This window comes from Pseudomonas sp. PvP025, assembly GCF_017832155.1.
In the GTDB taxonomy this organism is placed as follows: domain Bacteria; phylum Pseudomonadota; class Gammaproteobacteria; order Pseudomonadales; family Pseudomonadaceae; genus Aquipseudomonas.
Genome location: NZ_JAFIBJ010000001.1, coordinates 1,613,198 through 1,670,868, shown reverse-complemented (window position 1 = coordinate 1,670,868; position 57,671 = coordinate 1,613,198). Strand labels below are relative to the sequence as shown.

General features: G+C 61.9%; 47 protein-coding genes and 2 pseudogenes (2 of these 49 running past the window's edge). 24 read left to right on the top strand and 25 right to left on the bottom strand.

From position 1 onward, the window contains the following. Together JOE32_RS06665 and JOE32_RS06660 are read right to left on the bottom strand one after the other, a co-directional pair. Nucleotides 1-292: the 5' portion of a DUF1289 domain-containing protein gene (locus JOE32_RS06665; protein ID WP_209982542.1), read on the bottom strand. 197 nt of this gene lie to the left of the window's left edge; only the first 292 of its 489 coding nucleotides appear in the window; the start codon lies at nt 290-292; the stop codon falls past the left edge of the window. A gap of 84 nt (nt 293-376) precedes the next feature. Then, nucleotides 377-1,627, bottom strand: a complete 1,251-nt coding sequence (locus JOE32_RS06660) for a ribonucleotide-diphosphate reductase subunit beta (RefSeq protein WP_209982540.1) — start codon at nt 1,625-1,627, stop codon at nt 377-379. Nucleotides 1,628-2,044: 417 nt separating this feature from the next. Here JOE32_RS06660 and JOE32_RS06655 point away from each other — a divergent pair, with 417 nt between their 5' ends. Both JOE32_RS06655 and JOE32_RS06650 read left to right on the top strand, forming a co-directional pair. After that, nucleotides 2,045-4,141, top strand: coding sequence for an EAL domain-containing protein (locus JOE32_RS06655; RefSeq protein WP_209982538.1), 2,097 nt, complete (start codon nt 2,045-2,047; stop codon nt 4,139-4,141). Between the two features lie 54 nt (nt 4,142-4,195). Next, the gene (locus tag JOE32_RS06650; RefSeq protein WP_209982536.1) at nt 4,196-4,942 is read left to right on the top strand and encodes an SDR family oxidoreductase; all 747 of its coding nucleotides are present in this window, start codon (nt 4,196-4,198) and stop codon (nt 4,940-4,942) included. Here JOE32_RS06650 and mapR read toward each other — a convergent pair. After that, a complete protein-coding gene (gene mapR, locus JOE32_RS06645; protein WP_209982534.1) occupies nt 4,939-6,348 on the bottom strand; it encodes a GntR family transcriptional regulator MpaR in 1,410 nt (469 codons plus the stop codon). The two genes, JOE32_RS06650 and mapR, sit on opposite strands and share 4 nt — an antisense overlap. Nucleotides 6,349-6,482: 134 nt before the next feature. Here mapR and JOE32_RS06640 point away from each other — a divergent pair, with 134 nt between their 5' ends. Continuing rightward, nucleotides 6,483-6,977, top strand: coding sequence for an MgtC/SapB family protein (locus JOE32_RS06640; protein ID WP_209982532.1), 495 nt, complete (start codon nt 6,483-6,485; stop codon nt 6,975-6,977). Nucleotides 6,978-7,008: 31 nt separating this feature from the next. Here the strand turns inward: JOE32_RS06640 and JOE32_RS06635 are convergent, their stop codons facing one another. Both JOE32_RS06635 and JOE32_RS06630 read right to left on the bottom strand, forming a co-directional pair. After that, a complete protein-coding gene (locus JOE32_RS06635; RefSeq protein ID WP_209982531.1) occupies nt 7,009-7,641 on the bottom strand; it encodes a hypothetical protein in 633 nt (210 codons plus the stop codon). A 205-nt stretch (nt 7,642-7,846) separates the two neighbouring features. Then, the gene (locus tag JOE32_RS06630) at nt 7,847-8,005 is read right to left on the bottom strand and encodes a hypothetical protein (RefSeq protein ID WP_209982529.1); all 159 of its coding nucleotides are present in this window, start codon (nt 8,003-8,005) and stop codon (nt 7,847-7,849) included. Between the two features lie 203 nt (nt 8,006-8,208). On the opposite strand from JOE32_RS06630, the gene JOE32_RS06625 reads away from it, so the two are divergent. From JOE32_RS06625 to JOE32_RS06610, 4 genes are all read left to right on the top strand, one after another. Further along, nucleotides 8,209-10,197, top strand: coding sequence for an alpha-1,4-glucan--maltose-1-phosphate maltosyltransferase (locus JOE32_RS06625; protein ID WP_209982526.1), 1,989 nt, complete (start codon nt 8,209-8,211; stop codon nt 10,195-10,197). 92 nt (nt 10,198-10,289) lie between these two features. Beyond that, nucleotides 10,290-13,637 (top strand): maltose alpha-D-glucosyltransferase, encoded by a 3,348-nt coding sequence (treS, locus tag JOE32_RS06620; protein ID WP_209982525.1) that lies wholly within the window; start codon nt 10,290-10,292, stop codon nt 13,635-13,637. After that, a complete protein-coding gene (glgB, locus tag JOE32_RS06615; RefSeq protein WP_209982523.1) occupies nt 13,634-15,871 on the top strand; it encodes a 1,4-alpha-glucan branching protein GlgB in 2,238 nt (745 codons plus the stop codon). The genes treS and glgB overlap by 4 nt, the downstream gene beginning before the upstream one ends. A 52-nt stretch (nt 15,872-15,923) precedes the next feature. Then, the gene (locus JOE32_RS06610; RefSeq protein WP_209982521.1) at nt 15,924-17,090 is read left to right on the top strand and encodes a GGDEF domain-containing protein; all 1,167 of its coding nucleotides are present in this window, start codon (nt 15,924-15,926) and stop codon (nt 17,088-17,090) included. A gap of 1 nt (nt 17,091) precedes the next feature. On the opposite strand, the gene JOE32_RS06605 is transcribed toward JOE32_RS06610, so the two are convergent. Beyond that, nucleotides 17,092-19,281, bottom strand: a complete 2,190-nt coding sequence (locus JOE32_RS06605; protein WP_209982519.1) for an ATP-binding protein — start codon at nt 19,279-19,281, stop codon at nt 17,092-17,094. Between the two features lie 171 nt (nt 19,282-19,452). Beyond that, entirely contained in the window at nt 19,453-20,304 is an 852-nt protein-coding gene (locus JOE32_RS06600) for a CAP domain-containing protein (RefSeq protein WP_209982517.1), read from the bottom strand. Nucleotides 20,305-20,477: 173 nt separating this feature from the next. On the opposite strand from JOE32_RS06600, the gene JOE32_RS06595 reads away from it, so the two are divergent. Beyond that, on the top strand, nt 20,478-21,146 hold the full coding sequence (locus JOE32_RS06595; protein WP_209982515.1) for a GNAT family N-acetyltransferase: 669 nt from the start codon (nt 20,478-20,480) through the stop codon (nt 21,144-21,146). 95 nt (nt 21,147-21,241) lie between these two features. Here the strand turns inward: JOE32_RS06595 and JOE32_RS06590 are convergent, their stop codons facing one another. Further along, nucleotides 21,242-22,345 (bottom strand): alanine racemase, encoded by a 1,104-nt coding sequence (locus JOE32_RS06590; protein ID WP_209982513.1) that lies wholly within the window; start codon nt 22,343-22,345, stop codon nt 21,242-21,244. Between the two features lie 70 nt (nt 22,346-22,415). Here JOE32_RS06590 and JOE32_RS06585 point away from each other — a divergent pair, with 70 nt between their 5' ends. Then, nucleotides 22,416-23,042 carry a PAS domain-containing protein gene (locus JOE32_RS06585; RefSeq protein WP_209982511.1) on the top strand — a complete coding sequence of 209 codons (627 nt, stop codon included), beginning with the start codon at nt 22,416-22,418 and terminating at the stop codon, nt 23,040-23,042. Here the strand turns inward: JOE32_RS06585 and JOE32_RS06580 are convergent. Next, nucleotides 23,030-23,410, bottom strand: coding sequence for a RidA family protein (locus tag JOE32_RS06580; RefSeq protein WP_209982509.1), 381 nt, complete (start codon nt 23,408-23,410; stop codon nt 23,030-23,032). The genes JOE32_RS06585 and JOE32_RS06580 overlap by 13 nt on opposite strands. Nucleotides 23,411-23,596: 186 nt before the next feature. Between JOE32_RS06580 and JOE32_RS06575 the strand changes: the two genes are divergently transcribed. After that, nucleotides 23,597-24,115 carry a sigma-70 family RNA polymerase sigma factor gene (locus JOE32_RS06575; RefSeq protein WP_209982507.1) on the top strand — a complete coding sequence of 173 codons (519 nt, stop codon included), beginning with the start codon at nt 23,597-23,599 and terminating at the stop codon, nt 24,113-24,115. Next, the gene (locus JOE32_RS06570; protein WP_209982505.1) at nt 24,112-25,026 is read left to right on the top strand and encodes a FecR domain-containing protein; all 915 of its coding nucleotides are present in this window, start codon (nt 24,112-24,114) and stop codon (nt 25,024-25,026) included. Before JOE32_RS06575 ends, JOE32_RS06570 begins: the two co-directional genes overlap by 4 nt. Here JOE32_RS06570 and JOE32_RS06565 read toward each other — a convergent pair. Continuing rightward, nucleotides 25,023-25,133 (bottom strand): annotated as a pseudogene (locus JOE32_RS06565) (ABC transporter ATP-binding protein); the annotation flags it as partial. The gene JOE32_RS06570 and the pseudogene JOE32_RS06565 sit on opposite strands and share 4 nt — an antisense overlap. 174 nt (nt 25,134-25,307) lie before the next feature. Between JOE32_RS06565 and JOE32_RS06560 the strand changes: the two are divergent. Then, entirely contained in the window at nt 25,308-25,523 is a 216-nt protein-coding gene (locus JOE32_RS06560) for a TOBE domain-containing protein (RefSeq protein ID WP_003173733.1), read from the top strand. A gap of 61 nt (nt 25,524-25,584) precedes the next feature. On the opposite strand, the gene JOE32_RS06555 is transcribed toward JOE32_RS06560, so the two are convergent. Beyond that, complete coding sequence (locus JOE32_RS06555; protein WP_209982503.1) at nt 25,585-26,724, bottom strand: MalY/PatB family protein; 1,140 nt, start codon at nt 26,722-26,724, stop codon at nt 25,585-25,587. A 168-nt stretch (nt 26,725-26,892) separates the two neighbouring features. Between JOE32_RS06555 and ggt the strand changes: the two genes are divergently transcribed. Next, nucleotides 26,893-28,617 (top strand): gamma-glutamyltransferase, encoded by a 1,725-nt coding sequence (ggt, locus tag JOE32_RS06550; RefSeq protein WP_209982501.1) that lies wholly within the window; start codon nt 26,893-26,895, stop codon nt 28,615-28,617. An 819-nt stretch (nt 28,618-29,436) separates the two neighbouring features. On the opposite strand, the gene JOE32_RS06545 is transcribed toward ggt, so the two are convergent. The 4 genes from JOE32_RS06545 to JOE32_RS06530 form a co-directional block, all read right to left on the bottom strand. Then, complete coding sequence (locus tag JOE32_RS06545) at nt 29,437-30,960, bottom strand: FAD-dependent oxidoreductase (RefSeq protein WP_209982499.1); 1,524 nt, start codon at nt 30,958-30,960, stop codon at nt 29,437-29,439. An 85-nt stretch (nt 30,961-31,045) separates the two neighbouring features. Further along, nucleotides 31,046-31,582, bottom strand: a complete 537-nt coding sequence (locus JOE32_RS06540) for an AAA family ATPase (protein ID WP_209990386.1) — start codon at nt 31,580-31,582, stop codon at nt 31,046-31,048. After that, nucleotides 31,579-32,142 (bottom strand): nicotinamide riboside transporter PnuC, encoded by a 564-nt coding sequence (gene pnuC, locus JOE32_RS06535; protein ID WP_209982497.1) that lies wholly within the window; start codon nt 32,140-32,142, stop codon nt 31,579-31,581. Before pnuC ends, JOE32_RS06540 begins: the two co-directional genes overlap by 4 nt. 86 nt (nt 32,143-32,228) lie before the next feature. After that, nucleotides 32,229-33,863 (bottom strand): methyl-accepting chemotaxis protein, encoded by a 1,635-nt coding sequence (locus JOE32_RS06530; RefSeq protein ID WP_209982495.1) that lies wholly within the window; start codon nt 33,861-33,863, stop codon nt 32,229-32,231. A gap of 220 nt (nt 33,864-34,083) precedes the next feature. On the opposite strand from JOE32_RS06530, the gene JOE32_RS06525 reads away from it, so the two are divergent. Together JOE32_RS06525 and JOE32_RS06520 are read left to right on the top strand one after the other, a co-directional pair. Then, nucleotides 34,084-34,914 (top strand): undecaprenyl-diphosphate phosphatase, encoded by an 831-nt coding sequence (locus tag JOE32_RS06525; RefSeq protein WP_209982493.1) that lies wholly within the window; start codon nt 34,084-34,086, stop codon nt 34,912-34,914. Beyond that, the gene (locus JOE32_RS06520) at nt 34,911-35,294 is read left to right on the top strand and encodes a DUF1294 domain-containing protein (protein WP_209982492.1); all 384 of its coding nucleotides are present in this window, start codon (nt 34,911-34,913) and stop codon (nt 35,292-35,294) included. The genes JOE32_RS06525 and JOE32_RS06520 overlap by 4 nt, the downstream gene beginning before the upstream one ends. Here the strand turns inward: JOE32_RS06520 and JOE32_RS06515 are convergent. Next, entirely contained in the window at nt 35,283-35,639 is a 357-nt protein-coding gene (locus JOE32_RS06515) for an MmcQ/YjbR family DNA-binding protein (protein ID WP_209982490.1), read from the bottom strand. The genes JOE32_RS06520 and JOE32_RS06515 overlap by 12 nt on opposite strands. Continuing rightward, nucleotides 35,636-36,544: a LysR substrate-binding domain-containing protein gene (locus JOE32_RS06510; protein WP_209982488.1), complete on the bottom strand. Its 909-nt coding sequence runs from the start codon at nt 36,542-36,544 to the stop codon at nt 35,636-35,638. Before JOE32_RS06510 ends, JOE32_RS06515 begins: the two co-directional genes overlap by 4 nt. A gap of 127 nt (nt 36,545-36,671) precedes the next feature. Here JOE32_RS06510 and JOE32_RS06505 point away from each other — a divergent pair, with 127 nt between their 5' ends. After that, nucleotides 36,672-37,283: an FMN-dependent NADH-azoreductase gene (locus JOE32_RS06505; protein WP_209982486.1), complete on the top strand. Its 612-nt coding sequence runs from the start codon at nt 36,672-36,674 to the stop codon at nt 37,281-37,283. 219 nt (nt 37,284-37,502) lie between these two features. Then, nucleotides 37,503-38,540 carry a dienelactone hydrolase gene (locus JOE32_RS06500; RefSeq protein ID WP_209982484.1) on the top strand — a complete coding sequence of 346 codons (1,038 nt, stop codon included), beginning with the start codon at nt 37,503-37,505 and terminating at the stop codon, nt 38,538-38,540. On the opposite strand, the gene JOE32_RS06495 is transcribed toward JOE32_RS06500, so the two are convergent. The 3 genes and pseudogenes from JOE32_RS06495 to JOE32_RS24965 form a co-directional block, all read right to left on the bottom strand. Further along, nucleotides 38,534-39,706 (bottom strand): MFS transporter, encoded by a 1,173-nt coding sequence (locus JOE32_RS06495; RefSeq protein ID WP_209982482.1) that lies wholly within the window; start codon nt 39,704-39,706, stop codon nt 38,534-38,536. The genes JOE32_RS06500 and JOE32_RS06495 overlap by 7 nt on opposite strands. 321 nt (nt 39,707-40,027) lie before the next feature. Continuing rightward, a complete protein-coding gene (locus tag JOE32_RS06490) occupies nt 40,028-41,614 on the bottom strand; it encodes an ABC-F family ATPase (RefSeq protein ID WP_082638529.1) in 1,587 nt (528 codons plus the stop codon). A 31-nt stretch (nt 41,615-41,645) separates the two neighbouring features. Then, a pseudogene (locus JOE32_RS24965) lies at nt 41,646-41,839 on the bottom strand (hypothetical protein); the annotation flags it as partial. Between the two features lie 161 nt (nt 41,840-42,000). On the opposite strand from JOE32_RS24965, the gene JOE32_RS06485 reads away from it, so the two are divergent. Further along, the gene (locus tag JOE32_RS06485; RefSeq protein ID WP_209982480.1) at nt 42,001-42,204 is read left to right on the top strand and encodes a hypothetical protein; all 204 of its coding nucleotides are present in this window, start codon (nt 42,001-42,003) and stop codon (nt 42,202-42,204) included. A gap of 46 nt (nt 42,205-42,250) precedes the next feature. Here JOE32_RS06485 and JOE32_RS06480 read toward each other — a convergent pair whose 3' ends face one another. Beyond that, a complete protein-coding gene (locus JOE32_RS06480; protein ID WP_209990384.1) occupies nt 42,251-43,492 on the bottom strand; it encodes an MFS transporter in 1,242 nt (413 codons plus the stop codon). A gap of 238 nt (nt 43,493-43,730) precedes the next feature. Continuing rightward, nucleotides 43,731-44,117, bottom strand: coding sequence for a TIGR03067 domain-containing protein (locus JOE32_RS06475; RefSeq protein WP_209982478.1), 387 nt, complete (start codon nt 44,115-44,117; stop codon nt 43,731-43,733). 272 nt (nt 44,118-44,389) lie between these two features. On the opposite strand from JOE32_RS06475, the gene JOE32_RS06470 reads away from it, so the two are divergent. Both JOE32_RS06470 and lpxO read left to right on the top strand, forming a co-directional pair. Further along, nucleotides 44,390-45,733, top strand: a complete 1,344-nt coding sequence (locus JOE32_RS06470; protein WP_209982475.1) for a Wzz/FepE/Etk N-terminal domain-containing protein — start codon at nt 44,390-44,392, stop codon at nt 45,731-45,733. Between the two features lie 690 nt (nt 45,734-46,423). Next, a complete protein-coding gene (gene lpxO, locus JOE32_RS06465) occupies nt 46,424-47,323 on the top strand; it encodes a lipid A hydroxylase LpxO (RefSeq protein WP_209982473.1) in 900 nt (299 codons plus the stop codon). 112 nt (nt 47,324-47,435) lie between these two features. Here the strand turns inward: lpxO and JOE32_RS06460 are convergent, their stop codons facing one another. After that, nucleotides 47,436-48,275 carry a Ku protein gene (locus tag JOE32_RS06460; protein ID WP_209982471.1) on the bottom strand — a complete coding sequence of 280 codons (840 nt, stop codon included), beginning with the start codon at nt 48,273-48,275 and terminating at the stop codon, nt 47,436-47,438. A 183-nt stretch (nt 48,276-48,458) separates the two neighbouring features. Between JOE32_RS06460 and JOE32_RS06455 the strand changes: the two genes are divergently transcribed. After that, nucleotides 48,459-48,773, top strand: a complete 315-nt coding sequence (locus JOE32_RS06455) for a hypothetical protein (RefSeq protein WP_209982468.1) — start codon at nt 48,459-48,461, stop codon at nt 48,771-48,773. 13 nt (nt 48,774-48,786) lie between these two features. Next, on the top strand, nt 48,787-49,944 hold the full coding sequence (locus JOE32_RS06450; protein ID WP_209982466.1) for a PQQ-dependent sugar dehydrogenase: 1,158 nt from the start codon (nt 48,787-48,789) through the stop codon (nt 49,942-49,944). A gap of 58 nt (nt 49,945-50,002) precedes the next feature. Here the strand turns inward: JOE32_RS06450 and JOE32_RS06445 are convergent, their stop codons facing one another. Next, complete coding sequence (locus JOE32_RS06445) at nt 50,003-50,482, bottom strand: nuclear transport factor 2 family protein (protein ID WP_209982464.1); 480 nt, start codon at nt 50,480-50,482, stop codon at nt 50,003-50,005. 150 nt (nt 50,483-50,632) lie between these two features. On the opposite strand from JOE32_RS06445, the gene pssA reads away from it, so the two are divergent. Together pssA and JOE32_RS06435 are read left to right on the top strand one after the other, a co-directional pair. Continuing rightward, nucleotides 50,633-51,976 carry a CDP-diacylglycerol--serine O-phosphatidyltransferase gene (pssA, locus tag JOE32_RS06440; RefSeq protein WP_209982462.1) on the top strand — a complete coding sequence of 448 codons (1,344 nt, stop codon included), beginning with the start codon at nt 50,633-50,635 and terminating at the stop codon, nt 51,974-51,976. Nucleotides 51,977-52,355: 379 nt separating this feature from the next. Then, nucleotides 52,356-56,987 (top strand): hypothetical protein, encoded by a 4,632-nt coding sequence (locus JOE32_RS06435; protein ID WP_209982461.1) that lies wholly within the window; start codon nt 52,356-52,358, stop codon nt 56,985-56,987. A gap of 63 nt (nt 56,988-57,050) precedes the next feature. On the opposite strand, the gene efeO is transcribed toward JOE32_RS06435, so the two are convergent. Further along, nucleotides 57,051-57,671, bottom strand: the 3' portion of a protein-coding gene (gene efeO, locus JOE32_RS06430) for an iron uptake system protein EfeO (RefSeq protein ID WP_209982460.1). The gene runs 198 nt beyond the window's last position; only the last 621 of its 819 coding nucleotides appear in the window; its start codon lies off the right edge, out of view; it ends in the stop codon at nt 57,051-57,053.

Here is a 57,671-nt window from a genome sequence, read left to right as displayed (position 1 = left end):
GGGCAATCAACTGATAGGCCCAGCAATACGGCGACTGGTGCGGCACATAGCGAATCTTGCGGTCTTCCAACTGCTGGCGCAGGCGCTGGGGGTCGAACACTTCAAGCTTGCTGGTCATCACCTGCACCAGCAGTTGCTCAAGGCGCAGCCACACCGCCTGTTTTTCATCGGCGTTGTAGCCATTCCACTGGATGACTTCGTGGTGATAGCGCTTGCAGCCCCGGCACACCAGGTCACCGTAAACGGTGGAGCACAGGCCTACGCAGGGGGTTTTGATGGTTTGATTGGGCATAAAAGGGTGTACACACGTTTAAAGAACACAGGCTCATGTGGGAGGGAGCATACCCCTCCCACATTTTTCCGGCGCTATGTTGATTCAGTCCCAGCTCAGCGCGCCGCCGGTCTGGTACTCGATCACGCGGGTTTCGAAGAAGTTTTTCTCTTTCTTCAAATCCATGATTTCGCTCATCCACGGGAAGGGGTTGGTCGTGCCTGGGTACTCTTCCTTCAGACCAATCTGCGACAGACGGCGGTTAGCGATGAACTTGAGGTAATCCTCCATCATCGCCGCATTCATCCCCAGCACCCCACGCGGCATGGTGTCCCGCGCGTATTCAATCTCCAGTTGCGTCCCCTGCAGAATCATCTGGGTCGCTTCTTCCTTCATCTCGGCATCCCACAGGTGTGGGTTTTCGATTTTGATCTGGTTGATCACGTCGATACCGAAGTTCAGGTGCATCGACTCATCGCGCAGGATGTACTGGAACTGCTCGGCCACGCCGGTCATCTTGTTGCGGCGGCCCATGGAGAGGATCTGGGTGAAGCCGCAGTAGAAGAAGATGCCTTCCAATACGCAGTAGTAGGCGACCAGGTTGCGCAGCAGCTCTTTGTCGGTGTCGACGGTGCCGGTTTCGAACTTCGGATCGGAGATCGAGCGGGTGTACTTGAGACCCCAGGCTGCTTTTTTAGCGACCGATGGAATCTCGTGGTACATGTTGAAGATCTCGCCTTCATCCATGGCCAGGGATTCGATGCAGTATTGGTAGGCGTGGGTGTGGATCGCTTCTTCGAAGGCCTGGCGCAGGATGTACTGGCGGCATTCCGGGTTGGTGATCAGGCGGTACACGGCCAGCACCAGGTTGTTGGCGACCAGCGAGTCAGCGGTGGAGAAGAAGCCGAGGTTGCGCATGACGATGCGGCGTTCGTCGTCGGTGAGGCCTTCGGGGGTTTTCCACAGGGCGATGTCGGCGGTCATGTTGACCTCTTGCGGCATCCAGTGGTTGGCGCAGCCGTCGAGGTACTTTTGCCAGGCCCAGTCGTATTTGAAAGGCACGAGCTGGTTGAGGTCGGCGCGGCAGTTGATCATGCGCTTTTCGTCGACGGCGACGCGGGCGGCGGAGCCTTCGAGTTCGGCGAGGCCTTCGGCGACGTCGAGTTTGTCCAGCGCTGCCTTGGCGCGGATGATCGCCGCCGAGTCGTTGGCGGTCACGTTGCGCGCTTCAAGGGCGGCTGCGGCGCCGGCACCGTCGAGACGGTCCATGTTGGCTTCACTGGCATGGCCGGCGTTGGCGCCCCTGATGACGGCTTCGCCAGTGTCCTCGTTGTCGACTTCATCCCAACTCAGCATTGAAATATTCCTTTCTGATCGCTTGAAATACTGCACAGAGTGTGGTCGAGAAATACCGATACTGCACACTATGTAGTGGTCTGGCCTGTTAGTGGGCACACTATATGGTGTGTAACCCGGCTGGTCAATGAGCTGCGCGGATTGGGAAATGTGGCAGCGGGCTTGCTCGTGAATGCGCGGTCCCAGTCACTTTGTCTGTGACTGATCCACCGCTTTCGCGAGCAAGCCCGCTCCAACAGTGGGTTTTGCGTGGATCAGATGGAGCCGGCTGTGCTTCGCAAAAGCCGCGCAATTGACGTCAAAAAACCGATAGTGGCGATTTGATAATTAATCGCCTGTTCAAGAATTATTCTCGCTACAATCCGCCGCTTTGCCACTTGGTACGGTCGTGTCAAACCAGTGCCCGCGAGAAGTCCCATGCTGATCGGTAGTTATTCACCCGCCCTTATCGCCATTTCCCTGTGTGTTGCCATCCTTGCGTCCTACACCGCCCTGGACCTCACGGGGCGGATTGCCACGGCCAGGGGCAGCGCCATTTATCTGTGGATTGCCGGCGGTGCGTTGGCAATGGGGGTGGGCGTATGGTCGATGCATTTTATCGGAATGCTGGCCCTGCGCCTGCCGTTTGCTCTGGGCTTTGATGTGGGCATTACCGCGCTGTCGCTGTTGATCGCCGTGCTGTCCAGCGGCTTTGCGTTATGGCTGGTCAGCCAGCCGCGTCTGCCCGTCTGGCAATTGGCATTCGGCGCGCTGATTATGGGCGCCGGTATTGCCAGCATGCACTACACCGGCATGGCTGCCATGCGCATGACGCCCGGTATCGATTACGACCCCACGCTGTTGGGTGCCTCGCTGCTGATCGCGGTGATAGCGTCCGGCGCGGCGTTGTGGATTGCGTTCAACCTGCGGCGCAATACCCCTTATGTGCGGCTGGCGCGAGGCGGTGCGGCCATGGTGATGGGCATCGCGATTGTCGGCATGCACTACACCGGCATGGCCGCGGCGCGGTTTGCCGACGACAGTTTCTGCGGCGCAGCCTTGACCGGCCTGAGCGGCAGGGGCCTGGACAATCTGGTGTTGGTCACGTCGCTGGCGGTGCTGCTCATTGCGCTGCTCACCTCGCTGCTGGACGCCCGTCTGCAGGCGCGTACCGCCGTGCTCGCCCATTCCCTGGCCCTGGCCAACCAGGAACTGACCCACCTGGCCCTGCATGACATGCTCACCGGGCTGCCCAACCGGACCTTGCTCGCCGACCGCATTGCGCAGGCGATGCAGGCGGTAAGGGAGCAGGGCGGTTGCTTTGCGCTGATGTTCATTGACCTGGATGGTTTCAAACCGGTCAACGATGCCTTTGGCCATCACTTGGGCGACCTGCTGCTGCGCGACGTCGGCCAGCGCCTGCGCGAGGACCTGCGCAGCCAGGACACCCTGGCGCGTATCGGCGGCGATGAGTTCGTGCTGCTGGTGCAACTGACGCAGCCGGCCGACGCGTTGGGCCTGGCCGAGCGCCAGGTGGTGTTGATCAATCGCGCATTCCAGGTGGCCGAGCATGACCTGAAAATTTCCGCCAGCGTCGGCATCGCCCTGTTTCCGGGCAATGGCAACAGCCCTCAGGAACTGTTGATGAACGCCGACGCCGCCATGTATCACGCCAAGGGCCTGGGCAAGAACGGCTACAGCTTCTTTGAAGCCTCGATGAACACCAACGCGCGCAAGCAACTGCAACTGTTGCAGGACCTGCGCAACGCCCTGGAGCTCGAGCAATTTCAACTGTATTACCAGCCCAAGTTCGACGCGGTCACTGGCATGCCGGTCGGCGCCGAGGCGCTGCTGCGTTGGGAGCACCCGCAACAGGGCCTGCTGCTGCCCGTCAGTTTTATCGAACTGGCGGAAAAGACCGGTCTGATCATCCCGATCGGCGAGTGGGTGCTCAATGAAGCCTGCCGCCAGATGCGCACGTGGTACGCCCAGGGCTATGAAGACTGGCGCATCGCGGTCAATCTGTCGGCGTTGCAGTTCGGTCATGCCGGGCTGGTCAAGAGCGTTGCCGTCGCGCTGGCACGTCACCAGTTGCCGGCCAACAGCCTGACCCTGGAAATCACCGAGACCACGGCCATGAGCGACGCCGATGCGAGCATGACAGTATTGCAGCAGCTCTCGGAGATGGGCGTCGACTTGTCCATCGACGATTTCGGCACCGGCTACTCGAGTCTCATGTACCTCAAGCGCCTGCCGGCCAACGAACTGAAGATCGACCGCGGTTTTGTACGCGACCTGGAGCACGACAGCGACGACGCCGCCATTGTGTCCGCCATCGTTGCACTGGGCCAGGCGTTGGGCCTGCGGATTGTCGCCGAAGGCGTGGAGACCGATGCGCAGCAGCATTTCCTCACGCGGCTGGGGTGCAACGCGCTGCAAGGCTACCTGCTCGGCCATCCGTTACCGGCGGCAGGCTTCATGGCCGATATCCAGCGCGCGCAAGCATTCCTCGAGCCTGACAAATACCGGGCGTGACGGTTACTCTTGGATCCAACCGCAAACATCAGGGTATTTCAGGAGATCGCTGGCATGGACAAAGTCGTCATCATTACCGGAGGCAGCCGCGGAATCGGCGCCGAGACGGCCTTGCTCGCCGCCCGCGAAGGCTATCGCATCTGCATCAATTACCAGTCTGACGAAACCGCCGCCCAGGCGGTGCTGGAACAGGTGCGCGCCCTGGGCGCCGAGGCGATTGCGGTGCGCGCCGATGTCAGTATCGAAGATGAAGTGATCGCGCTGTTCAGCCGGGTCGACGCCGAGCTGGGCCGTGTCACCGCGCTGGTGAACAACGCCGGCACCGTGGGGCACAAGTCGCGGGTGGAGGACATGTCCGAGTTCCGCATCCTCAAGGTCCTCAAGACCAACGTGTTGGGGCCGATCCTCTGCGCCAAACAGGCGCTGCTGCGCATGTCGCCACGCCATGGCGGGCAGGGCGGCAGTATCGTCAATGTGTCGTCGGTAGCGGCGCGTCTGGGGTCGCCCGGCGAGTATGTCGACTACGCCGCCTCCAAGGGCGCGCTCGACACCTTCACCCTGGGCCTGTCCCGGGAAGTGGCGGGCGAGGGTATCCGGGTCAACGCGGTGCGCCCCGGCTACATCTTCACCGACTTCCACGCCCTGAGCGGCGACCCGGACCGCGTCAGCAAGCTCGAGCCCGGCATTCCCATGGCCCGTGGCGGGCGCCCGGATGAAGTGGCCGAGGCGATTATCTGGTTGCTGTCGGACAAGGCTTCGTATGCCACCGGCACCTTTATCGACCTGGGCGGCGGCCGCTAGAGCGACTGCACAAGCCGCCCCAGGGTCTGCATCGCTGTATCGGACGCCGCGGTCCAGGGGCTGCCGTAATTCAAGCGGATACAGTGGCGAAAGCGCCGGGTCGCCGAGAAGATCGGCCCAGGCGCCAGGCTGACGCCTTGGGCCAGGGCCCGTTGGAAGAGTTTCAGCGAGTCGGTCTGCTCCGGCAGTTCCAGCCACAGGAAATAGCCGCCGGTGGGCTGGCTGACGCGGGTATGTGCCGGAAAGTGGCGGGCAATGGCGGCCAGCATGGCGTGTTGCTGTTCTTCCAGGGCATAGCGCAGTCTGCGCAGGTGGCGGTCATAACCGCCGTGTTGCAGGTAATCGGCGATGGCAGCCTGGGCCGGCATCGACGGGCACAACGAGGTCATCAGCTTGAGACGCTCGACCTTCTGCGCATAGCGCCCGGCCGCGACCCAGCCCACCCGATAACCCGGCGCCAGGCTCTTGGCAAACGAGCCGCAATGCATCACCAGCCCGTCGGTGTCGAAGGCCTTGGCCGGTTTCGGCGCGTGTTGCCCGTAATACAACTCGGCGTACACATCGTCTTCGATCAACGGCACCTGGTGGCTGCGCAGCAGTTCCACCAACGCCTGCTTTTTGGCCTGCGGCAAGGTGGCGCCCATGGGGTTCTGAAAGCTGGTCATGGTCCAGCAGGCCTTGATCGGGTAGCGCGCCAGGGCTTGGGCAAGGGCGTCCAGGTCGATGCCATCGCGCGGGTGCACGGGAATTTCCACGGCCTTGAGCTTCAGCCGCTCAAGTACTTGCAGGCAGGCGTAGAACGCTGGCGCTTCGATTGCAACCAGATCGCCCGGCTCGGTCACGGCCTGCAGGCACAGGTTGAGCGCTTCCAGGGCGCCGTTGGTGATCAGCAGTTCTTCCATCGGCACCACCAGCCCGCCGACGCTGTAGCGCAGCGCGATTTGCCGGCGCAGTTGCGGGTTGCCCGGCGACATGTCGGTGACCACCAGGCGCGGGTCCATTTCGCGAGCGGCGCGGGCCAGGGAACGGGCCAGGCGCGGCAACGGGAACAGCAGCGGGCTGGGAAAGGCTGAGCCGAACGGCACCGTATTGGGGTCTTTGATGGAGTCGAGCACCGAAAACACCAGTTCACTCACATCCACCTCGGTGGAGTCGCGCACCGGCTCGTTCGTCACCGGCTCGGCCAGCGGGCTGGGCGCATGGGTGTTGACGAAATAACCCGAGCGCGGCCGCGCGCGGATCAGGCCACGGCGCTCGAGCAGGTAATAAGCCTGGAACACCGTAGAGGGGCTGACGCCGTAGGTCTGGCTGGCGTAGCGCACGGAAGGCACACGCTGACCAGGCCCGAGCACGCCGGAGCGGATCAGTTCTGCAATGGCATCGGCAAATTTTTCGTAGCGTTTCATCGGGCCTTAAACAGGTTCAGTGGGTAATCGGACCGGAAGGTAGCAGCAGACTCGCCGATGTCCAGGCGTTGCAGGCAACTGACTGGCGGTCGCCGCTGTCCATCTTTTACCAACAATCACAAAGGAGCGCATCCATGGACGCATGGTGGCAAGAAGCGTGGCTGACCCTGCAGGCCGAATTCGCCGATATCGGCGATGCAAAACAGGTCACCCAGATGACCGTGCGGCTGTTGATGGCGGCCATTCTCGGCGGCATCCTCGGTTTTGAGCGCGAGAGCAAGGGCAAGGCGGCCGGGATACGCACGCACATGCTGGTGGCGCTGGGCGCGGCGCTGTTCGTGCTGGTGCCGCAGATGTCCGGTAACCAGGCCGATGCCATGAGCCGCGTGGTGCAGGGCGTGATCGCCGGCATCGGCTTTTTGGGCGCGGGCACCATCATCAAGGGCAAGGATGAGGACGCGGGCCACGTCAAAGGGCTGACCACCGCAGCAGGGCTTTGGATGACCGCCGCGATTGGCGTCGCGGCCGGCCTGGGCCGGGAATCCACAGCATTGTTGAGTACCTTGCTGGCCCTGGCGGTGTTCAGCGTGATGCCGCGGATCGTGCGTGCGTTCGAGAAGGACGAGTGACTACCGATTCGGGTCAACGGGTCCGGTTCTTTCACCTGACCGCATACCCTCGCGACAAATCCTGCGCGCGCTCTGTAAGGTGCGCATCCTGCAACGACTCGAGTATGTTTTTCACCAACTTGGCTATTTCACTGAGGTGCGTGCATTTGGACTGAAGGTCATGCATCCCATGCAGGACATGGGGGGCGATTTCATTATGGAAGAAACCGCGCGCCAAATCAGAGCCCTTCTCCCACGGGGCTTTAAGCATGCTGATCGTCAACTCGAACAGTTCTGCCTCCACGGCTTTGCGATAGTCCTCGACATGCTTCCACTCGACGGGGGTTGATACCTTATCGATCGAGCCGCTATTAAAACGGGTTTCGATATGGGCAAGCGCCTTGATGTGAGATTTCGCCTTGGGGCCGGTTGCCAGGCGCTTGATGTTGTCCGGGGTCAGCAATGCGTCGATTTTCTCGAAGTAATCCTTTGACTCTTTCGAATCCAGGTTACGCATCATGTGGTCAATGGTATTACGGTCCACACGGGCGCTTATATCCTCAAGGTGTCGCTCCAGGTAGAGCGCAGGCGTGGATACTTCGGGTTGCTTGAGCGGGTGGGGGCTGGTCGGGGCGGTGTGAGGTGCGTTGAACGCAAAGGCCGGCGGTGCGCTGATGGTCGTCATGCTGATTCCTCATAAACAGATTGGATTACGCCTTGCCTGATGCGTGACGTTCAGGCGAGCGAAAAATCAGTATGAGAACCCGCACGTTCGTTGCAGTTAGGACTAGAGCTTTTTATCGAGTGGGAAATTGCCACGATCAAGGTCCGCTTGCGCAACCCGGTTGCGTAGTCTGCGCAAGCGAATGCGGAACACCGCGTGGAAAGCCTCAAAGAACCACTGGCGGTTCACCTCCAGGCGGCTCCTGCACCGGTGGCGGCTGGTTTTCCGGCGGTTCCTGTTCAGGAACCGGCGGCGGTTCAACAGGCGGTAACGTTGGGTCGTCAATATTGGGGTCGGGCGTTTCAGCCGGAATCGGAATAGTCATGGTGTGGCCTCCTTTGTGCTTTGCTCCAGCGGTGGACAACCGCGTGGCGGATTTGATTCCCGCCCGGTGGCGGCATATCCGCCTGAACTTTTCTCTCGCACACAGGCTCGGACCTAAGACGGCCCCGCTCAGGGAGAGCGCCGCCGTATCAGAATTCGGATCAAGCAAAAGAGCGTCCACAGGGCGTAAGGGGAAGATGCTCGATGACTGCTGAAACACTGGCTTCAGATAACTGCGCATTACCATTGTCCCAGGCCTTGCTGCTGCCCAGGATCGCCATTGAAGACACCACGCCCGTGATCGACGGCGGCGAATTTGCCGTAAAAGCCGTGGTGAACCAGCGCGTGAACGTCACCAGCAAGGTGTTTGCCGACGGCCACGACAAGCTGGCTGTATTGATTCGCTGGCGCCCGTTGCACGAAGAAACCTGGCACAGCGTGGTGATGGCCGATGTTGGCAACAACGGCTGGGAGGGCGCGTTTACCGTTACCGAGCAAGGCCCGCATGAGTTCTGCATCGAAGCCTGGATCGATACCTTCGCCAGTTTCTGCTATGAACTGCGCAAGAAGCACGAAGCCGGTGTACCGGTCAGCCTCGAGCTGCAGGAAGGCCGCAGCCTGGTGCTGCAGGCTGCCGAGCGCAGTGACAACGAGCTGCGCGACCGTCTGATGCTGCTGCACCACGAACTCTCCGGCCTGCTGGAAACCGAGCAGGTTGCGCAGTTCCTGCACGAAGACAGTGCACACCTGATGACCCAGGCCGACCACCGCGCCTATCTGAGCATCAGCACCGTCTACCCGATTGATGTGGAACGTGAACGCGCGCAGTTCGCCAGCTGGTACGAGCTGTTTCCGCGCTCGATCACCGATGATCCGGCGCGCCATGGCACCTTCAACGATGTGCACTCTCGTTTGTCGATGATCCATGACATGGGCTTCGACGTGCTCTACTTTCCGCCCATCCATCCCATTGGCCGCAGCCACCGCAAGGGGCCCAACAATTCACTGCATGCCGGCCCCGATGACCCCGGCAGCCCGTATGCCATCGGCAGCGAGGACGGCGGTCACGAGGCGATTCACCCGCAACTGGGCAGCCGTGATGATTTCCGCCGCCTGGTGAAGGCCGCCGCCGACCATGGCCTGGAAATCGCCCTCGACTTCGCTATCCAGTGCTCCCAGGACCACCCATGGCTCAAGCAGCACCCGGGCTGGTTCAACTGGCGCCCGGACGGCACGATCAAATATGCGGAAAACCCGCCGAAAAAGTACCAGGATATCGTCAACGTCGATTTCTACGCCGCCGACGCCATTCCCGGCTTGTGGACAGAGCTGCGCGACGTTGTGGTGGGCTGGGTGGAAGAGGGCGTGAAGACTTTTCGCGTCGACAACCCGCACACCAAGCCGTTGCCGTTCTGGCAATGGCTGATCAGCGATGTGCGCGCCAAATACCCCGAGGTGATCTTCCTTGCGGAAGCCTTTACCACGCCGGCGATGATGGCGCGCCTGGGCAAGGTTGGCTATTCCCAGAGCTACACCTACTTCACCTGGCGCAACACCAAGGCCGAGTTGAGCGAGTATTTCACCCAGCTCAACCAGTCGCCGTGGCGTGAGTGCTACCGGCCGAACTTCTTCGTCAATACGCCGGACATCAACCCTGGCTTTCTGCACGAATCCGGCCGTCCGGGCTTCCTGATCCGCGCTGCGCTGGCCACCATGGGCTCGGGCCTGTGGGGTATGTATTCGGGCTTTGAGTTGTGCGAAGCGGCACCCGTGCCTGGCAAGGAAGAGTACCTGGACTCGGAGAAGTACGAGATTCGCCCGCGCGACTTCACCGCGCCGGGCAACATCATTGCCGAAATCGCCCAACTCAACCGCATCCGCCGCCAGAACCCGGCCCTGCAGACACACCTGGGGCTCAAGCTCTACAACGCCTGGAACGACAACATCCTGTATTTCGGCAAGCGCAGCGAAGATGGCAGCAACTTCATCCTGGTGGCGGTCAACCTCGATCCGTTCAATGCCCAGGAAGCTCACTTCGAATTGCCGCTATGGGAAATGGGCCTGCCGGACGATGCGCAGACCCAGGGCGAGGACCTGATGAACGGCCATCGCTGGACCTGGTACGGCAAGAGCCAGTGGACCCGTCTCGATCCGCAGATGCCGTTTGGGATCTGGCGCATTACCGCGTCTTAAGCCTGCCGAGGTCAAAGGTGGGAAGGAGCTTGCTCCCTCCCACATTGACCGGATTGCGTCAGCCCGTTTTTTCGAGTTTTCAGGAGTGTCCAATGGCGAAGAAACCCAAGGCAGCCACGTTCATCAAGGATCCGCTCTGGTACAAGGACGCGGTGATCTACCAGGTTCACGTCAAATCCTATTTCGACTCCAACAATGACGGGATCGGCGACTTTCCCGGGCTGATCGCCAAACTTGATTACATCGCCGATCTGGGCGTCAACACCATCTGGCTGTTGCCGTTCTATCCCTCGCCACGCCGCGACGACGGTTACGACATTGCCGAATACCGTGGCGTGCACAGCGACTACGGAACCATGGCCGATGCCCGGCGCTTCATTGCCGAGGCGCACAAGCGCGGGTTGCGGGTCATCACCGAGCTGGTGATCAACCACACCTCCGACCAGCACCCCTGGTTCCAGCGTGCGCGCAAGGCCAAGCCCGGTTCGGCCGCGCGGGATTTCTATGTCTGGTCCGATGACGACCAGAAGTACGACGGCACCCGCATCATTTTCCTCGACACCGAAAAGTCCAACTGGACCTGGGACCCGGTGGCCGGTCAATACTTCTGGCACCGCTTCTATTCGCACCAGCCGGACCTCAACTTTGACAACCCGCAAGTCATGAAAGCCGTGCTGTCGGTGATGCGCTACTGGCTGGACATGGGCATCGACGGCCTGCGTCTGGACGCGATCCCCTACCTGATCGAGCGCGATGGCACCAACAACGAGAACCTGCCGGAAACCCACGGCGTGCTCAAGCAGATCCGCGCCGAGATCGACGCGCATTACCCCGACCGCATGCTGCTGGCCGAAGCCAACCAGTGGCCTGAAGATACACAGCTGTACTTTGGTGACAAAAAGGGCGACGACGGCGACGAATGCCACATGGCCTTTCACTTCCCGCTGATGCCGCGCATGTACATGGCGCTGGCCCAGGAGGATCGCTTTCCGATCACCGATATTTTGCGCCAGACCCCGGAGATCCCGGCCAATTGCCAATGGGCGATTTTCCTGCGCAACCACGACGAGCTGACCCTGGAGATGGTCACCGACAAGGAACGCGACTACCTGTGGAACTACTACGCCGCCGACCGCCGCGCGCGTATCAACCTGGGTATTCGTCGGCGCCTGGCGCCGTTGATGGAGCGCGACCGCCGCCGCGTCGAGTTGCTCAACAGCCTGCTGCTGTCGATGCCCGGCACACCGACCCTGTATTACGGCGATGAAATCGGCATGGGCGACAACATCTACCTGGGCGACCGCGACGGTGTGCGTACGCCCATGCAGTGGTCCATCGACCGTAATGGCGGCTTCTCCCGCGCCGACCCGGCGAGTCTGGTGCTGCCGCCGATCATGGACCCGCAATACGGCTACCAGTCGATCAACGTCGAGACCCAGGCCCAGGACCCGCACTCGCTGCTCAACTGGACGCGGCGCATGCTCGCAGTGCGCAAGCAGTCCAAGGCGTTCGGTCGCGGCAGCCTGAAAATGCTCTCGCCGAGCAACCGTCGCATCCTCGCCTATACCCGCGAGTTCACCGGCGAGGACGGGCGCACGGAAATCATATTGTGCGTGGCCAACGTGTCACGCAGCGCCCAGGCGGCGGAGCTGGACCTGTCAGCATTCGCCGGCATGGTCCCGGTGGAGATGCTCGGCGGCAACGCGTTCCCACCGATTGGCCAACTCAACTTCCTGCTGACCCTGGCGCCGTACGGCTTCTACTGGTTTGTGCTGGCCGCCGAGAATCAGATGCCCAGCTGGCATGTCGAGCCGGCGCAGAGCATTCCCGACTTCACCACTTTGGTACTGAAAAAACGCATGGAAGAATTGCTCGAAGAACCTTGCCGCAACACCCTCGAACACGACTCACTGCCGCTGTGGCTGCCCAAGCGCCGCTGGTTTGCCGGCAAGGACGCAACCATCGACAGCGTGCACATCGCTTACGGCGTGCGGTTTGGCGACCCGGAGCATCCGGTGTTGCTCAGCGAAATCGAGGTGAGCAGCGGCGGGCAGGTGAGCCGTTATCAGTTGCCGTTCGGTTTGCTGCGCGAAGACCAGTTCACCAGCGCCTTGCCCCAGCAATTGGCCCTGGCCCGCGTGCGGCGCACCCGCGAGGTAGGTTTGGTAACCGATGCGTTCAGCCTCGAGCATTTCATTCGTGCGGTGATCCAGGCCCTGCAGGCCGGCAGCGTGCTTGACAGCAGCGACGGTGCCCTGCGCTTTGCAGCGACCCCGCACCTGGACGCGCTGCAACTGAGCAGCGACGTATCGGTTCGTTACCTCTCTGCCGAGCAGTCCAACAGCTCGGTGGTGGTGGGTGAACGCCTGGTGCTCAAGCTGATCCGCAAAGTCAGCGCCGGGGTGCACCCCGAGCTTGAAATGAGCGCTTACCTCACCGAGGCCGGCTACCCGAATATCTCGCCGCTGATGGGGTCGATGATTCGGCGTGACGCTGAGGGCGAGGACAACCTGCTGATGATCGCCCAGGGTTACCTGAGCAACCAGGGCGATGCGTGGAGCTGGACCCAGAACAACCTGGAGCGAGCGATCCGCGACGAACTCGCCGAGGCCATGTCCGATCAGGAGCAGCATTACAACGCTCTGGGCGAGCTGGCGGACTTTGCCGGCCTGCTCGGCCAGCGTCTGGGCGAAATGCACGGCGTGCTGGGTGCGCCCACTGACAACAAGGACTTCAGGCCAGAAACCACCTCGACCAAGGACACCCAGGCCTGGGCCAAGGACGTGGGCGCGCAGATCGAACGCGCCCTGCAATTGCTCAAGCTCAACCAACATCAGTTGAACCCCGCTGATCAGACGCTGGTCAGTGAACTACTGGCGCAGAAAAAAGCCATCGGCAGCCAGGTCCAGGCATTGGCGAAAGCCACGCTGGGCGGGCTGCGCATTCGCGTGCACGGTGACTTGCACCTGGGCCAGGTGCTGGTGGTGAAGGGCGATGCCTACCTGATCGACTTCGAGGGCGAGCCGGCAAGGCCGCTGCATGAGCGGCGCGGCAAGCACAGCCCCTACAAGGATGTGAGCGGTGTGTTGCGTTCGTTTGATTACGCGGCCGCCATGGCGCTGAACGTGCAGGGGGTGGATCACTCCCCCGAAGCGGACCTTGCGCGCAAACGCGTGACCGATCGCTACCTCAAGGAGGCGCGCCAGGCATTTATCCAGGCCTATGAGGCCGCTGCGTCTACACTGGCGCATGACTGGCAGGACGCCAAGGGCCAGGACGCCGCGCTGACACTGTTCAGCTTGGAGAAAGCTGCGTACGAAGTGGCTTACGAAGCAGAAAATCGCCCGACCTGGTTGGCGGTGCCATTACAAGGCTTGCACGCATTGTTGAGCGGGCTTGCCCCTATATCGAAAACTGCACGCGGTGGGGAGACGTCATGAGTTATATCAATAAAGAACCGCTGCAGCCCAAGTTGACTGCAATGCCGGCGTCCAGAGACGTTGAAGCGCTGGTGCGCGCCGAGCACCCGGACCCGTTCTCGATTCTGGGCCCGCATGATGATGAGCAGGGCGGGCAATTCATCCGCGCGTTCCTGCCCGAAGCCCTGAGTGTGCAGGTCTTGACACGCGACGGCGGTGAATCGATCGGCAGCCTGGAGGCGACTCAGGTGCCGGGCCTGTTCATCGGGCACTTTGCCACGCGTCAGGATTACCTGTTGAAAATCCAGTGGGCCGGCGGTGAGCAGATCACCGAAGACCCCTACAGCTTCAGCCAGCTGCTGCTCGGTGAAATGGACCTGTACCTGTTTGCCGAAGGCAATCACCGCGACCTTGGCAGTTGCCTGGGCGCCCAGGTGACCAGTGTCGACGGTGTGCACGGCGTACGGTTTGCCGTGTGGGCGCCAAACGCCCGGCGCGTGTCGGTGGTGGGCGATTTCAATATCTGGGACGGTCGCCGTCATCCGATGCGCCTGCGGCACCCGTCGGGCGTGTGGGAACTCTTTATCCCGCGCCTGCAGCCGGGTGCGGCTTACAAATACGAGATTCTCGGCGCCCACGGCATCCTGCCGCTCAAGGCCGACCCCATGGCCCTGGCCACTCAGCTGCCGCCCGACACCGCGTCCAAAGTGGCGCCACCGCTGCAGGTGGATTGGCAGGACCACGACTGGATGCAGGCGCGCCCCGACAAGCAGAAACCCTCGGCGCCGCTGTCGATCTACGAGCTGCACGTGGGCTCCTGGCAGTGTGAGCTGGACGAGGCGGGTGAGGTTTCGCGCCAGTACGGCTGGCGTGAACTGGCCGAGCGCCTGATTCCTTATGTGCAGGAGTTGGGCTTCACCCATATCGAGCTGATGCCGATTATGGAGCACCCGTTTGGCGGTTCGTGGGGTTATCAGGCGTTGTCGCAGTTTGCACCGAGCGCGCGGTTTGGCTCGCCGGAAGATTTTGCGTACTTCGTCAACGCCCTGCACCAGGCCGATATCGGCGTGATCCTCGACTGGGTACCGGCGCATTTCCCGACCGACACCCATGGCCTGGCGCAATTCGACGGCACCGCGCTGTACGAATACGCCAACCCGCTGGAAGGCTTCCATCAGGACTGGGACACGCTGATCTATAACCTGGGCCGCACCGAAGTGCACGGCTTCATGTTGGCGTCGGCGCTGCATTGGCTCAAGCATTTCCACATCGACGGTCTGCGCGTGGATGCGGTGGCATCGATGCTCTACCGCGACTATTCGCGCAAGGCCGGTGAATGGGTGCCCAACCGCCACGGCGGGCGGGAAAACCTCGAGGCCATCGACTTTTTGCGCCACTTGAACGACGTGGTCGCCCTCGAAGCGCCTGGCGCGCTGGTGATTGCCGAAGAGTCCACGGCCTGGCCCGGCGTCAGCCAGCCGACCCAGCAGGGCGGTCTGGGCTTCAATTACAAGTGGAACATGGGCTGGATGCACGATTCGCTGCATTACATCCAGCAGGACCCGGTGTACCGCGCCCATCATCACAATGAGCTGAGCTTCGGCCTGGTGTATGCCTGGTCCGAGCGCTTCATTTTGCCGATCTCTCACGATGAAGTGGTGCACGGCAAGCACTCGCTGATCGACAAGATGCCCGGCGACCGCTGGCAGAAATTCGCCAACCTGCGGGCCTACCTGAGTTTTATGTGGATGCACCCGGGCAAGAAACTGCTGTTCATGGGCTGCGAGTTCGGCCAGTGGCGCGAGTGGAATCACGATCAGCAGCTGGACTGGTACCTGCTGCAGTACCCGGAACACCGGGGCGTGCAGAAACTGGTGGGCGATTTGAACCGCCTGTACCGCGAGGAACCGGCGCTGCACGAGCAGGACGATGCGCCGCAGGGCTTCCAGTGGCTGATCGGCGACGACGCCATCAACAGCGTTTTTGCCTGGCTGCGCTGGAGCAAGGACGGCAAACCGGTGCTGGTGGTGGCCAACTTTACCCCGGTGCCCCGTGAGGGCTACACCGTGGGCGTGCCGTTTGCCGGGCGCTGGAGCGAGGTGATCAACAGTGATGCGGACACCTACGCAGGTTCCAATTTTGGCAACGGCGGTGGCGTCTTCACCCACGATGAGGCACGCCATGGGCAGCCGGTGTCGCTGTCGTTGAATCTGCCACCGCTGGGCGTACTGATTTTGCGCCCTGAGTTGAGTTAAAAGGCTCTACCGTGCTGGATTCAGTTGTCCAGGCTAGTGGCAGGGTGCCACAATGGCGCCTTTGTCATGGCAGGCGGAGCGGGCAGCTTTCATGAATGGCCTAGGGCGTGGGCGGGACCAGGATGGTTTTATCGAAGAGCAGGTGCGAACCGACCGTTTGCATCAGCTTTTTCGCCAATCCTTTTCCGCGATTTTCGGCAGCTACATGGCTGCCGTCATGCTCTGCTGGCTGTGTTGGGACCGTTTTGATCATCGCGTCATGCTCTTATGGCTGGTGGCGCTGGCGCTGACGTCGCTGCTGCGGGTCAAGATGTTCACCGACTGGTTCCGTTGCCCCAACAGCGAGCGCACCCCGCAACGCTGGGAGCGCCGTTACTGGATCACCCTCATTCTCTCGGCCGCCGTATGGGGCGCTGGTGCCTTTGCGCTGATGCCCACCGACGACCGTCTGTCACAAGTGCTGATCATGCTCTTTACCGTGGGCATGTCGGTAAGCGCAGTGTCCTGTTACTCGGTGTACCGCTCCATGACGCTGGTGTCCATCGGCCTGGTGTTGCTGCCTTGCACACTGTGGCTGCTGCTGCAGCCGTCGCCCATGCAGGTGGGCGTGGGCATCGCCGTACTGGTGTTCTCCTCCTTTGTAGTCAGCGCCACGCGCAAGTTGTCCGATGCGCTGGAAAAAGCCTTCCGCCTGACCCGCCAGATGGAGCGGGCCCACAGCATCTCCACGCGCGCCGCACAGACCGACGAACTCACCGGCCTGATGAATCGCCGCGCGTTTTTTGAACATGCCCATGTGCTGTACGCGCAATGCCGTCATCAGCAGCAGCCGTTGTGTGCGCTGATGATGGACATGGACCACTTCAAGGCGATCAATGACACCTACGGCCATCAGGCCGGCGACCAGGTGTTGCGCCAGATCGGCGGGGTGATCAGCACTTCGTTTCGCCAGGCCGATGTGTATGGCCGCCTGGGCGGCGAGGAATTTGCGGTGCTGTTGCCCAACACGTCACTGGAAACCGCTCGGGCCATCGCCGAACAACTGGTGAAGGCGGTTGCGGGACTGGCGTCCGAGCCGGTGCATGGCCTTACCGCCAGCCTGGGCCTGGCCTCGACCCAGGCCCAGGACCTCGACCTGCACGGTTTGATGAACACCGCCGACAAGGCGCTGTACCGCGCCAAGGCCATGGGCCGCAATCAGGTGGCCGTGGCGGAATAGCTCATTCCTGGGCCAAGGCCCTGGCCAATATCCGCGCGACCTGGTCGGCGGAGTAGGGCTTGGGCAGGAATTCGAAGCCTTCGTAGCCGCTGTCCGCCAGCTCGTCGCTGTAACCCGAGGTGAGTACCACCGGCAACTCCGGTCGCTGCTGGCGCAGCATCTTCGCCATGGCAACGCCAGTGATGCCCGGCATCACCACGTCCGAGAAGATCGCGTCGAACACCATGGCGTCGGCGCCTACCAGCGCCAGTGCCTGTTCAGCGTCGGTGGCCCAGGTGGTTTGATAGCCCAGGTCCTGGAGGATCTGGTTGGCGAAGCGGCCCACCTCCAGGTTGTCCTCCACGATCAGCACATGGCGCAGGGCGTTGTTCTGAATCAGCGTGAGCGGCTGTTCTTCGGCAGGCGGCTGCGCTCGCGCTTCGCCTTCCACCTGCGGCAGGTACAGGGTAAACACCGTGCCTTGGCCCGGCGTGCTGGCCACATCGATATTGCCGCCCGACTGCTTGGCAAAGCCGAACACTTGCGACAGCCCCAGGCCAGTGCCTTTGCCCACCGCCTTGGTGGTGAAGAAGGGCTCGAAGATGCGCTCGCAGTTGTCGTCGGCAATACCCGCGCCGGTGTCGGCCAGGGACAGGCTGATGTGCGGCTGGCTCGATGAGGCCTCCCCACGGATGCGCGGCAGAGGCTGATCGCAGGCGACCTTGAGGCTCAGCGTGCCCTGGCCGTCCATGGCATCGCGGGCGTTGAGGGCGATGTTGATCAGCGCCGTTTCGAACTGGCTGGGGTCGATGCGCGCGTAGCAGGGCTGGTCAGGCAGCTCGACGCGCACATGAATGCGTGCGCCGGTGACGCTTTCGAGCATCTCGCCGATGCTGCGCACCCGCTGGCTCACGTCGAAGACTTCCGGGTTGAGCGGTTGGCGCCGGGCAAAGGCGAGTAACTGGCTGGTCAGCTTGCTGGCGCGTTCCACGGTGTCGGATACCGCACCCATGTAGCGCTGGCGACGCTCTTGCGACAGGCCGGGCTGGCGCAGAAAATCCACCGATGAGCGGATGATTGTCAGCAGGTTGTTGAAGTCGTGGGCCACGCCGCCGGTCAACTGGCCGATGGCCTCCAGCTTTTGCGATTGGCGCAGCGCGGCTTCGGCCTGGGCCAGCGCCAGGGTGCGTTCTTCCACGCGCTGCTCCAGCGTCGCGTTCAGCTCGGTGTAGGCAGCCAGGCCTTCACGCACGGCGACGTCGGCGCGCACGCGCTCGATATGGGCCCATGAGCGTTCGGTGACTTCGCCCAGCAGGGCCAGGTCATAGGTAGACCAGAAGCGCGCCTGCCTGTCGTGTACGGCCATCAACGCAGTGAGTCGGCCATCCTTGATCAGCGGCATGCAGATGGTGGCGGTCACGCCCAAGGCCTGGAAATTGACGGACTCGTGGGGCGGCAGTTCTTCCAGGTTGTTGCGGATCACCAGCGGCTGGCCGGCGCGCAGGCAGGTAACGGCCCGTTCACCGAAGTCGGCCAGGCGGTAGCGGCCGAGGATACTGGGCATACCCTGCGCCGACCATTCGCCACGGAGGGTGAAGCCGTCTTCGTCCGCATCCATGTCGGCATAGGCGCAGATGGACACCTGCAGGTGTTCGGCCAGCAGCTGCGTAGTGGACGTCATGATCGTCTGGGCATCGGTTGCGCTGGTGACGCTGCGGCCGATGGCTTCGAGCACCGTCAGACGGCGGGCGAGGAATACCGTGGGGGTGGTTTCAGTCACGGTGTCGAGCATGCCGACCACGCGGCCCTGGGGGTCGCGGATCGGGCTGTAGCAGAACGTGAAATACGCCTGCTCCGGCATGGCTTCACGTTCAATCACCAGGGGAAAGTTTTCGATATAGGTGGCATGCCCTTCGAACGCGTCGGCGACGATGGGGCTGATATCGTCCCAGACTTCATGCCAGATCTCGTTGAATGGCCGGCCCAGGGCCTCGGGCTTGTTGCCGAGGATAGGCGCAAACGCATCGTTGTAGAGCGTGATCAGCCGGGGGCCCCAGATAATCGCCTGGGGAAAGCTGGAGGCAAAGCACAGCGCGACGGTGGTCTTGAGCACGTCCGGCCATTGATCAGGCGGCCCCAACGGCGTACTGGCCCAATCATGCTGGCGTACCCGCTCAGCCATGCCGCTGCTGCCCTGCAGCCAATTCATCATCGGGTCAACACCTTATCTGCCACGGTTCGAGTATTGCCTGAAATGTCAGGTCGCCAGTTACAGACCTGAACGATCGTCGCCAGTTCAGCGCAATTGTCTACTAGGTGGCACTTTGATGCTCTATCCAATCGGATAGAGAAACATCAGGTTTTTTGGGCCGCCGCCCAAGGGTCACTGGGCGGCAAATACGGCGGTCCAGTAAATGCCCGCGTCGCTTTTCGGGTCCATCGCATAAGCGGCGCCCAGTTCGCGAAATTGCGGGTTCATCAGGTTGGCGCAATGGCCGGGGCTGGCGAGCCAGCCGTCGACCACCTTGCGCGGCGTATCCAGGCCAGCGGCGATGTTTTCGCCGATGTTTTTTGCGATATACCCGGCCAGTTCGGCGCGGTCGCCAGGCGTGCGCCCGTCGTGGTCCAGGTGATCGAAGAAGTTGCCGTTGGCCATGTTGCGTGTATGGCTGTTGGCGGCGCTGGCCAGGGTGTCGTTCCACGACAGTGGCGTGGTGGCGGCAAATGCCTGGGTGCCGCACTGGCGCGACTGTTCGCGCGCGGCGTTGATCAGGTTGAGCACTTGCCGGCCTTCGGTCTGCCAGTCGCCCAGGCCGCTGGTGAGCAGCGGACGGGCGAGCACGATGCGCCAGTCCTGGCCACTGTTGCTCACGCCAATATCGACAAATTGCGGGTCCAGCACCACCCGGCAGAAACTCTCACGCACCGCCTTCATCGCCGCCTGGGAATCCCTGGGGCCGGACAGGCTGATGGCCTGCACATTCACCATCGGGTAGGCCGCGCGGGCCAGGGCCTGCTGCAGATCGCCGACATTGTTGGCCGGCAGCACCAGTCGCGTATCGCTGGCCAGCGGCGGCAGTTCCTGGGAACCCTGGTCGCCGCAGCGCTGCACCTGGCTGCGGTACTCGTTGATCTGTTGCACCAGCTGACTTTCTTCATTCGCCATCGCGCTGGCGCAGAACACCGTACTGGCGGCCAGCGTCGTGAGACCCATCATCAATGACAGAACGCGCATGGACGTTAACCCTTGAACTTGAAAGTGCCCATGATGCGCGATGTAACCCGGTCTGGTGCAACGCCTTTTTTGTTTTTTTGCGTCAGCGGTTGTTTGCGCACGGCGTGCGGGCACTGACCGGGCGGCTACGGGTACAATCGCGCCAGTCTTGAAGCGAAGCCCCAGGAATGTGCATGTTCAGCCTTACCCGCTACACCACGCCGTGCCCCGAGCCGGTCAACAGCCAGATTCTGCAGATGGTGGTGGACAACCTCACCGACATCAGCAGCGTTGCGTTGCCGCCGAGCAATCTGCTCTACAACCTCTATCAGTACGCCATCGGTTTTGAGGTGCACCTGTACCTTGAAGCCTTGTCGGGTGAGAAGGGCATTGCGGTCGAGTTGATTGTGGCCACCGACGATAGCGAGCCGGAAAAGGTCATCGGCTTTCTGCTGTACCTGCCGGTGAAGAATGACCCCGAGGCCTGCGGCGTGGCCTTTATGGCGGTGCAGGCCGGCTGCCGGCGCCAGGGCGTGGCGCGCGCGATGATGGCTGAGGTGCTGGCGCGTTATCCGCACGTGGAGCTGGCGTGTGCGGTTGAGAAGGTTGCGGTGTTTGCCGCCATGGGGTTTCAGGTGCTGGGCGGGCGCGGAACGCAGGTGGTGATGAATACCCGCGATTACCGCACGGATGGGTTGATGGGGGTGCTGGATGTGGCGTCCATCTATGGCTCGCTGGAGGTGCGGCAGATTCATGCGTATCTGCTTCAGAAGCATGGCAAGCGGGCGATGGTGGATGCGGAGAAGCAGCGGGACCGGCATTTGGATCAGTTGGAGCACAAGGTTCGGTTGTTTTTGGGGTAGTGGGATTGGATCAAATGTGGGAGCGGGCTTAACTGACTGGCATTAAGGCAAGCCAGCTTCCACAAACATCGAGTCAGATTGATGGGATTGTCGTTCTACCAGCCTCGCAGGCGGGGCCAGTCCTGGCGTTGGCCGTTTTCCAGCAGTGCGCTGTAGCTGCCGAACTGGGCGCCTGTCGCGCAGGCGTGGTTGGGCAGGATGCGCAGGCGTGTGCCGAGTGGAAAGCGGGTGACCACGTCGAGGTCGTGGTGCGCGAACTGCGCTACGCCATGTTCCTGGTTGGCGCTGCCCAGCAGTAATCCGGTGATGGGCTCGCCGTGCTCATCACAGACCTGGCCATAGCCGAAATCGTGCTGTTGGGATTGAGTGCCACGGTCGCGGCTCATGGCCATCCAGCCGCCATCGGTGATGATCCAGCCCTTTTCCGGCTGATGGCCGATGACCGTGGTGAGCACGCTCAAGGCCAGTTCGTCGAGGCGGCATACGCCGATGTTGTGCATTACCAGGTCGAAAAACGCGTACACGCCGGCGCGCAGTTCGGTGACGCCGTCCAGGTGCGCCGCCGACAGCGCAGTGGGCGTGGAGCCGACGCTGACCTGGGGGCAGGGCTGACCGCTGGCGCGAATGCGCTCGGCGGCCTCAACGCAGCGGGCGCGTTCCTGTTCGGCGATGGCCTGCAAGGCGTCGGGCGTGTCCAGGCCGTAGCTTTCCCCGGCATGGGTGATGACCCCGGCGAGCCTGTCGCCGAGCACGGCGGCAATCTCCAGCAAGAGCGGGGCCTGCGGCTTGACCCCGGAGCGGTGGCCGTCGCAGTCGATCTCGATCATGACCGCGAAGGTCGCGCCGTGTTCTTTGCCGAAATCGACGATGGCGCTGGCGCCGGCAAGGCTGTCGGTGATCAGCGTCAGCGCGCAACCACGGCACCACAATGCCAGCGCCTGGGGCAGTTTGTGCGGGGCAATGCACACGGCGTAGAGAATATCCTCGATGCCCAGCGCGAAAAAGTACTCGGCTTCCTTGAGCGTCGACACGGTGATGCCGCGAGCGCCGGCGGCAAGCTGCGCGGCCACGACTTGCGCGCATTTATGGGTTTTGACATGGGGGCGCAGGTGCACGCCCAGGCTGTCGGCGCGCTGCTGCATGCGCTGGATATTGCGCTGCAGTTTGACCGTGTCGAGCAGTGCGGCAGGGGTGTCCATGGTTGCAGCTCCACAAAGGGGGACGGCGGCCAAATTGACGGCCTGTCCAGGACTGGATATGTTGTCTTGCATGAAAAACCTCTCTATCGAACACACTCACCTGATCAGCCAGCTCGAACAGATTGCCGAAGGCTTGAGCAAGACCTTCAGCCCCTTCTGCGAAGTGGTGCTGCACGACTTGCGCGACCCACAGCACGCGATCCTGGCCATCCATAACAACCTCTCCGGGCGCCAGCCCGATGACCCGGCCACCGAGCTTGGGCTGGCGCGGATTGCCGACCCCGATTACCCGCAAGTCATTGCCAACTACCAGAACCAGTTTCGCGACGGGCGTCAGGTCAAAAGCACCTCGATCGGCATCAAGGACACCAGCGGCCAGTACGTCGCCGCCTTGTGCATGAATGTCGACCTGTCGCTGTTCCGCAGCTTGCAGGGCATGCTCGAACAGTTCAGCAGCGTCGGCGATGACACACCGGGCGAATCCCTCGACCCCTCCGGCGCAGATGTCATCCGTGCGCGCATCGATCAATTCGCCGCCCGCCTGGCCACCACCCCGCGCGCGCTCAAGGCTGCTGATCGCCGCGTGTTGATGCAGGAGCTCAAGGACTCGGGCTGCATGGACGTGCGCCGGGCCATGGAGACGGTCGCGTCGCACCTGGGCGTGTCGCGCGCGGCGGTCTACACCTACGCCAAATAGCGCGCCACCGCTTCGATTTCGATCAGATAACCATGGTGCAACTCCGGCACCGGCACCACCGCGCGGGCAGGGCGATGCTCGCCCAGCGCGGCGGCGTAGAGGCGGTCGAACTCCGGCCAATGCGCGATGCCGGTGACATACACCGTGACCTTGAGCAAATCCGCCGGGGTGCCGCCGCTGGCGTGCAAGATGGCCAGCAGATTGCCCAGCGCTATCTGCGCCTGTTCGGCAAATGACGCCGAGAAGTTATGGCCGCCGTCCGGGCTGACCGGCAATTGTCCGGAGATATACAGCGTGCCGTTGTGGCCCACTGCCTGAGCATAATGACCTGCGGGCGCAGCGGCGTCTCGGGTGTGGACAGTCTTCATGGGGCCTCGCCGATCAAGGTGGTTATCGAGCTTTTGGATAAAATATCCACAACAAGACAAATAGTAAAGACAACTTTTCCAGGCCGATTTCTAAACAACCTGTTTAAAAGATCGTGGTGTGCCAGCACGATATTAAATAGAATGAATCTCATTTGAGACTCAATCGCGCCGTGCAGGTGGTTTGCCATGAATGATGCCGTTGTCCCCACGCACGCCCCCGAACCAACCTTGTCGAGCCTGTATCGTGATCATCGCAGTTGGCTGGAAGGCTGGCTGCGGCGGCGCCTGGGCAATGCCTGGGATGCTGCGGACCTGAGCCAGGATACGTTCCTGCGGGTATTGGCCAGCGCGCAGCCGATTGCGCAGATGCAGGAGCCGCGCGCGTACCTGGTGACGGTCGGCAAGCGGCTGCTGGTCAACTTTCATCAGCGGCGCAGCCTGGAACAGGCGTATCTGAATGCCCTCGCCAGTTTGCCGCCAGCCTGCGTACCGTCGCCCGAGCAGCGCTGGCTGCTGCTGGAAACCCTGCAGGCCCTGGACGAACTGCTCGACGGGCTGCCTGCGCCGGTGCGTCGTGCCTTCCTGTGGAGCCAGCTCGAGGGCGTGGGCTATCGCGAGATCGCCGAGCGGCTGCAGGTGTCCGAGCGCACGGTGAAGCGCTACATGGCCCAGGCCTATGAGCATTGCCTGCTGGTGGACGAATGAGTCGCGAGGTCGCGCGGGCAGCGGCGCACTGGTTGGCGCTGGTGGAGTCGGGCGCGGCCACCGAGGGTGATCATGCCGCCTTGCAGCAATGGCGCGACAGCCATCCGCAACACGAACAGACCTGGCAGAAAGCGCAGTCCCTGCGTCAGCGTTTCAGCGAGTTGCCCCAGGCGCTGGCGCTGGCCAGCCTCGACCGTGCGCAGCCAGGTCGGCGCGCCGTGCTCAAGCGCGCCCTGGGGGTGGCGGTGCTGGTGCCGACCGCCTGGCTGATCAGCCGACAGTTGCCCATCGAGGCCTGGCGCGCCGACCTGCATACCGCCACCGGCGAGCGCAGGCGCCTGCCCCTGGCCGAGGGCGCGAGCCTGCAACTCAATACCGCCACGGCGGTGGATGTGGACCTGGCGCGGCGGCATCTCACCCTCGTCGAGGGCGAGCTGGCGTTGAAGGTGCCGGGGCCGTCAGCCCTGCAGATGCAGACGCGCTACGGGCAGTTGAGGGTCAGCCAGGCCGAGGTGTGTGTGCGGCAACTGGCGAGTGGTTGCCGGGTGTCGGTGCTGCAGGGCGCGGTGCAGGTGCGTGACCTGACGGGGCAGATGGCGACGTTGCACAAGGGTGAGCAGGCCCCGTTGAGCGCGGTTGGCCTGGGGCGCACGGCCCCGTTCGATGTGACGCAGCCGGACTGGCGCGACGGTGTGCTGACCGCGCAGAACCAGCCCTTGGGCGACTTCCTGCGTGAGCTTGAGCGTTACCGCCCAGGCGTGCTGCGCTGGGACCCGCGCCTGGAAGCCTTGCGGGTCACCGGCAGTTTTCGCCTGGAAGATACCGACCGTATCCTCAACCTGCTGGCGCAAACCCTGGGGTTCGAGGTGCAGGCACGCACGCGGTTCTGGGTGACATTGACCGCCGTCTAGATCACATGGGCCTGCTGCAACTCGGTCAGGGCCTGCGCCTTGAGCCGGGCCAGCAGCGGGTCACGGCGGTCCCTGGGGTGTGGCAACTGCACCGCCAGTTCCTGCCTCGGCGGGCACAACAAGGCAATTTGTTGATCAGGCGTTGGCAGGCGAACCGTTCTTATATATCCATATAGAATAAATAAATAGTTATATATTCCTTTTGATTTATTGGTTGATAGCGCATTTTGAGGGCCTGCGCATTCGTGCGGATTGACCCAACAGCCAACAGGAAAGCCGACATGACCATTAAAGCGATCAACGTGCGCAACCAGTTCAAGGGCGTTATCAAAGAGATTCTGCTGGGCGAAGTGGTGTCTGAAATCGACGTGCAGACCGCGTCCGGCATCGTCACGTCAGTGATCACCACCCGTTCGGTGCGTGACCTGGAATTGAAGGTGGGCAGCGAAGTGATTGCATTCGTGAAATCGACGGAAGTGTCCATCGCCAAATTGTGAGGGCCTGCACCCATTGATGCAGGCGCTCACCGCAACAGGAGCTCACAGAGGTTCACGGGTTTTAGCGCAAGGCCCGTTCCATACGCTGCAGGCCTTCCTCGAGCATCGACCGTGGGCAGCCGAAGTTCAGCCGCACGAACTGCTGGCTGTCATCGCCGAACTCAATACCGGCGCTCAAGCCTACCCTGGCCTGTTCCAGAAAGAAGCGCTGCGGGTCTTCCAGGCCAAGGGCGCTGCAATCCAGCCAGGCCAGGTAAGTGCCTTGTGGCGCGTGCATCCTGACGCCGGGCAAGCGCGTGTTAACCGCGTCCAGCAGGTAGTCGCGGTTGGCTTGCAGGTACTGCTTGAGTGCATCCAGCCACTCGCCGCATTGGCTGTAGGCGGCGCGGGTGGCTTCCAGGCCCAGGGGGCTGACGCTGTCGACCATGCCGCAACGGGCGTTGTTGAAGTGTTCACGTACCTGGGCGTTCTGCACCACGGCGAAACAGGTCTTCAAACCGGCCACGTTGTAGGCCTTGCTGGCCGACATCAGGGTAATGGTGCGCTGGGCAATCTCGGGGCTGAGGCTGGCGGTGGGAATGTGGCGGCGGCCGTCGAAGCACAGCTCGGCGTGGATTTCATCGGAGATGATCAACGCGCCGTTTTCCAGGCAGGCGTTGGCCAGTGCCAGCAGTTCTTCGCGGGGGAACACCTTGCCGATCGGGTTGTGCGGGTTGCTCAGCAGCAGGGCGCCGGCACCCTTCAGCGCCTCGCGCATGGCGGGCATGGGCGTGACGTATTCGCCGTCGACCAGCACGAACGGCACTTCGATGCGCGGCAGGTTCCAGTGGCCGGGCGCCAGGCGGATCGGCCGATAATTGGGGGTTTGCAGCACCACCGGCTGGCCCGGTTGCACAAAGCCGCGCAGCGCCATATTGAAGCCGGGTTCGACGCCGGGCAAAAACAGCAGCTCTTCAGGCTGGACGCGCCAGGCGTACTTGACCCACAGGTCGGCGATGATCGCCTCGCGCACGTCCGGGCCGGCCACGCTGTAGCCGAGCACCTGCTGGTCAAGCCGCGCGTGCAGGGCTTGCAGCACGGCCGGTGGTGCGGCGATGTCCATGTCGGCGATCCACATCGGCAAAACGTCGTGCGGGTAGCGGTTCCACTTGGTGCTGCCGGTGCCGAGGCGGGAGTGGATCGTATCGAAATCAAAGCTCATGGGCGGGCTCGTATCAGGGGGGCGGACAAACAATGGCGGCGATTCTAGCGCAGGCGCGAGCACGCAGGTTCTATCCCCGACAGGTTCTGTACTAAAAACGCCACCGCGCTGGGGATCGGCGCCGGGAAGGGCTAATTTGGTGCATCTCAATCAGCCGAGTATCCATGGATGAACTACCAACCCTTCAGCCGCACCTTGATCGCTACCGCCCTCGTCTTCACCGTCAGCGCGGTGCAGGCCGCCTCCCAGGCCCCGGTCGGCGGTGAAAACGGCATGGTGGTCACGGCCCAGCATCTGGCCACACACGTGGGTGTGGATGTACTCAAGGCCGGCGGCAACGCGGTGGACGCGGCCGTGGCCGTCGGTTATGCGCTGGCGGTGGTGTACCCGGCCGCAGGCAACCTCGGCGGCGGCGGCTTCATGACCGTGCAACTGGCCGACGGCCGCAGGACCTTCCTCGATTTTCGCGAAAAAGCACCGCTGGCGGCCACCGCCAACATGTACCTCGACAAGGACGGCAACGTCGTTGACGGCCTCAGCGCCAAGGGCCATCTGGCCGTGGGCGTGCCCGGCACCGTGTCCGGCATGGAACTGGCGTTGAGCAAGTACGGCACCCTCAAGCGCGCCCAGGTGATCGCCCCGGCGATAAACCTGGCGGAAAACGGCTTTGCCCTGGAGCAGGGTGATATCGACCTGCTGCACACCGCCACCGGCGAGTTCGAAAAGGACAAGGACCTGCGCGGCATCTTCCTGCACAACGGTCAACCGCTGCAGGTCGGGCAGAAGCTGGTACAGAAGGACCTGGCCAGGACCCTCAAGGAGATTTCCGCCAAGGGCAGCGACGGTTTCTACAAGGGCTGGGTGGCCAAGGCTCTGGTGGCGTCCAGCCAGGCCGGCAAGGGCATCATCACCCAGGCCGATCTGGACAATTACAAAACCCGCGAACTGGCGCCCATCGAGTGCGATTACCGCGGCTACCATGTGGTCTCGGCGCCGCCGCCAAGCTCGGGTGGCGTGGTGATCTGCCAGATCATGAACATCCTCGAAGGCTATCCGATGGCCGAGCTGGGCTATCACTCGGCCCAGGGCCTGCACTACCAGATCGAAGCGATGCGCCACGCGTACGTGGACCGTAACAGCTACCTGGGCGATCCGGATTTCGTCAAAAACCCTATCGCCCACCTGCTGGACAAGGACTACGCCGCCAAGCTGCGTGCCGCCATCGAGCCGCAAAAGGCCGCAGACTCCCAGGCGATCAAACCAGGCGTGTCGCCCCACGAAGGCAATAACACCACCCACTATTCCATCGTTGATCAGTGGGGCAATGCGGTGTCCGTTACCTACACCCTCAACGACTGGTTCGGGGCCGGCGTGATGGCCAGCACTACCGGGGTGATTCTCAACGATGAAATGGACGACTTCACCGTCAAGGTGGGTGTACCGAACATGTACGGCCTGGTGCAGGGCGAAGCGAATGCCATTGCACCTGGCAAGGCGCCGCTGTCGTCGATGAGCCCGACCATCGTGACCAAAGATGGCAAGGCGGTGATGGTGGTGGGCACGCCGGGTGGCAGCCGCATCATTACTGCGACCTTGCTGACCATTCTCAACGTGATCGACTACAAGATGAACATTCAGGAAGCCGTGGACGCGCCGCGTTTCCACCAGCAGTGGATGCCGCCGGCCACCAACCTCGAGACTTTCGCGATCAGCCCGGACACGCGCAAGATCCTTGAAAGCTGGGGTCATACGTTTGCCGGCCCGCAGGACGCCAACCACCTCGCCGCGATCCTGGTGGGCGCGCCGTCACTGGATGGCAAGCCGGTGGGGAAAAACCGCTTCTATGGCGCCAATGACCCGCGCCGCAATACCGGGCTGTCGCTGGGTTACTGACGGGAGCCCCTTGGCCAGCGTGTTTGACGGGGCGCTCCAGATCAAAAGCAAAAGCGCGGCGGCCTGAGAGCCGACCGGAATAGGGGCGTGTAAACACGATCAAATGTGGGAGGCTCCGCCAAGTCTTCGACTTAGCGCTGTCGCGCAGCAAACTGGAGCCTCTGTGGCGAGCGGGCTTGCCCCGCGTTGGGGTGCGAAGCGCCCCCCATCGAGCAAAACGCGGTGTACCTGATACGGCTCAGCGTCTGGTTTTGGGGCTGCTGCGCAGCCCAACGCAGGACAAGCCTGCTCGCCACAGGGAATCTGCGCTTGTGGGCTTATTGTGGCGAGCGGGCTTGCCCCGCGTTGGGGTGCGAAGCGCCCCCAATCAAGCAAAACGCGGTGTACCTGATACGGCTCAGCGTCTGGTTTTGGGGCTGCTGCGCAGCCCAACGCAGGACAAGCCTGCTCGCCACAGGGAATCTGCGCTTGTGGGCTTATTGTGGCGAGCGGGCTTGCCCCGCGTTGGGGTGCGAAGCGCCCCCGATCAAGCAAAACGCGGTGTACCTGATATGGCTCAGCGTCTGGTTTTGGGGCTGCTGCGCAGCCCAACGCAGGACAAGCCTGCTCGCCACAGGGAATCTGCGCTTAACTGAACGGCATTGGGGCAAGCCCCGCGTTGGGGTGCGAAGCGCCCCCAATCAAGCAAAACGCGGTGTACCTGATACGGCTCAGTGTCTGGTTTTGGGGCTGCTGCGCAGCCCAACGCAGGACAAGCCTGCTCGCCACAGGGAATCTGCGCTTAACTGAACGGCATTAGCGCAAGCCCGCTCCCACAGGTCAGTGCTGGGTCTGACGGATCAGCTCAAGCGCTTCGGCCTTGCCCAGCGGTTGCCGCATGCGCCGGGAAAGACGCGCCATGGCCTGCTGATACTGGCAGGCGATCACCGCCTCGACCTGATCGTCGCGGCAGAGCAGGGCGATGAAGGTGTGGCGTTGCAGGTCGCCTTCCAGGTGCAGGCGGTTCCAGTGTTGCGCACGCCCGAGCACCTCGAAGGTCTTGCCGAAGTGGTAGGTCCAGAAGAACGGCACGTCACTGAACGCCTGCGTATCGCCGAGCATGTTGCGCGCGGCCAGCACGCCCAGTTGCTGAGCCAGGCGCCAGTGTTCGATGCGCACCGGCAACTGTTGCCAGGCGAAGGTGACATTGTCGCCGGCGGCCCACAAACCCGGTGCCAGTTGCAGGTGAGCGTCGGCGCTCAGTGAATCGTCATCCGCATGCCTGACGCCGTGAACGAAGGCGGTGGCAGGCTTGACGCCGACGCCCATCAGCACCAGGTCGGCGGCCAGTCGCTTGCCGTTTTTGAGCAGCACGGTGCTGACGGCGCCATGACCGTCGAAGCGCTCGGGCTCGGTGTTGCTGTGGAAGATCACCCCGTTGTCTTCGTGCAGTTGGCGCAGGGCCGCGCCGATACGCCGGCCCAACGGCGCCGCCAGCGGTATCTCGTGACGACTGACTACTTGCACCACCAGCCCGCGCTGGCGCAGCGCCGAGGCCGCTTCGAGACCGATGAAACTGTCGCCGATTATCACTGCGCATGCGCCTGACTGCGCGGCGTTGGCGATGCGCGCGGCGTCGTCGCGGCTACGCAGTACGAACACGTTACTCAGTACCGCGCCAGGGATGTCCAAAGGCTGTGCTGCGCCGCCGCTGGCAACCAGCGCAGCGTCGTAGTCGAAGCGGCGCCCGTCCACCAGTTCGATGCATTTGCCGGCGGCGTCCAGGCGTTTGACCTCGCCGTGAATGCCGAAGTCGGCGAAGCTGTGTTCCTCCAGCAGCAGCGGGGTGTCTTCAGCGGCCATTTCCCCGCTGATCACGAATTTGCTCAAGGCCGTGCGGTCGTAGGCGGGATTCGCTTCGCGGTCGATCCACAGCAGGCGTCCGGCGAACCCTTCGCGTCTCAGCGTGGCCACGGCCGCTGTGCCCGCAGCGCCCGCGCCAATGACTGCGAAGCAGCGCGCGTCGAGGCGTGGAACCGGCGGTTCAGCCGCAATGGGCTGGTCGCCGACGCTGACCACGCCGGCATGCACCTGCACCGGGTATTGCCTGAGTCCGACCAGTGCCGGCGGTTCCATGACGGCACCGCTGTCCACGGCAAAGGCGGCTTTGTGCCAGGGGCAGATCAGGTGCCCGTTGCAGATCACGCCGTCTTCCAATGGCGCGCCGGCGTGGGGGCAATCGGCCTGGAACGCACGCACCTGGTCGCCAATACGCACCAGCAACAGCGGGTGTGCCGCCGTTTGCACCCGGACGGCACGGTTTTCGGGCAAATTGATCAGGCGGGCAACGATACGCAGGTTCATGGGCCAGTCTCCTTTAGAAGGTTGACTGGCGATGCGGCAGGCGGACTGCGTCGGCCCGATAGTCGGTAGGCGAAGCAACCAGCGCCTAGGGGCGAGGTGGCTGATCCAGCAATTGATGGACGGCGGCGAATGCCTCGGCGCGGCGTGCTGCCCATTGGCCGCGAATCACCAGGGCGGGCTGGCGGTGCCGTTCGATCCAGTCCAGGCTGCTCTGGAAAAACGCGCGACGGTCCGCCAGTGCCGGCTGACAGCGCTGGCCGTCGGCAGTCCAGTCGACGTCTTCGGGGGACAGCAGCAGGTGCAGGTCGTAGTGACGGGCCAGCAGTTCTTCGTCCAGCCAGGCGGGGCAGTCGCCGAACAGGGTCAGGCTCCACAGTCGGTTGGTCAGCAGGTGGGTGTCGAGGATCAACAGGTGCGGCTGCTGCGCGCGAGCCGCGTCTTCCCAGGCCAGTTGGCCACAGGCGATGGTCGGTATGTCCGCAAAGGTAGTGTCGCGCTGGTGGTGATCGATAAAGTGGCGCACGTATTCACCCACCATCAGCCCGCCAAAATGCCGATGCAACTCCGTAGCCAGCCAGCTTTTGCCGCTGGACTCAGGGCCCGCCAATACCACCACCTTCATGGGCGCAACGCCGGGTCGGCGCGCCATTCACGCCAGCCTTGCACAGCGATCACGGTGAACAGCGCGTAGAGCGCGGCCGTGAGGTAGAGGCCTTTATAGAGAAACAGCCCGACGAAGATCACATCCACCGCTATCCACAGTGGCCAGCATTGCACGCGTTTCTGCGCCATCCACATCTGCGCCACCAGGCTGAAGCCGGTGAGGGCGGCGTCCAGCCAGGGCTGCGCGGCATCGGTCCAGTGCGCCATGGCGGCGCCGAGCAGCAGGCTGCCAAGCGCGCCAACCGCGAGGCTGACGAGGATTGCCGGGGCCTTGAGGCTGGTCACCTGGCGGCCCTGCCTGACTTCGCCGGCGCGGGTCCACTGCCACCAGCCATACACTTGCAGCGCGGCGTAGACCACTTGCAGCAGCATGTCGGAATAGAGTTTCACGTCGTAGAACACCCAGGTGTAGAGCAGCACCATCACCAGGCCGATGGGCCAGCACCAGGGGTTCTGCTTGACCGTCAGCCAGACAGCAATCACCCCCAGGGCGGCGGCGAACAATTCAAGCCCGGACATGGCGGTACCTTGGGAGCGTGGAAGAGGGCGGTGATTGTACCCAGAGGCCGCTGATCTACAAAACACAGCCACTCTACACGGTGACGCTAGATCCTGAATTGGCGCAGCAGGCTGTCGAGTTGTTCACTCAATCCGCGCAACTGCGCACTGGCTACGCTGGACTGTTGGGCCGCCAGCGCGGTGCTCTGGGAGAGCCCCGCTGCCTGGGTGACGTTCTGATTGATGTCTTCCACCACCTGCGCCTGCTGCAGGGTCGCGCTGGCGATCGACGCGTTGAGGCCGTTGAGGTTGTGCAGCGCCTGGCCGATGGCGGTAAGGCTGGCGCCGGCCCGGCCGGCCTGCTCGATGGTCAGTTGCGAGGCGCTGTGGCTGTCGCTGATGACCTTGACCGCCGCTTCCGAGTGGCCTTGCAGGCGTTCGATCATGGCCTGGATTTCGGCGGTGGATGTCTGCGTGCGCTGTGCCAGCAGCCGCACCTCATCGGCAACCACGGCAAAGCCACGGCCTTGCTCGCCGGCGCGTGCCGCTTCGATGGCGGCGTTGAGCGCCAGCAGGTTGGTCTGGTCGGCAATCGAGCGGATCACCTCCAGCACGCTGCCGATCTGCGTGCTTTCGCTGGAGAGGGTGCGAATCACGTCCACGGCCTGGCTGATGGTGCTGGAAAGCTGGTCGATCTGCTGCAGGCTGCTGTCGATATTGACCTGGCCCTGTTGCGCCTGGGCCTGGGCGTCGCGCATCTCGCTGGCGGCGTGTTCGGCGTTTTTCGCCACGTCCTGCACGCCGTAGGTGACTTCGTTGATCGCGGTGGCCACCAACTCCATCTGCTGCGACTGCTGCTGGCTGCGGTCATGGGCCTGACTGGCGTTGGTGCCCAGCTCCAGGGACGAGTGGCCCAGGGCGTTGGCGCAGGTCTGCAATTGCCCCACCACCAGGCGCAGCTTGGCGGTAAAGCTATTGAAGTGTCGGGACAACTGGGTGACTTCGTCGCGCCCGTGGGTGTCGAGGCTGCGGGTCAGGTCGCTTTCACCACTGGCGATGTTGGCCATGGCATTCACCGCCGCCTGTAACGGCTGCACGATGCTGCGCGCGATCAACAGCACCAGCAGCGCCATCACCAGCGCGATGCCCAGGCCGATCAGCGAGGCTTTCCACACCTGGCCCTTGAACTCGGCCTGCACGTCGTCCACGTACACCCCGGAGCCGATGATCCAGCCCCAGGGTTCGAACAGCTGGATGTACGAGGTTTTCTGCACCGGCGCTTCGGCGCCGGGCTTGGGCCAGCGGTAATTGACGATGCCGGCGCCCTTGGCCCTGGCCAGGCCCACGAACTCGTTGAACACCGCAAAGCCGTCCGGGTCGCGGATCGCCGAGAGGTTCTGGCCGTCGAGTTTGGGGTTGGCCGCGTGCATGATCATCACGGGCGTGAGGTCGTTGATCCAGAAGTAGTCGTCATGGTCGTAACGCAGGCCGCGCACGGCGCTCAGGGCCTGTTTCTGGGCGGCGTCGCGGGTCATCACGCCGCTGGTTTCGAGGGTGTGGTAGTAGGTGAGGATGCCGCTGGCGGTCTGCACCACGTGCTGGGTCTGCTGGCGCTTGGCCTGGTAGAGGTCGTCGTGGATCTGCTTGAGCATCAATACGCCGAGGGTCAGCAGCATCAATACCGCGACGATCAGGATCAGCCACAGGCGGCGGCTGATCGACATAGTGCGCAAACTGTTCATCGTCCTGTCACTCCGGGCTTTTTATAATTGTGGGTGTTGCATCGACATTTGCGGCGGGTCTGATAGGCTTTCGGCCCGTCAGCGCAAAACCTGAGTACTGACTGATTTTTCACGGATTTTTTGCAGCCCTGCAGTGCGTGTCTGCGCCGGGTCGTGTCGTCAATGAACCACTTAAAAATAGAAATGAGGCGTGCCGTCGCGCATGACCTTTGGGGGAAGTATGGATTTTTGGACCGCCATTCAGGCATTGATTCTTGGCGTTGTGGAAGGGCTGACAGAGTTCCTGCCGATCTCCAGCACCGGCCACCAGATTATCGTCGCCGACCTGCTTAATTTCGGCGGTGAACGGGCGATGGCGTTCAACATCATCATCCAGCTCGGCGCCATTCTCGCAGTGGTGTGGGCGTTCCGGCGCAAGATCCTCGACGTGGTCACCGGCCTGCCGACCCAGCGCAATGCCCAGCGCTTTACCGTCAACCTGCTGATTGCGTTCCTGCCGGCGGTGGTGCTCGGGGTGATTTTCGCCGACCTGATCCATCACTACCTGTTCAACCCGATTACCGTGGCCACGGCGCTGGTCGTCGGCGGCATCATCATGCTGTGGGCCGAACGCCGTGAACACCAGGTGCACGCCGAAACCGTCGACGAGATCACCTGGAAGGATGCGCTCAAGGTGGGTCTGGCCCAGTGCCTGGCGATGATCCCGGGCACTTCGCGTTCCGGCTCGACCATTATCGGCGGCCTGCTGTTCGGCCTGTCGCGCAAGACCGCCACCGAGTTTTCGTTCTTCCTGGCGATGCCGACCATGGTCGGCGCAGCGGTGTACTCGGGCTACAAGTACCGCGACCTGTTTCAGCCGGCCGATCTGCCGGTGTTTGCCATCGGCTTCGTCACCTCGTTCATCTTCGCGATGATCGCGGTCAAGGGCCTGCTCAAGTTCATCGCCAACCACAGCTACGCGGCGTTTGCCTGGTATCGCATCGGCTTCGGCCTGCTGATCCTGGCGACCTGGCAGTTCGGCTGGATCGACTGGTCGGCAGCCAACGCATGAGTATCCAGCACCCACGCCTTAAAGCGCTGATTTTCGCGCTGTTGTGCGCGGCGCCGCTGCTGGGTTCGGTGCTGGTGTGGCAGCGCGGCGAAACCCTGCTGCCATTGGCCGCCTACGCGGTGGTCAGTGTGATGGCGTTCTTTTTGTACTGGAGCGACAAGCGCAAGGCGCAGTCCGAAGGCCGGCGCATCCCGGAAAACATCCTGCACGCTGTGGAACTGGCAGGCGGATGGCCGGGAGCGCTGATTGCCCAGCAGGTGTTCCGGCACAAGACGCGCAAGGTGTCTTACCAGGTGCTGTTCTGGGTGATTGTGCTGCTGCACCAGGTGTTCTGGCTTGACCAGTTGTTCCTTGGCGGCACGCTGTTGTCAGTGCTCTAGCCATAAACCGAGCTGAGTGCGCCTGGGCAGTTTGCTCACCACCAACTGATGGGAGCGCTGCAACAAACCCCGCAGTTCCTGCGCACCGAGCGGGTAGGGCACGTGCATGATGATCCACTGCGCCCGTGCCAGGTACGGCGCCGGGTGGATACCGGGGCGATCGACGTGACCGAGGAACAGTGCCTTGTCGACCTTGAACGCCAGCGAGTCACCGCGCAGGTTCTGCAGGGCGAACATCTTGTTGCCGGCAATCGAAAATACGCGCACGCCGCCCCATTTGTAGTCTTCCCGCGCGCCGGGCAGGCTCAGGCAGAACTGCGCAACTTGCGCTTCGGTCATCGTCATAGCAAGCGGTCTCCACAGCCTTTGAAGCCTTCTTCCAGGTAATCGATCCACGCGCGAATGGCTGGCAGCACGCCGCGCCTGTGCGGGTACACGGCCTGCAGCCAGCCGCCCGGCAATGACCATTGCGGCAGCAGTTGCACCAGACGCCCGCTGGCCAGCTCCTCTTCGCAATACATCATCGGCAGCACGGTAAAGCCCAGGCCCATGACGGCGCTGGCCTTGCGCACGATAAAGTCGTCAATGCCCAGGCGCGCCTCCATCACCAGATCGTGGGCATTACCCCGGGGGTCGAGAATGCGCTGATGGACCATGCGGTCGGCCTCCATTGCGCCGAGGATCGGCAGCTGTTTCAGGTCTTCGAGGCTGTTGACCCGCCGCTCGCGCATGAAGCCCGGGCTGGCCACCAGCACGGTCTGGGCCTGGCGCAGGCGCTTGGTCACCAGCAACGGGTCTTCATCGCCCAGTTCGCGCACGCGCAGGGCCACGTCGATGCCTTCGGCCACCAGATCGACGCGGCGGTTGACCAGGGTCATGTCCAGCTGCACCAGCGGGTACGCCGCGAGAAATCCGGCCACCAGTTCCGACATCATGTGCTGGGCCATGCCCACCGGGCAGCTCACCCGCAGGCGGCCACGGGGTTCGCTGGACATACTGGCCACGGCCTCGTCGGCCATTTCCGCTTCCAACAGCATTGCCTGGCAGTGGCGCAGGTAACGCTCGCCCACCGCGGTCAGCGTCAGTTGCCGGGTGGTGCGTTGCAGCAGGCGTGCGCTCAAGCGTTCTTCCAGCTCGGCGATGCGCCGCGACAGCCGCGACTTGGGAATCCCCAGCAGCCGGCCGGCCGCCGCAAAGCCGCCGGCTTCGACGACTTTGGCGAAGTAGTAGAGGTCGTTGAGGTCTTGCATAGGGGCGCCTATTGTCCTGTCAGTGGGACAAACTATCGCATTTTAGCTGGCTTATCGGCTATTGGTTTCATGCGTAGCATCACCACCATCTGATCGCCACTGTCGATCCCACTCACGGAGATCCACCATGAAACTGTTGCATATCGATTCCAGCATCCTCGGTGACAACTCGGCTTCCCGCCAGCTCAGTGCCGAGGTGGTCAAGGCCTGGCAGACCGCGCAGCCGGGTGTGGAAGTGACGTACCGCGACCTCGCCAGCGACGCGATCAATCACTTCTCCGGCGCCACCCTGGGCGCCCTGGGCACCGCCGCAGAACTGCGCGATGCCGCACAGAAGCACGAAGCCGAGCTGAGTGCCGTGTCGCTGGCTGAATTCCTCGCCGCCGATGCCGTGGTGGTGGGTGCGCCGATGTACAACTTCACCATCCCGACTCAGTTGAAGGCCTGGATCGACCGCATCGCGGTGGCCGGCCAGACGTTCCGCTACAGCGAAGCCGGTCCTGAAGGCCTGTGCGGCAACAAGAAAGTCATCATCGTCTCCACCGCCGGTGGCCTGCATGCGGGCCAGGCGTCGGGCGCTGCCCATGAAGGCTACCTGAAGCTGCTGTTCGGCTTTCTGGGCATCACCGATATCGAAGTGGTGCGGGCCGAAGGCCTGGCCTACGGCGATGACGTGCGCAGCAAGGCCATGAGCGAGGCTAACCTGTTGATCAACGAGCAGCTGTTCGCCGCTGCGTAAGGCTTGTGTAAAATTCGCCGCGCTCCGGTATCAATCTGAAGCACGGCGCTTAAACTCTGTATTCTGATCGCCTGAACGCGAGCGGAGTACGGAGTTTTTTCGTTTGCGCGCGGTCCTTTCAATGTGGCCCGGGTTATGCAGATCGTAGGCAGACAAGGGTTCACGATCCCGGGTTTCTCATTCGATGTTGGTTCTCACGCGGCACAGGTGGACATCCCCATGATGCGTCTATGTGCAGTAATGGCTCTTTCCCTCCTCGGCGGCCTGATTTCAGTGCAGGCCGCACCGGTGTCGCTCCCCCATTGGAGTGTGGGTTTCCATCGCATGAGTTTTCTCGATCCGGTGGACCAACAGCCGATGAAAGCCGTCGCGTTCTACCCCTCCACGGGCATGGAGCACACCACGCAGGTGGGGGCCTACACCGTCGGCGCCACGGAAGATTCCAAAGTCGCCATCGGGCGTTTCCCGATGCTGATGCTGTCCCATGGCAACACCGGCACGCCGCTGGCGCTGCATGATCTGGCCACTTCGCTGGCGCGCAAGGGTTTTGTGGTGGTGGCGGTGCTGCACCCCGGCGACAACTACAAGGACCACAGCCGGCTGGGCACGGTGAGCAACCTGTACGGGCGGCCGATCCAGATTTCCGAAGCGATCACTGCCACCCTTGGCGACCCGATGCTGGCGCCGTTCGTCAACGTCGAGCAGGTGGGCGTGATCGGCTATTCGGCGGGCGGCGAGACCGCGTTGATCCTCGCCGGGGCCAAGCCGGATTTCGACCGCCTGCGCCGCTATTGCCAGGAACGCCCCGAAGACCATGACGCCTGCACCACCAAAGGCGAACTGGTGGTGGACCGTGACGATTTGCAGCCGCATGCCGATGCACGCATCCACGCGCTGATGCTGATGGCGCCGCTGAGCCTGATGTTCGGTCGCCATACCCTGGCGGATGTGCATGTGCCGGTGCTGCTCTACAGCGGTGACGGCGACAAGCTGGTGGCCGTGGACAAGAACGCCGCCGCGCTCGCGCGCAAATTGCCCGAGCCGCCGGACTTCAAACTGTTGGCCGGCGCCGGGCACTTTGTGTTCATGGCGCCGTGCGACAGCGATCAACTGGCGGCCATGCCGGCGGTGTGCACCGATGCCGACGGGGTTGACCGTGAGGGCATTCACCGCGACTTGATCTCCGAGGCCGGGCGCTTTTTCAGCCACACCCTGGGCCAGTCCAGCCGTGCCGGTTTGCAGACGGCGGATCAGTAAGCGCGACGCTTGAGCAGCAGGGTCACGCCCAGCGCGCTGACCGACAGCAACGCTGCGCAGAAGAAGATCCAGCCGTAACCCAGGTTCAGCGCGATGGCCCCCATCAGCGGGCCGGCAATCGCCAGCGCCAGGTCAAAAAACACCGCATACGCACTCAGGCCCGCGCCGCGACTGCTGTTGGGGACCTGCCTGATCGCCTCCACGCCCAGCGCCGGATACACCAGCGACAGCCCGAAACCGGTCAGCCCGGCACCGAGCAACGCCACGCCGGTCGTTGGTGCCAGCCATAACAGAATCAGGCCCAGGGTTTCGATGAACATGCAGACGATGGCGGCGCGAAAACCGCCAAAACGGCTGATGGCGGAAATGAACAGCAGGCGCGACAGGATAAAACACACCCCAAATACGGTGAGGCAGTACGCCGCACCGGCCCAGCCGCGATTAAGGTAGTACAGCGTAATGAAGGTGGTCAGCGTGCCGTAGCCAATCGAGGCGAGGCACAGGCTGGCGCCAAACGGCGCGATGCGCCCGAATACCGCCAGGAAGGGCAGCCGCTCGCCGCGCACCACCGGAACCGAAGGTTTATTGCGGATCAACACCAGCCCGAGTGCCGCCAGCACTGACAGCGCCAGGCCCAGGCTCGTGTAGCCATAGTGCGCAACCATCACCACCCCCAACGGTGCGCCAATGGCAATGGCGCCGTAGGAGGCAATGCCATTCCAGGAAATCGAGCGCGCGGTGTGTTCGGCACCGACGGCGCCCATGCACCAACTGATGGTGCCCACCCCGATCAGGCCCTGGGCCACGCCCAGCAGCAGCCGTGAGGCAATCAGGATACCCAGGCTCAGGGTCGGCAGGCTCTGCGCCAGCGTGGCAAAAAACGTCAGCACGCCGCTGAGCAGAATGCCGGTCAGGCCCAGCACAATCGCGCGTTTGGTGCCCACGTTGTCCGATACTCGCCCGGCAAAGGGCCGGCTGAGCAGGGTGGCCAGGTACTGCGCCGCAATGGTGAACCCGGCCACCACCGCGCTGAAGCCCAGTTGCTCGTGCACATAGCCCGGGATCACCGCAATCGGCAGGCCGATGCAGATAAAGGCGATGAAGGTGTAGAAGACGATGGAGACGATCTGCAGGGTGATCGACAGGGAGGAAGGGGCGGCGGACATGGCAACTCATTCGCGGGCGGGCGGTGGCTGCATCATGGCAAGGGCTTGCGGGAAATGAAAGCAGGCTAACTACTTCGCCTGAAGCCTGTCGCATTGGATGGGCTTTTAATGTGGCGAGCAGGCTTGCCCTGCGTTGGGCTGCGCAGCAGCCCTAAAACCAGACACCGCATTCTGCCAGACTGAACGCGGTGTTTTTGATTGGGGCCGCTGCGCAGCCCAACGCAGGGCAAGCCTGCTCGCCACAGGGAGCCTGTCAGCCACAGGGAGCCTGCTCGCCACAGGGAGGCTGTCAGGCACATGGTGCCTGACGATCACGGCAAGTTAGAACACCACGCCCTGGCTGCGCAGGTAGTCGTCGTACGTACCGCTGAAGTCGATCACGCCGCTGGCGCTCAGCTCAATGATGCGGGTGGCCAGGGACGAGACGAACTCGCGGTCGTGGCTGACGAAAATCAACGTGCCCGGATAGTTTTCCAGCGCCAGGTTCAGCGCTTCGATGGATTCCATGTCCAGGTGGTTGGTCGGTTCGTCCATGATCAGCACGTTGGGTTTTTGCAGGATCAGCTTGCCGAACAGCATGCGACCCTGTTCACCACCGGAGATTACCTTGACCGACTTGAGGATCTCATCGTTGGAGAACAGCATGCGGCCCAGGGTGCCGCGGATAACCTGCTCGCCCTGGGTCCACTGGCCCATCCAGTCGAACAGGCTCATGTCGTTTTCAAAGTCGTGGGCGTGGTCCTGGGCGTAGTAGCCCAGCTCAGCGGCGTCGGTCCACTTGACGGAGCCGGCGTCCGGGGTCAGCTCGCCCACCAGCGTGCGCAGCAGGGTGGTCTTGCCGATGCCGTTCGGGCCGATGATTGCCACGCGTTCGCCGGCTTCAACCTGGAAGTTGAAGTCCTTGAACAGCGTTTTGCCGTCAAAGCCCTTGGCCATGCGATCGACCATGACGGCCTGGCGGTGCAGCTTCTTGGTCTGTTCGAAACGGATGAACGGGCTCACGCGGCTCGATGGCTTGACCTCGGCCAGCTGGATCTTGTCGATCGCCTTGGCACGGGAGGTGGCTTGCTTGGCCTTCGAGGCGTTGGCCGAGAAGCGGCTGACGAAGGATTGCAGCTCGGAGATCTGCGCTTTCTTCTTGGCGTTGTCCGACAGCAGTTGCTCGCGGGACTGGGTCGCCACGGTCATGTACTCGTCGTAGTTGCCCGGGAACAGGCGCAGCTCGCCGTAGTCCAGGTCAGCCATGTGGGTGCACACGCTGTTCAGGAAGTGACGGTCGTGAGAGATGATGATCATCAGGCTGGAGCGCTGGGTCAGAATGTTTTCCAGCCAGCGGATGGTGTTGATGTCCAGGTGGTTGGTCGGTTCGTCGAGCAGCAGCACTTCCGGGTCGGAGAACAGTGCCTGGGCCAGCAATACACGCAGCTTCCAGCCAGGAGACACTTCGCTCATCGGGCCGAAGTGCTGTTCCAGGGGAATGCCCAGGCCCAGCAGCAGTTCACCGGCACGGGATTCGGCGGTGTAGCCGTCCATCTCGGCGAATTCGGTTTCCAGCTCGGCCACCGCCATACCGTCGTCTTCGCTCATTTCCGGCAGCGAATAGATACGGTCGCGCTCGGCCTTGACCTTCCACAGCTCTTCGTGGCCCATGATCACGGTGTCGATCACGTTGAATTCTTCGTAGGCGAACTGATCCTGGCGCAGTTTACCCAGGCGCACATTCGGCTCCAGCATGACCTGGCCGCCGGACGGCTCCAGGTCGCCACCGAGGATTTTCATGAAGGTCGACTTGCCGCAACCGTTGGCACCGATCAGACCATACCGGTTGCCGGCGCCGAACTTGACCGAGACGTTCTCGAAGAGCGGCTTGGCGCCGAACTGCATGGTGATGTTAGCTGTGGAGATCAATTACTTTACCTATCAATAGCTTGGGGTGCGCTTATGTGAGTTGGACCCAGGGCGGGGCCATCTGGAGCCTTTCCATTGGCTCCAGTCCGAGCTTGTTGATCCAACGCGCATAAGTCGAGAGCAGCGCCTGACGTGATGGCCGGGCTGCTGGGAGATGAAGGCGGGGTTCATGCCAGACATGGCGCGCATTGTCGCATAGGTGTGACGACAGTTGTATGGCGGTTTGCAGGCGCAACCGCTGTGAGTCGGATCTGAACCACTGCGCCGAAAGGGCGTAGCAGCATCAATAATGGCCTGGTGCCACCGCTCGTCGGATCAGCAGTGGCGCCGCTGAACGATGTTCTCAGGCCGGCGCTCTATGTCCGCGGACATAATCAGGTGCAAAAATGCAACGATCACTGCGGCGCTCTGCGGTAAGAACCTGGGCACAGATCTACACCCAGGTGGTGAACGAACAGAATATTGAGGACAAATATTTCAAATTGCTGAGGACGGCCGATGATATGGAGAGCAACGGCCTCATCGATGGGAGAGAGTGGAGGACGCTTGTGCGCAAAGCCGGCGAATTCCTCGCCAGCACCGCAGAGTGAGTCAGCGGGTGAGAGCTGACCGGCTCTCCCCACCTTGCACGCGTATTCAAGCGACCGTTCCAACCCCCGCAAACGTCGGTTTTTTTGCCAACGTCTCAGGCACGGCCAGCCACACCAGCGCCAGTGCCACGGCGGCGACGCCGGCCAGGGTCAGGAACGCGGCGTTGTAGCCCGCCTGTTGCACCACAAAACCGGCCAGGCTACTGCTCAGTGCCGCTCCCAGCCCAAACACCGTCGAGATCGCACCCAGGCTGACATTGAAGCGCCCGGTCCCCTGGGTCAGATCCTTGACGATCACCGGGAACAGCGCGCCGAAAATGCCTGCACCAATGCCGTCCAGCAATTGCACGGTCACCAGCCAGTATGGGTCACCGGACAGGGTATAGAGCACCCCACGCAGCGGCAGAATAATGAAACCGGCCAGCAGCAACGGTTTGCGCCCCCACACATCCGCCCTGGCGCCCACCAGCCAGGCCACCGGCACCATCACCAACTGCGCAGCGACGATGCAGGCCGAGGTCAGCGGCGTAGCCATCTGCAGGTTGATCTGAGAGAGCTTCTGGCTGACCAGTGGCAGCATGGCAGCATTGGCCAGGTGGAACAGGGCACAGCAAATGGCGAACAGCAGAAGCGGGCGGTTCGACAGCAACACCTTCACTCCGGAGGGTTGCTCGTCGTCGGTGTGATGGGCAGGGTCAAATCCACGTGCGACTTCGTGGTCAATAGCCGCGGCGGGCACGCAACTGACCGCCACAAGACTGGCGACCGCCATGAAGGCCATCAGGTAAAACACCACCACCGGCCCGAACAGGTACGCCAGGCTGCCAGCCAATAGCGCGGCCACGGCATTGCCTGCATGGTTGAAGGTTTCGTTGCGCCCGGTGCGCCTCGTGAAGGCTTTGGGCCCGGTAATCCCCAGGGAAATCGCTGAAATCGCCGGGGCAAATACGGAAGCCGCCACGGCGCTGGCGGCCTGGGTCAGTGCCACCAGGCTGAAATTGCTGACAAACGGCAGTATCAGGCAACTGGCCGTCACCAGGATTGCGGCGATGGCGATGACGGCGCGTTTGCTGCGGGTTCGATCGAGCAGCGCCCCCGCCGGGCCCTGGGTCAGCAGCCCGGCGATGCCCGCCAGGGTCATCACCACGCCGATACTGGCCGGGTCCCACTTGTGCACTGCGAGCAGGTAGATGGCCAGGTAAGGCCCGAGGCCGTCACGCACATCGGCCAGGAAGAAGTTAAGGCTGTCCAGGGACAGGGTAGTGCGCAGGTCGGAGTGTCGGGCCACGGCAGGATCTTCGAGAGCGGCGTCCACGGGGCTGGACACTCGTTGGGCTAATGACCTGCGGCGATGACGATTAGTTTCGCGGTCGCTCAGCCTTTATAACAGCATCATTGCGCAGGCAAAAAAAAGCCCGCGAGGAGAGGCGGGCCAAGTGATTCACTGGAGTAGGTAGGCCTCACCCTATAGGTCGGAAAGTGAAGGCTTCGTGAAAATTCTGTGGTGAATTCGGATGCTCTGGTGATCAGGACCTGCGCACGAACGTGCGCATGGTTTGCCCTGGTCCGGTGCTGAATGAAGCAGGACGCGGCTGGCCCGGATCCGCAGCGATAAACACGAATGTGTCGCCATCAAGTCGATAGCTGGCGGGTAGCGGCTTACCGGCGTCATCGCCGATGGCGTCTACCCAGGTAATGCTTTTGGGGCGCTGGCTGCTGTCCAGCGTGAATCGCCCAGCCAGCAAGACCTCGCCATCAACGGTGACCACTTCAAACTGATCTGCGGCAATTGTAGTCATTGCACCGGGGGCGCTGTGGGCATCCGCAGGGTTGAGCACGCCGCTGTCTTCGAGCGACGTCTGCTCCCAGGTGCCCTGGAGGGCTTGGTAATCCGGGTCGGTGAGGGTCTGCATATAAGGTCCTTTTAATTTTCCCTTTATCGGCAACTATTTATCGATCTTTTTACTACGCTTGTGATTAGAATAATCCTACGTCATGTGTGTCTTTACTAACGTCTATTGTGAATGCGACGGAAAGAAACTACGACGGCTTGGGATTTTTCTTCTAGACCCGGTGGTCAGACCTGAATTGGCGAGCCTTGTTATCGGTGTCAGGGCGTTGTCCCTGCTGGGTATTCGAGGTCTTCGTGATAGCTCTTTGATATTGGTTTTAAGGTGCATACATTTTGAATCGAACTTCCCAGTCCAGTAATTATCCTGCGTCGGATGAAATTGACCTGTTTGAATTGCTGCATGCTGTTTGGCGACAGAAAAAACTGGTATTGGGCTGTGCGCTGCTGACGGGCGTGCTCGGGGCAGGCTATGCGTTTCTGGCGCCTAAAACCTACGAAGTCAGCAGTGTACTGCGCCCGGCCGCGATCAATGAGCTGGACGCGCTGAACCGCTCCGAGGTTTACAAACTACCGCCGGCGGATGCGCTGGCCAAAGTCGGCGCACAGCTGGACTCCTATGAAGCGCGGCTTGGATTTTTTCGGTCCCATGAGCAGTTGTTCACCGCCTTTCAAAAGCCGGGGCAAAGCCTTGAGCAAAGTTTCGAGGACTTCAACCGTAACTCGGTCAACCTGATCCTTCCGGACCCCAAGAAATCCGACTCTTTGAGCAGCTACATCCGCCTCGAATTGCAATACCCCTCGGACGTGGACGGCGTGTCGATTCTCAACGGCTTCGTCGACTATGCCATCGCCTCCGAGCGTGAGCAGGTGGGCGCCGACCTCAAGGTGATCGTCAACAACCGCTTGAACGAGCTGAAGGGCAAGATCGACGCGGCGCGTGCCAATTATGAGACCGAGAAAGAATCGAAGATTGCCAAACTCCTTGAGGATGACCGCCTCAAGCGCGCGCGGTTGCAGGATGAATTGAGCGCCCTGCGCCTGCAGATGAAAATGGAGCGTACCAACCGCCTCGCCGAACTGGCGGAGGCGATCTCGATTGCCAAGTCCATGGGCATCAAGACGCCGACCACACCGTCTTCCATGGCTGACGCCACGCGGAGCGGTTCGAGCCAGGTGATGCGTACCGAGGTCAATAACCAGCAGATTCCGCTGTACTTCCTCGGCACCGAGGCCCTTGAGGCTGAGCGCACGGCATTGCAGCAACGTACCAGTGACGACTTTACCAATCCTCGGATCGCCCAGATTGGCAAGGAATTGCAACTGCTGGAGACCAATCGTGAGGTCGAAGTGCTGCGCAAGCGTGGCAACGAAGACATTTTCCTGCAGGACGTAGAGCCATTGCGTGCCGAGGTCGCTCGTTTGCGCAATTTGAACATCGACATGAGCAACCTGAAGCTGGTCACGGTTGACCGCCGCGCCCAGGAGCCTCTGGCGCCGATCAAACCGAAAAAAGCCATCATCCTGGCGGTGAGCCTGATCGCAGGTCTGGTCCTCGGGATGCTGATTGCACTGATCCGTCACCTGATCAGCTCGCGCAATCAACCTGCGCCTTATTCGTCGCTTGAGGATGGACGCTTTGCCCGTCGTGAACGCAAGGACGACGATCCGTTGGTGTGACACGCAGGGCTTGCCGCGGGGCAGGCCCTAATGCCGTTCAGTTAAGCCAGTGTGATGCTCGAACCAATGAGCGGTGCGACTTTTCGGTGTACATATCGGTTTGTGCGGTAACGGCGACTTAGGGTTCCGCCCTTACGGCGGGTCACTTTTGGAAAAGAGCCCGGAATGCCGGCCCAGCCAAAAGTAACCAAAAGGGCTCTTGCGCCAACACTCGGCACCTCGCCTGCGTTCGGCCAGCGTGTTTGACGGGGCGCTTCCAGATCAAAAGCAAAAGCGTGGCGGCCTGAGAGCCGACCGAAATGGTCTGCCGAACGCTGTACAAACTGTGGGAGGGGGCTTGCTCCCGATGGCTGAGTGTCAGTCAGCTTATGTGTAGCTGATCCACCCTCATCGGGAGCAAGCCCCCTCCCACATGTGGATCTCCATTTGTCTGATGGATATCACACTGCTTTTGCTTTGCTTTGCCTCACTTCTTCGACGCACACTTCGTCGACAGTTTTTCACAATTCTTGGTTAACCTTTGGTTACAAAGTGTGGCTAAATAACGGCCAATGGCCGTAAAGCGGTTTGCCATCAAACCGCCGATTATCGCCTGTCTGTGAATTGTGAAATCAGGTGCTGCTATCCAATCCTCGGCCGTCGTGGGCGCGCAGGAGCAGCCTGTTCTCTACTGACTTGTGACGAAATCTCTTGAAACTCATCATTGTTGTTCTCTACGTCGTCTCCATTGCGTATGTCCACCTGCGCGGTCGGGTGCGGCACAAGTTGGGCCGCCAATTGAGCGACCACTCCACGTTCCTGGCGCCGATCAACTGCTTTCTCTATCTGTTTTCCAGGCTGCCGAGCCGGCCATATCTGTCGCCCAGTGACTTTCCGGACTTGAGCCCTTTGCAGGAACACTGGCAGGAAATCCGCCAGGAAGGCCAGAACCTGATGCGTGCGGGTGAGATCAAACGGTCGGACCAGTACAACGATGTGGGTTTCAACTCATTCTTCAAGTCCGGCTGGAAGCGCTTCTACCTGAAGTGGTACGGCGACAGCCATCCGTCGGCAATGAAGCTGTGCCCGCGCACCACCGAACTGGTACAGAGTATCGGTTCGATCAAGGCGGCGATGTTTGCCGAGCTGCCGCCCGGCTCCAGGCTGGTGCGCCATCGCGACCCTTACGCCGGCTCTTATCGCTACCATTTGGGCCTGGATACGCCCAACGACCCGGGCTGCTACATCAATGTGGATGGCGAGAGTTATTACTGGCGCGATGGCGAGCCGGTAATGTTCGACGAGACCTACATTCACTACGCGCAAAACACCACCCAGCACAACCGCATCATCCTGTTCTGCGATATCGAGCGGCCGATGAAGTACCGCTGGGCGGCGGCATTCAATCGCTGGTTCAGTCGCAATGTGATGGCGGCGGCGGGTTCGCCCAATGATGCCGGCGACAAGACCGGCGCGCTGAACCGCGCGTTTACGCGCTTGTACAAGATCCGCTTGCGCGGTAAAGAGCTGAAAAAGCGTAACCGTACGCGCTACTACCTGGAAAAATGGGCGATATTCGCCGCGCTGGCGGCTGTTTTCCTGTTGATCTGAAGTGGCGCCAGGCTTCGGCGCCTTGGCGAGCGGGCTTAAACGCCGCTCCCACATTTGATCTGCATCGCTTTGAGCATTGCGTTGGTTTAACTGAACGACCACGGACAGTGACTCAGGAAGCGTTCTTAGCGGATTTTTTCACCGCTGGTTTTTTTGCCGCAGGCTTGCCCGCCAGGCTGCGCTTGAGCAGCTCGGTCAGGTCGATCACATCGGCGGACTTGCGCTCTTCAACGCCTTCAGCGCTCTCCACATCTTCGATCTTGCCCGCCTTGGCCTTCTTCTCCACCAGCGCCATGATCTTCTCCTGAAAGCTGTCGCGGTATTCCTCCGGCTTCCAGTCCGCGCTCATGTCTTCCACCAAGCGCTTGGCCATGTCCAGTTCGCCCTTGGCCAGGGTGGGCTTGATCACGTCGCTGCCCAGTTCCAGCTCGTCCAGGCTGCGCACCTCGGCAGGCCAGCGCAGCATCACCAGCACCAGCGCAGAATCGAGCGCCATCAACGCCGCCAGGTGCTGCTTGGTGTGCAACACCACATTGGCCAGGGCGACCTTGCCGGTTTTCTTCAGGGTTTCACGCAGCAATGCGTAGACCTTGCCGCCGCGTTTGTCGGGCGCGAGGAAGTAGGGGGTGTCGATATTCTGCAGAGGGATCTGGTCGCTGGCGACAAACGCGATGATCTCGATGGTCTGGGTGGATTTGGGGTGGGCCGAGCGGATTTCCTCTTCGCTCAATACCACATAGCGGCCCTTCTCGTAGGCCACACCCTTGACGATATTTTCCTTGGTGACTTCCTTGCCGGTGGTCTTGTTGATGCGCTTGTAGCCCACCGGGTCCATGCTGCGCTTGTCCAGCCAGTCGAAGTCGACGCCTTGGGAAGAGGTCGCCGAGACCAGCGACACCGGGATGTGGACCAGGCCGAAACTGATGGCGCCTTTCCAGATTGACCTTGGCATGGGTGCGGCTCCTTGTGAATTGACGGTCTTCTGGTGACTCGCTGGGTCCGGTAAAAGTTTCGCCACGCGGATGTGCGGACAGATCGTGTTACACCTGATGAGGAAGTATTTAGTGTCGAAATACGAACCCGGGGCGTAGCGTGTTATCGAAAGCAGGTACCACTCGCTCAGAGAGGCTTTGTCATGAACACTTGTGTGCGTCACCTTGCAGCGCTCGCGTTGGGCCTTACGTGTGTTTCCATGGCCCAGGCGCAGAACCTGCCTGGCAACAGCAACGCCAATCAGGGGCCGATCCACCGGGCCAACCCCAACAGCATGCAGGGCACTCAGCCCAACGCGCCGGCCATCCGTGGCAATCAGACCGGCCCCACCACGCCTGCGCCGACCCTGGAAAACCGTGGCATCGGCAACCGCTACCCCCAGCGCGAGGCCGCGCCCAGCCGGCCTTCGACCGAAACCAAAGCCCCCACCTATGACGCCAACGGCAATCGTCGCTAAGGAACCGTGTCTTATGTCTTTACGCAAAACGCTGCTCGCTGCGCTGTGCGCAACCACCTTTCTTCCCGTCGCGGCGGTACACGCCGCCGATCAGCAACAGTTTCCCAGCGAGCAGGGCAGTGTCACCGTCACGCCCGTCGCCAAGGGCCTCGATCACCCGTGGGCAGTGGCCTTCTTGCCGGACAAGCAAGGTTTCCTGGTGACCGAGCGTCCCGGCCATCTGCGGTTTGTCAGCCCCGAGGGCAAGCTTTCGGCGCCGCTGAGCGGCGTGCCCGAGGTCTGGGCCAAGGGGCAGGGCGGTTTGCTTGATGTGGTGCTCTCGCCGGACTTCAAGCAGGACCGCATGGTGTACCTGTCTTATGCCGAAGGCGGCGGCAAGGGTGGAACGGCCGGCACTGCGGTAGGGCGCGGGCGCCTGGCGGACGACTTGAGCGGGTTGAAAGACTTCAAGGTGATCCTGCGTCAGGAGCCCAAGCTGTCCACCGGCAATCACTTCGGCTCGCGGCTGGCATTCGACCGCGACGGTTATCTGTTCGTCACCCTTGGCGAGAACAACGACCGGCCCACCGCCCAGGACCTCGACAAGTTGCAGGGCAAGGTGGTGCGCATCTTCCCCGACGGGCGGGTACCCGACGATAACCCGTTCGTCGGCCAGCCGGGCGTGCGTCCCGAGATCTGGTCCTATGGCCAGCGCAACCCGCAGGGCCTGGCACTGAATCCCTGGAGTGGCACGATCTGGGAAAACGAACACGGTCCGCGTGGCGGCGATGAAATCAACATTATCGAGCGCGGCAAGAACTACGGCTGGCCGCTGGCAACCCACGGTATCGATTATTCGCTGACGCCGATCCCCGAGGCCAAGGGCAAGACGGTGGAGGGTACGGTGGCGCCGCACCATGTCTGGGAAAAATCCCCAGGCATCAGCGGCATTGCCTTCTACGACGCCGACCGTTTCAAGCCGTGGCAGCACAACGTGTTCATTGGCGCGCTGGCCACCCAGGAGCTGATCCGCCTGCAGTTCGACGGCGACAAGGTGGTGCATGAGGAGCGCCTGCTCGGGGAATTGAAAGCGCGCATCCGCGATGTGCGCCAGGGGCCTGACGGCTACCTGTATGTGCTCACCGATGAAGCCAATGGCGTGTTGTATCGCGTCGGTTTGAACGAGGACTGACGGATTCGATGACATCCAACGGTGGAAGGGTGCAGCCCCTTCCACGCTTTACAGAGCGCTAGAGCCCCAGCTCGGACAGCCCCGGATGATCATCCGGACGCCGGCCCAGCGGCCAATGGAACTTGCGCTCGCTTTCCTTGATCGGCAGGTCGTTGATGCAGGCGAACCGATTAGCCATCAGGCCGTTGTCATCGAATTCCCAGTTCTCATTCCCGTAGGAGCGGAACCAGTTGCCCGAATCGTCGTGCCACTCGTAGGCATAACGCACGGCGATGCGGTTATCGGTGAACGCCCACAGTTCCTTGATCAGTCGGTAGTCGAGTTCCTTGGCCCATTTACGCGCAAGGAACTGCCTGGCGTCCTCACGGTTGCAGGCGAATTCGGTGCGGTTGCGCCACTGTGTGTCCAGGGTGTAGGCCAGGGATACCCGCTGCGGGTCGCGCGAGTTCCAGCCGTCTTCGGCCAGGCGGACTTTTTCGACGGCCGACTCACGGGTAAACGGCGGCAGCGGCGGGCGGGCTTCAGACGTGGATGACATTGGCGACTCCTCGGGATCGAACGTCGCCCCTGGTTGCGGCGACGGATTATCGGGTGTTTGACGGCAACGATGATAGCGCGGCTTTCGAGACCTCGGCAGTCTCATGGTGTAAGCTCGGGGCCTCTTCGGATTCGACCCATTGCGAGCCTTATGCCGTCGTTCTTCAAACGCTCCCTGTTGCCCAAACTGCGCGGTTTTCCACTGTCCACCGAAGCGATCGAGGTGCTGTCCGGCGCCGCGGCCTTTCGGCACTGCCTGCTGGAAAAAATCCCCCAGGCCACCCGACGCATCTACATCGTCGCGCTGTACTTGCAGCAGGACGAGGCCGGGCAGGAGATCTACGACGCGCTGCACGCCGCCAAGGCTGCGCGGCCCGAGCTTGAGATCGTGGTGGTGGTCGACTCGCTGCGTGCCCAGCGCGGCCTGATCGGCGCCGGCAAGCAGCCGGGCAACAGCGCCTGGTATCAGGCGATGACCCAGTCGCATGCCAGTGAAGTGCCGGTGTACGGCGTGCCCGTGCAGACCCGCGAGCTGTTCGGCGTGCTGCACCTCAAGGGTTTCGTGATCGATGACAGCGTGCTCTACAGTGGCGCCAGCCTGAACAACGTGTACCTGCACAAGTTCGACAAGTACCGCTTCGACCGTTATCACCTGATCCACAGTCAGCCGCTGGCCGACTCCATGCAGCAGCTGGTGGAACACGGCCTGATCGCCTCCAGGGCCGTGCACCGCCTGGACCTGCCGAACCCGCCGACCACCCGCAGCCTGCGCAACGACATCGGCGACCTGCGCAGTCGTCTCAAGCACGCCGCGTATGACACCACGGCCGGGCAGCTGCCCAACGGTCACCTGTCGGTCTGCCCGCTATTGGGGGTGGGCAAGAACAACCCCCTGAGCCGGGTGATTCTCGAGTTGATCGCCAGCGCCCAGCAGCAACTGACCATCTGCACGCCGTACTTCAACCTGCCGCTGCCGGTGACCCGCGAAATCAACCGGGCCCTGGCGCGTGGGGTGAAGATCGACATCATTGTCGGCGACAAGACCGCCAACGACTTCTACATCCCGCCCAGCGAGCCGTTCAAAGTGATTGCGGCGCTGCCGTACCTGTATGAAATCAGCCTGCGCCGTTTCGCCAAGCGCCATCAGCCGATGATCGACAGCGGCCAGTTGAACCTGCACCTGTGGCACCACGGCGACAATAGCTACCACCTCAAGGGCATGTGGGTGGACGAGCGCTACACCTTGCTCACCGGTAATAACCTCAACCCACGGGCATTTCGCCTCGACCTGGAAAATGCCCTGCTGATCGACGACCCGCAAGGCCAATGGCTGGCGCCGCGCGCGCAGGAGCTGGCGCAGATTTTCCGCCATACCACGCGTATCGATGGCTATCAGCATCTGCAGACGCTGGTGGATTACCCGGCGGCGGTCGGCAAGTTCCTGCGCCGGGTCAGCCGGGTGCGGATCGAGCGGTTGCTTTATCGCATCCTGTAGCGGGCAACCCCACAGGGTGACACTTCTTTATCGGGTGTATTGAGAACTCTCCTACATGCGGCCTATGGGTTATCTCATAGGCTTTTTGTTGACGGTTCTTAAGGACGAGAACTCTTGCGTTCAACCGTGAAGAGTACTTGAAATGTCGACACTTGCATCAGTGGGTTCTGCCCCATCTTCATTCGTATCTACAGTCAGCCGAGCTGAAAACGAACCTGACCATTCTCAGGCAGGATCAAGCCCTGGGGACGGTCGCACGGTGACTGAGGTTCCGGGCGCACCACGGGGACAGGATGGGCAACTGAGACAGGCGCGGTTTGAGCCTGTCGCCGCTCGCCACAAGCGCGAGAGTCGCGCTGCAAATACTGGCCCTGCGGCTTTGGAAGAATTCGGAACCCCAGGGTTTACGCAAAAGGCTGATGAAACGTTACAACAATCCTTGATTGAGTGGCTGATTACCGGCAAGTCCAAAGACCACCTCTTCCCTCGAAATGCCTCTATCCAGCCCTTCATTGATGTCTTCAACAAGGCCGCACGGGAGCCAAAGGTGCAGGCCTGGTTAAAATCCATGGGCATGGATGTCTCATCGGTGCGCGTGTTCAGCGATGGTGTGGAAGGCACTGTGTTGATCAAAGGCAAGCAGGTCAAATGCAGATTCACCGCCACTGACGGGTCAGGATGGAACGAGGTCGGCGCCAGGTTGACTGAGGCAGCGGACAAATTGTCCCCCAACTCCGCCGGGGTACTGCTGCCGCAGAAAGGTCGCTTCGTGGATTTGGATACCGTCTTCAATTTCTACGGTGTGGAACCGCCCCACAGCGATCAGCAAAAAGCGTCCCTTGGTGAACTGCTCAAGACCGCTGGCTGGCCGGCGATAACCGACGATAAACGCAGTCTGTGGCGTCAGCAGTACGCGCAGCTGCTACAGAAAATCAGCGATATTGATGCTCGATCAAGCCTCGCGACTCAACTCTTGCAGTTGGTTAAAGATGCCGTTGACACCGATACCCTCAGCCTTGGCGACAGACTGGCAGTGGTTCGGCCCGAGTCCACGCTGGCGCAAAAAAGCCAGGCACCGCGTGAGCACTTTGCAGCATGGCTTGCGCTGCCCGCGTTCAAGACATTCATTGAAAAAGTTGGCTTCGGCGGCGTGGACCAGGTCTACAGGATAGTCGATGGCGATCTGCAAATACTTGACCGGCGTAGCCAATGGTTTCCCCTGGGCAGTTTTCTGCAGGACGAGATCAGTAAGGTCGGCGTCGGTGGCAGTCCGCAAGAAAGACAGGCTATAGAGACCCTGGACAAGCGCTTCGGTCAGTTGCAGGAAATGTGCAAGTCGATCGGCAATACTGTGTACTCGCAGCCTCTATACGATGCGCGTCAGTACCTGGTTTTTTCCGGGCTGGGATCCCCCCGCACACTGGCGCAGGTTTACGCGGCCATCAGCGGACTGAGCGAAAATCTTCCTCCAGCCCCACCGCGCTGGACCCTGCCGTCTACAAGGCCGGAGAACCCGAATCGTGCATGGGCGGACGCGGGTTTTGGCAAGTACCTGCTCAGCTCGATGCAAACCGGTTATGCACTTGTAAAGATCCCTGACGATACGTCCCTGGCGCCTGCTCTGGACATTTACCGCCAGGTCTTGGCCCAGCCCGACCTGCAGGCGTGGATCAAAAGCAAAGGGTTGGAAACGGACGGGCTGGAGTTTCACCGGGACAGCATCAGCGGCTATGCCAACCTTGACGGCGTGCGCACGGCCGTGACCTTCAGCACCGCTGACAATTCCGGCTGGTGGCAGGTCAGCGAGAAACTGCGCTTGATCACAGAGGTGCTGGACCCGGCGGACGAGGGCCTGTATTACCTGAAAGAGGGGGAGTCGTGGCTGCCTGTCGGGGTCGTCGTGCAGGCGTATGGATTGCCGCAGCTTGACGCTTACGAAGGCCGAAACCCGGTGATGGCGCAGCTGCAAACCGGCGCGCTGGTGATGCCCGCTAGACAGTACCAGAGCCTCGGCAGCCGTCTGGAGCACGTGCGGCAAACGATCGGTGACCTGGATGAGCGCGCCTACCTGGGCGATTACCTGGAGCGCAAGATCGGCAATGCGCCTGACGATGCGCCTTGGGACTGGTCCGAACATGCGGTGCAGCCATCCGCCAGCTCATCGTTGGTCGCGGGTGATCATAGGGTTCGGGCAAGTCTTCAGCGATTGACTGAATCGCCCGCGCTGCGCACTCATCTGGAAAAAGCCGGCTTCTTCTGGGAGGGGCAGCCATTTCGGCTGTCCGAAGGCAAATTCGAGCATCAGCTCCCGGACGGGGGTTGGCTGGATCTTACAAGCGTCATCAGTGCGGATCGCGGGCTGGAACTGGAGCTGCACCAGTTGATGGATCTGAGCCATGCCCGGGGACATGCGCTTTATTCGGTGCCGTCATACGACGTCCGCCAACTCCTGGACTATAAGGGCCTGGGCTCACCGCGCACGGTTGGCGAGACGCGCAATGTGGTGCGATGGTTGCGCAGTGCGTTGCCGCCGGCGCCGCCGTTGGGGAATTACTCCGGCCTTTTGGAAGAACCGTGGTCTCCTGGCAGATTGACGGCAGGCGATAAAGCCAGCCTCAAGGCCGAGGCCGACAGGCGTCTGGGTGGGCAGAGTCCGCGGGTTTTCGACTACCTTGAAGAGACATCGCTGGAACTGCTGCAACAGAACCCGGCGGAGTGCCTGGAAAAATTTCTGAACAGCCGCGAGGTTCTCAACGACGGTGACGCGTTTGCCCACATGTTGAAATGGCAAGCGTCACCAGTGCCCAAAGCCGTGCGGCAACAGTTGGCGCTCGCTGCGCTCACCTTGCACGCAGGAGTGAACGTACCGCCCCGGCCCGGCTATATCGCGGGCTATGCACTCTACCAACCGAGCAACATGGGGCGCACCTTCAACGCAGTAAGGCGCGACCTTGAGAAACATCTGCAGCTTGAGCGGGGCCTTGACCCGAAACTTGCGGTACTGGTGGCACAGGTCGGCCTTGCGCAGGTGGCGCCCGAATTGCTGATCAGGGACGTGCCCAAGGAAATCAGAATTGGCACGCCTGGCTGGATGGAGCTGCGGCTGGGTGCTGCCATGGCAGAACTGAAGGGCCCAGGCACCAGCCGCATGATGAACGAACAGCAGATCAGCGATCTGACCACGCTGGCCGCCACCAGCGAAGAGCAGGCTACCCTGATTCAGCTGCCGGCCATGAGGATCCTGCTCGACTGGGCAGTGCTCAATGGGGTCATCCCTGCTGCTGTGGCGGGAGAGCATCCCGAATCGGCGCTCAAAACTGCCACCGCAGCCTTTTTCAAACAACGCCGGGAGGTCAACGACGCATTGAACGCCGTGGCAGAGCTACCGGCGCGCAAGGCCATTGCCATCAGGGAACTGCTCAAGGTATTTCCGGGCATCACGCGCAACGAGCTGGAAACGATGAAAGTACTGCTTGCCGACTCCGATGCTCGACGCAATACGCCCATTTCCGAGCCTCGCGCACGTTCGCTCATCGAAACCTACATGACCGGCGACTTGATGCCAGGCAAATGGATACTTAGGGATGACATGCCTGAAAGGCTGTCAAGGCATCGATCGACTCCGTTTCAGACGAACCTCGCCGTTGAGGCGCCTGCCGAGAAGCGCGCAGAACTCGATGAACGAATTCGTAGACTTCCCGCGTTGAAGCCGCTGCTTGAACAAGCCGTCGATGCGCACAGCGCGACCCTCAAGACTGCCTACGCCACTCAGCTCAAACTCATGTTTGCCAAACTCCCCCTGGCCGACCGTCAACTGCTTGACCACCCGCAGAGCGTCGTCACTGTGTTTACCGTGCGCGGCGAGACCGGGCTGCCGCCCGCCACGCAGACCGACGCCGATGTGCAAGCCGCGAGAGGTCGGCAAGGTACATTGATGAGGGTCGAACTGGGCAAGCAGGTGTGTTATTTCGAGGTGTTTGTCAATGGGGAAATCATCAAACGCACTGACCTTCCTCAACAACTGAGAGAGGGTGATGTGCTTAAAGGTAAACCCAATCCGTTAGGTTTGAATGGTATCTACGTAAAGGCCTTTACGGGCGGATTCAAACTTAACCTGGACCTGGACGCTTACTTGAAAGGTGCTACGCCCAGGCCGAACGTGTCGTCCAAGGTTATCGTTGAACGCATTGGCGAGCCCATTGGCGGCGTTAAATCGGCCGGTGGTGCACCCAGCTCGGACATGATTGACACGTATGCATCGCCGAAGACCCACAGCATCGCGACGCTGATTGCCGACAAGAATTTGTATGAAAGCGATGAGCAGATGCTGCTCAGGGCCGAAGGTACCTTGCCGCTGGAAAAAAAACGCGAAGCGCTCGCCCGGGACAAGGCTATTTTGAAGGGCCTCGTCCCCTTTCTCGGTGCTTATCAGGAGTTTTCGGACGGCAATATCGGCAGTGGGTTGTTCGCCCTGACATTGGACGTGGGCGGGGTCCTTATTGGAGCCGGAGGCCAGGTGCGGTCGTTGTTGCGTACGGCCAAGGCGCTTACGCCCAACCCGTTGGGTAGCGCATTTCGCCGGTTGGGAAGTGCGGTTTCGCCCCTGACACCGCGTAAGGCCTGGACAAAGCCGGTTGCAAGCTTCAGCGACAGGGCGTTCAACTTCATCAAGGAGTCGGCATTATTGGCAAACGGGGTCATGAATCCGGCGGATGGTTACGCGCAGTTGACAGCAGCCGCCGTCAAGGGCGTGTTCAAGCTATCGCGGCTGGTGCCAAGTGCATCGTTGCTCGGCAAGGCCTCGCCCCACCTGATCACGATTGAAGAGAAATTGAGGGCTTATTGGTTGGCCGGTGGATTGGATTCGGCACCAGCGCCTCGCCAATCAGGCCAGGCCGGTACCAGTCAGGGTGTCGCCGTCGTAGCGTCCAGGGTCAACGGTGTCTGGTATGCGCTCAACCCGCAAACGGGTAAGCCGGATGGAACACCGTTATCTGACTTCCATGTGTAGCCCGGCAAACACGCCAAAAGCGTTCGGGCGCCCATACAGGCGGTCCGAACACTCCGTGGCATATCAGTTCAAACCCAACTTGCCCCGCAGGGTCGACAGGTCTTCGGCCAGGGTATTAACCGGACCCACCAGGGCCTTGCGGTCGTTTTCCTTGACCTTGTCGTAGGTCTGGAAACCACCGTCCGGGGTTTTGTATTTGGCGAGGATCTTGTCCACCGTTGCGAAGTTCTTGTCGACCTTGGTCAGGAACGCCTTGTCCTGTTTGTCGATCTGGCCGCGGAACAGGTCAACGATTTTCTTCGCGCCGTCGATGTTGCCCTGGAAGTCGTAGAGGTCGGTGTGGCTGTAGCGGTCTTCCTCACCGGAGATCTTGGTCGCGGCGACTTCTTCCAGCAGCGCGGCGGCGCCGCCGACGACTTTTTCCGGCGGGAAGGTCAGGCCGTCGACGCGGGTTTTCAGGTCATTGACATCGGTGTTGAGCTTGGCGGTCAGCGCTTCCAGGCCCTGGGTGCTGTTCTGCGAGAACAGCGCGTATTCGATGCGGTGAAAGCCGGTGAAGTCTTCGGCGGTCACACCTTTTTCGTGGTCGTCGACACGTGAGTCGATGGACGCGTCCAGGTCGCTGAACAGTTCGGCAATCGGCTCGATGGACTCGTAGTGCACACGGGTCGGCGCGTAGAGCTT

Bases quoted from the DNA above. Each gene is read 5' to 3' on its own strand.
- JOE32_RS06660 (WP_209982540.1), bottom strand. From the start codon at position 1,627: ATGCTGAGTTGGGATGAAGTCGACAACGAGGACACTGGCGAAGCCGTC.
- JOE32_RS06655 (WP_209982538.1), top strand. From the start codon at position 2,045: ATGCTGATCGGTAGTTATTCACCCGCCCTTATCGCCATTTCCCTGTGT.
- JOE32_RS06650 (WP_209982536.1), top strand. From the start codon at position 4,196: ATGGACAAAGTCGTCATCATTACCGGAGGCAGCCGCGGAATCGGCGCC.
- mapR (WP_209982534.1), bottom strand. From the start codon at position 6,348: ATGAAACGCTACGAAAAATTTGCCGATGCCATTGCAGAACTGATCCGC.
- JOE32_RS06640 (WP_209982532.1), top strand. From the start codon at position 6,483: ATGGACGCATGGTGGCAAGAAGCGTGGCTGACCCTGCAGGCCGAATTC.
- JOE32_RS06635 (WP_209982531.1), bottom strand. From the start codon at position 7,641: ATGACGACCATCAGCGCACCGCCGGCCTTTGCGTTCAACGCACCTCAC.
- JOE32_RS06630 (WP_209982529.1), bottom strand. From the start codon at position 8,005: ATGACTATTCCGATTCCGGCTGAAACGCCCGACCCCAATATTGACGAC.
- JOE32_RS06625 (WP_209982526.1), top strand. From the start codon at position 8,209: ATGACTGCTGAAACACTGGCTTCAGATAACTGCGCATTACCATTGTCC.
- treS (WP_209982525.1), top strand. From the start codon at position 10,290: ATGGCGAAGAAACCCAAGGCAGCCACGTTCATCAAGGATCCGCTCTGG.
- glgB (WP_209982523.1), top strand. From the start codon at position 13,634: ATGAGTTATATCAATAAAGAACCGCTGCAGCCCAAGTTGACTGCAATG.
- JOE32_RS06610 (WP_209982521.1), top strand. From the start codon at position 15,924: ATGGCGCCTTTGTCATGGCAGGCGGAGCGGGCAGCTTTCATGAATGGC.
- JOE32_RS06605 (WP_209982519.1), bottom strand. From the start codon at position 19,281: ATGATGAATTGGCTGCAGGGCAGCAGCGGCATGGCTGAGCGGGTACGC.
- JOE32_RS06600 (WP_209982517.1), bottom strand. From the start codon at position 20,304: ATGCGCGTTCTGTCATTGATGATGGGTCTCACGACGCTGGCCGCCAGT.
- JOE32_RS06595 (WP_209982515.1), top strand. From the start codon at position 20,478: ATGTTCAGCCTTACCCGCTACACCACGCCGTGCCCCGAGCCGGTCAAC.
- JOE32_RS06590 (WP_209982513.1), bottom strand. From the start codon at position 22,345: ATGGACACCCCTGCCGCACTGCTCGACACGGTCAAACTGCAGCGCAAT.
- JOE32_RS06585 (WP_209982511.1), top strand. From the start codon at position 22,416: ATGAAAAACCTCTCTATCGAACACACTCACCTGATCAGCCAGCTCGAA.
- JOE32_RS06580 (WP_209982509.1), bottom strand. From the start codon at position 23,410: ATGAAGACTGTCCACACCCGAGACGCCGCTGCGCCCGCAGGTCATTAT.
- JOE32_RS06575 (WP_209982507.1), top strand. From the start codon at position 23,597: ATGAATGATGCCGTTGTCCCCACGCACGCCCCCGAACCAACCTTGTCG.
- JOE32_RS06570 (WP_209982505.1), top strand. From the start codon at position 24,112: ATGAGTCGCGAGGTCGCGCGGGCAGCGGCGCACTGGTTGGCGCTGGTG.
- JOE32_RS06560 (WP_003173733.1), top strand. From the start codon at position 25,308: ATGACCATTAAAGCGATCAACGTGCGCAACCAGTTCAAGGGCGTTATC.
- JOE32_RS06555 (WP_209982503.1), bottom strand. From the start codon at position 26,724: ATGAGCTTTGATTTCGATACGATCCACTCCCGCCTCGGCACCGGCAGC.
- ggt (WP_209982501.1), top strand. From the start codon at position 26,893: ATGAACTACCAACCCTTCAGCCGCACCTTGATCGCTACCGCCCTCGTC.
- JOE32_RS06545 (WP_209982499.1), bottom strand. From the start codon at position 30,960: ATGAACCTGCGTATCGTTGCCCGCCTGATCAATTTGCCCGAAAACCGT.
- JOE32_RS06540 (WP_209990386.1), bottom strand. From the start codon at position 31,582: ATGAAGGTGGTGGTATTGGCGGGCCCTGAGTCCAGCGGCAAAAGCTGG.
- pnuC (WP_209982497.1), bottom strand. From the start codon at position 32,142: ATGTCCGGGCTTGAATTGTTCGCCGCCGCCCTGGGGGTGATTGCTGTC.
- JOE32_RS06530 (WP_209982495.1), bottom strand. From the start codon at position 33,863: ATGAACAGTTTGCGCACTATGTCGATCAGCCGCCGCCTGTGGCTGATC.
- JOE32_RS06525 (WP_209982493.1), top strand. From the start codon at position 34,084: ATGGATTTTTGGACCGCCATTCAGGCATTGATTCTTGGCGTTGTGGAA.
- JOE32_RS06520 (WP_209982492.1), top strand. From the start codon at position 34,911: ATGAGTATCCAGCACCCACGCCTTAAAGCGCTGATTTTCGCGCTGTTG.
- JOE32_RS06515 (WP_209982490.1), bottom strand. From the start codon at position 35,639: ATGACGATGACCGAAGCGCAAGTTGCGCAGTTCTGCCTGAGCCTGCCC.
- JOE32_RS06510 (WP_209982488.1), bottom strand. From the start codon at position 36,544: ATGCAAGACCTCAACGACCTCTACTACTTCGCCAAAGTCGTCGAAGCC.
- JOE32_RS06505 (WP_209982486.1), top strand. From the start codon at position 36,672: ATGAAACTGTTGCATATCGATTCCAGCATCCTCGGTGACAACTCGGCT.
- JOE32_RS06500 (WP_209982484.1), top strand. From the start codon at position 37,503: ATGATGCGTCTATGTGCAGTAATGGCTCTTTCCCTCCTCGGCGGCCTG.
- JOE32_RS06495 (WP_209982482.1), bottom strand. From the start codon at position 39,706: ATGTCCGCCGCCCCTTCCTCCCTGTCGATCACCCTGCAGATCGTCTCC.
- JOE32_RS06485 (WP_209982480.1), top strand. From the start codon at position 42,001: ATGCAACGATCACTGCGGCGCTCTGCGGTAAGAACCTGGGCACAGATC.
- JOE32_RS06475 (WP_209982478.1), bottom strand. From the start codon at position 44,117: ATGCAGACCCTCACCGACCCGGATTACCAAGCCCTCCAGGGCACCTGG.
- JOE32_RS06460 (WP_209982471.1), bottom strand. From the start codon at position 48,275: ATGCCAAGGTCAATCTGGAAAGGCGCCATCAGTTTCGGCCTGGTCCAC.
- JOE32_RS06455 (WP_209982468.1), top strand. From the start codon at position 48,459: ATGAACACTTGTGTGCGTCACCTTGCAGCGCTCGCGTTGGGCCTTACG.
- JOE32_RS06450 (WP_209982466.1), top strand. From the start codon at position 48,787: ATGTCTTTACGCAAAACGCTGCTCGCTGCGCTGTGCGCAACCACCTTT.
- JOE32_RS06445 (WP_209982464.1), bottom strand. From the start codon at position 50,482: ATGTCATCCACGTCTGAAGCCCGCCCGCCGCTGCCGCCGTTTACCCGT.
- pssA (WP_209982462.1), top strand. From the start codon at position 50,633: ATGCCGTCGTTCTTCAAACGCTCCCTGTTGCCCAAACTGCGCGGTTTT.